Genomic DNA, 57,671 nt, shown 5'->3' on the forward strand with positions numbered 1-57,671 from the left:
CGGGAGTGGCCGGGGCGGGCGCCGGTGCGACGGAGGCGGACTCCGGCAGCGCCGAGGTCGCCGGTGTCTTCGATGCCGGCTTCGCGCGCGGGGCCTTCGGCTTCGACGAGGCGGCAGCCGCCTTCGGGGCGGCGCCGCGCGCGGCCTCGACACCGGGGGCCGCGGCGCCACCGGCTGCACGCTTCTTCTTGCGTCCGCGCTTGGGGGCGACGTCGATGTCGGGTGCGTCGATCTGCGGGAGCCGGATCGTGAAGGTCGACCCACGGCCCGGACGCGACCACAGCCGCACCTCGCCGCCGTGACGCTGCACCGCGTGCTTGACGATCGACAGACCCAGGCCGCTGCCGCCGGTGCGGCGCGCACGCGCGGGATCGGACCGGTAGAAGCGCTCGAACACGCGGTCCTGCTCGCCCTCCGCGATGCCGATGCCGCGGTCGGTGACGGTGATCTCGATGATGCGGTCGGTCGCCTTCACGCCGATGCCGACGCTCGAGCCGCGCGGCGAGTAGGCGATCGCGTTCGCGATGAGGTTGCCCACGGCCTCGCTGAGCACCTGGGCGTCGCCGTGCACGTACAGGCCGCGCGCGCCGCCGCGTGTGACCTCGACGCCGGCCGAGTCCGCCTGGATCGCATGCGCGTCGAGCGCGGAGGCGACGACCTCGTCGACCGACACGTCCTGCTGCGGCAGCTCGTCCGACGCCTGGAGGCGCGAGAGGTTCATGATGCGGGCGGTCAGGAGAGCGAGGCGCGAGGCCTCCGCCTGCAGGCGCGTGGCGAAGATGCGCACCTGCGGCGGGTCGTCGGCGGCCGACTCGATCGCCTCGGCGAGGAGGCTGACCGCGCCCACCGGCGTCTTGAGCTCGTGGCTGGTGTTGGCGACGAAGTCGCGGCGCATCTCCTCGACGCGCTCCCGCTCGGTGATGTCGCGCAGCACGAGCAGCGTGAGGCGCGGCGAGATGCGGGACGCGCGCACGGCGACCAGCCGCGGCTCAGCCGGGGGCGCTCCGCGGCGCAACCGCATGGTCTCGGTCGCGCTGGTCTCGGTCGCCACCGAGTCGCTCGTGCGCACCCGGCGCGCGAGCGTGCGCAGCTCGTCGGTCGGCAGGGTGCCGCCCTCGATGAGGTCGAAGGCGGCCGCGGCCGCGGAGGCGGCCAGAACGGTGAAGGAGGCGTCGACGACCAGGGCCGCGTCGTCCATCCCGTGCAGGACACCGCGCACGCCGTCGGGGATCTCGACCGACATCGAGGCGTGCGCGCGATCGCGCGCCCGCATCGCCGCGACGACGACGGCGGAGATCGAGCCGCCGATGAAGATCCCCGCGAGGAGGGCGAGCAGCGCGAGCTGCGTCGTGTCCATGCTCCCCAGCGTACGGGCACGCAGACCGGCCCACCGGACCGCGACGGCAGGGCCGGCGCAGGCGCCGGGTAGTGTTCACCAGGGGAGCACCATCCGTTAACCTTCCCTGGCGACAATCGCCGGGGCGCAGGCGAAGCCTCCCCGAAATCAGGAAAGGTGCATCGGAATGCGCGAAGTCTTCCACCAGTCCCTCGAGGACGTACAGGGGCGTCTCGTCGAGATCGCCGAGCTCGTCACCGTGGCCATCGACAAGGCGACGCGCGCGTTCGGCACCAGTGACGTCGCACTGGCGGAAGAGGTCATCGAGTCCGACGCGGTCATCGACGAGAAGGCGATCGAGCTCGATGAGCTGGCGATCGAGATCCTCGCCCGCCAGCAGCCCGTCGCCCGCGACCTGCGCATCGTCGTCAGCGCGCTGCGCATGAGCGCCTCGCTCGAGCGCATGGGCGACATCGCCGAGCACATCGCGCAGCTCACCCGCATGCGCTTCCCCGAGCGCGCCATCCCCAAGGGCCTGAAGTCGACCTTCCTCAAGATGGGCGAGCTCGACGTCGAGGCGGCGCGCCAGCTCGCCGAGCTGCTGCGCACGCAGGACGGCGAGCTCATCGAGCGGATCCGCAACGCCGACGACAAGCTCGACGAGCTGCACGTCTCGGTGTTCGAGAAGGTGCTCAGCGACAGCTGGCAGGGCGAGGCGGCCGCGACCGTCGACGCGACGCTCGCCAGCCGCTACCACGAGCGCTTCGGCGACCACGCGGTGTCGGTGGCCAAGAAGGTGGCCTACCTCTCGACCGGAGACTGGACGACGAGCACCGACACGTTCGACGTCATCGCGCCCACCGTCTGACAGACCGCCGGTCGCGCCTCGCAGCGGGCCCCGGAACGAACGAGAAGACCGGATGCCTCGGGGGGAGGCATCCGGTCTTCTGTCGTCTGTGGATCAGGCCTTGCCCTGATTGGCGACCGCGGCCGCACCGGCGGCAGCGGCCTCGGGGTCGAGATACTCGCCCTCGCCGATCGGCGTGAGATCCTCGTCGAGGCGGTAGACGAGCGGGATGCCGGTGGGGATGTTGAGCTCGGCGATGTCGGCGTCGCTGATGCCGTCGAGGTGCTTCACGAGGCCGCGCAGCGAGTTGCCGTGCGCCGTGACGAGCACCGTCTTGCCCGCCTTCAGGTCGGGCACGATGTCGCTGTGCCAATACGGCAGCATGCGATCGATGACGATCTTCAGCGACTCGGTGTCGGGCACCTCGCCGTCGATGCCGACGTAGCGCGGGTCGCCGACCTGGCTGTACTGGTCGTCGGCGGGGAGCGGAGGCGGCGGCACGTCGAACGAGCGACGCCACAGCATGAACTGCTCGTTGCCGAACTCCTCGAGGGTCTGCGCCTTGTCCTTGCCCTGGAGGGCGCCGTAGTGGCGCTCGTTGAGGCGCCATGAGCGCTTGACCGGGATCCAGAGCCGATCGGCCGCGTCGAGCGCGATGTCGGCGGTCTGGATGGCGCGGCTGAGCACGGAGGTGTGCAGCACATCGGGGAGGATGCCCGACTCGGCGAGCAGCTCGCCGCCGCGCTGGGCCTCGGCCTTGCCCTGCTCGGTGAGTCGGACGTCGACCCAGCCGGTGAACTGGTTGGTCTTGTTCCACTCGCTCTGGCCGTGTCGGAGAAGGATCAGCGTGTAGGGCGCGGTCATGGCCTCCATGCTATCGGCGCGGAGACGGCACGCCCGGCGACGTTTCGGCGGGCGGCTCACGGCCGGCTGGCATCATGGGGGCATGGCGCGCGGACCGGTGGGGCAGATCACGCGCGGCACCACGGGCACGAACCGGCTGCGGCGCGTCGACCGGTGGATCGCACGGCATCCGGCGCTGCGGCGCGCGGCCGATCCGCTCGTGGTCGACCTCGGCTACGGTGCCAGCGGCGTCACCGCGCTCGAACTGCACGCGCGCCTCGCCCGGGCGCGCCCCGACGTCGAGGTGCTCGGCCTCGAGATCGATCCCGAGCGGGTCAGCCGGGCACGCGCACAGCTTGAGCTCGTGCGCGCGGGGGGCGCCTCGTTCGCCCCCGATGCGCGGGTGTCGTTCGCCCGCGGCGGCTTCGAGGTGCCGGTGCCGGGCGGCCGACGCCCCGCCGTCATCCGGGCGTTCAACGTGCTGCGGCAGTACGACGAAGCAGAGGTGCCCGACGCCTGGTCGACGATGGCCGCGCGTCTCTCCCCCGACGGCCTTCTCGTCGAGGGCACGTGCGACGAGATCGGCCGGATCGCCACCTGGGTGGCGGTGGGGACGGATGCCGCACCCCGCACGCTCACCGTGTCGCTGCGGCTCGCCGGGCTGCAGCATCCTTCCATCGCCGCGGAGCGGCTTCCCAAGGCCCTCATCCACCACAACGTCCCCGGCGAGCGCGTGCACGCGTTCCTCGGTGCGCTCGACTCCGAGTGGGAGCGCGCCGCGAGCGTGTCGCCGTTCGGCCCCGTGCACCGGTGGCGGACGGCGCTGTCGGCGCTCGTCGACGCAGGCTGGCCGGTGCGGGAGCGCTCGCGGTGGCGGCTGGGCGAGGTCACCGTGCCGTGGGAGGCCGTCGCACCGGGGTGATCCCCTAGACGCGAGGCAGCACCGCGCGCGCCTCCGCCGACGGCATGCCCGTCGCGGTGAGCAGGTCGACCGCCAGCGGCCGAAGCGCGGTGATCAGGTTCTGGTCCCCCTGCGAGCCGTCGGGAAGGATCTGCGCCGGGTCGAGACGCACGGCCACCGCGCGGACGGCCTCGCGGGCGGCCGGCTGCAGCGCGATGTCGTCGAGGCTGTCACCGACGAGCGCTGCCGCCCGCATGAGCTCGGCCAGCAGCTCGGCAGGAACCGGGCGGCGCTGCCCGTCGTCGCAGAGGTACACCGCCCGCCGAGCGACCACCCGCAGGTTGCGCGTGGCGAAGTCCATGGACTGCAGCACGGCGTGATGCCGTCGCAGCTCGGCGCGCTGCGGGCGCAGCCACGGCGAAAAGCTCGCGACCGCCAGCCCGGAGTCCAGCGAGTCGCGCCACTCATCGATGCGCGGCGCGATCGCGCGCGCCTTCTCGAGGCCGCGCGTCGCCCGCATGGGGTCGCCCCGACGCAGCGCCTGCACGATCGTGCGGGCCGCGGCATCCGCCGCCGCGAACACCGCGTGGCCGTCGCGTGCCTCCTCGCGACGCGGATTGCGCGGGATGAGCGCCGTCACCACCAGTGCGGCGACACCCCCGATGATGCCGTCGATCAGGCGGGCGAACGGCTGCGTCGCGGGCAGCGACATCACGATCGACGCCTGGATGCCCGCCATGATCGCGAACGGCGGGTACGGCGAGAGGAACCGGGCGACCAGCAGCGTCACGCCCAGCGCGAGCGCCAGCTGCCACCATCCCGGACCGACGACCACGACGAAGCCCTCGGCCACGAGGATGCCCACCAGCATGCCCACCACCGTCTCGAGCACGCGGCGCGGACGCGCATCGCGCACGAGCCCCAGGCTCGAGATCGTCACCGTCGCCGCCAGGAGAGGCGCCGCGTGCCCGACGACGTAGTGGGCGAACGCCCACGCCGCGGTGGCAGCGACGGTGATCTGCAGGATCGCGATCGCGGATCCGCGCACTCGCGCCAGCTGCGGCCGCAGATCGAGGCGCGCTCGCCAGCCCGTCGGGACGACCTGCGTGATCGCGGCGGTGTCGCCGTCGCCGCCGCTCACCGCCGTTCCTATTGCGCCGCCGCGCGACGCGAGAGCCGGGTGATGCGGGGGACGTTCGCCGTCGCCCCGGCGTCGGGCGGTACGACGACCTCCTGCGCCGCCGCGACCGGGCCGTCGGCGGTGTCGACCGTGAGGAAGGCGTCGACCGGCGTGGTGCGGCGCACCACGGCGAGCGCGATCGGCCCCTCTTCGTGATGGAGGGCGGCTGACGTCACGATGCCGACCTCGGCGTCACCGAGGCGCACGACGGCGCCGTGCTCGGGCAGCACGCTCCCCGAGCCGTCGAGCTGCAGCGCCACCATGCGCCGCGGCGGGTGGCCGAGATTGTGGACCTTGGCGATGGTCTCCTGACCGCGGTAGCAGCCCTTGTCGAGGTGCACGGCGGTGCGCAGCCAGTCCAGCTCGTGCGGCAGCACCCGCTCGTCGACCTCGGCGGACCAGCGCGGACGCCACGCGGCCACGCGCAGCGCCTCGACCGCGGCCAGACCCGCGAGTTCGAGGTCGCCACGGGTCGCGGCATCCGCGATCCGCCGCTCCTCGTCGCGCGAGACGATGGCCTCCGCCCAGTCCCAGTCGGACGCGGGGTGCGGCTCGACGACCGCGTACGCGTGCCCACCCGGCGTCACGTGCGGCCACGGGTCGCGCCAGACGAGCGGGACGCCGGACGGCGTCGCCGAGGTCACCCGCTCGAGGGCCGCGGCCGTGCCGCCGACGACGGCGTACTCGTCGTCGGCGAGGCGCGGGTCCACGCGCAGGCGGAAGCGCATCTTGCGCAGCCAGTCGTACAGGCCGGCGGCGTCGGCGCGGTCCGCGATGAGCCAGGTCGTCTCGCCGTCGTCGATGACGGATGCCGCGTGCTCGACGTGTCCCTGCGGGTCGAGGATCAGCAGCTCGGTGCCGACGCCCGGCGCGAGCCGGGACAGGGCCTGCGACGACAGCGAGTCGAGCCAGGTCAGACGGTCCTCGCCGGGCACGGCGATGACGGCCCGGTCGGCTCGCGGCGCGATCGCCGCTCCGGAAGCCAGGCGGCGCTGCTCCACCAGCGGGTTGCCGACGTGCCGCAGGCCTGCTTCGTCGATGACCGCGCCGGGTACGGCGGCGAACGCGTCGCTCATCACTCGACCCGAGCCAGACGTGCGGAGGCGTGGGCGGACAGTTCGTAACCGAGCGCCGCGATGTCCCATGCCCAGAGCAGGTGGTTGTCGACGAGTCCGTACATGCGGGTCGCCGCGGCGTAGGTCTTCGCGCCCGCGGGCCGCACGACGGCGTCGGTCGCGATGTCGATGCGGGGACCCTTGATCTGCCCGAGGTAGAGCTCGCTCACGCCGTCGGCGTGCACCAGCACGGCCTCGAGGTCGAAGCCTCCGTCGGCGTTGCGGAGCAGCTCGATGTCGTCCGCGGTGCGGACGACCGGCGGTGCGACGGGCGGGAGCAGTCCCGGCCCGGCGTCGCCGTCGGTGGCAGGGATCGCCAGCCGCCAGTAGCCGAGCTCCGCGACCAGGCGCGTGCGCGTGTCGGGATCCTCGGCGTCGTGCAGCCAGGCGTCGGCGGAGTAGTTGAGGTAGTCGCCGCCGTCATGGCTGAAGCTGACGCGATGCGTGAACTCGCCGGAGTAGGAGTGGTCGCCGTAGTCGATGACCCCGGTCCCCTCCCAGACGCCGATGAGCCACGAAAGCGGGACGAGCTCCGAGGGGAGGTCGGTCGGGATGTCGAGCACGACGGGTCCGGTCAGCGCTGGCCGCGGTACAGGTTCCAGACGACGGCCCCCGAGACGAAGACGATCGCGAGCGACGCCAGACCGAGCAGGCCCACGAAGAAGAGTTCGAGCGCGACGAGATCCATGCCAGCGAGTCTAGCCGGGAACGAGCGAGGCGAGTCCGAAACCCAGACTGATGACGCCCATCACGAGCGCCGCTCCGAGCACGCTGCCCGCGACCCGCTCGGTGAACCCCTGCGAGCGGCCCGACCAGAGCTGCACCGCGAACGCCGCGATGAGGCATCCGCCCAATCCGACGCCCAGCCACGCCGCACGCCAGTCGGGGGTCGCGAAGATGCCGACCACCACCGCGATCAGCGCCGCGAGCACCCAGACGGCGACGATGCCGCCGAAAGAGCGGCGAGGGGCGAGTTCTGGCACGGCCACGCGTCCATCATCCCCCATCGGGTCTCGCGCCGCACCCGCTCGCAAGGGTGCGGCGCGAGCGTCACGCGAACCGGCCCCCTCTCCCCCACGCCCTACACTGGGGTTCGCGGCGCCCCCCACGCGCCGGGAAGGCGATCCATTGGCACAGCTCCTGGTTCTCAGTTCCACCCACGGAGGCGGTCCCGTCCTGCCCTCGCTCGAACTGCTGAGCCACCGCGTGCGCCAGATCCCGGCCGAGCCCGCGCAGCTGGTCAACGCACCGAGCGCCGACATCATCTTCGTCGACGCCCGCGTCGACCTGGTCGGCGCGAAGTCGCTGTGCAAGATCCTCAACACGACCGGGCTCGACGCACCGCTGCTCCTCATCGTGACCGAGGGAGGCCTCACCGCCGTCTCGCCCGACTGGGGCATCGACGACGTCATCCTCTTCACCGCAGGCCCCGCCGAGGTCGACGCGCGCATCCGGCTCGCCGTCGGACGCCAGTCCGCCGAGCAGGTCTCCACGCGCATCCAGACGTCGGGCATCACCATCGACGAGTCCTCGTACTCCGCCAAGGTGCACGGCCGGCCGCTCGACCTCACCTACAAGGAGTTCCAGCTCCTCCACTTCTTCGCCACCCACCCGTCGCGGGTGTTCACCCGCGAGCAGCTGCTGAGCGAGGTGTGGGGCTACGACTACTTCGGCGGCACCCGCACCGTCGACGTGCACGTGCGACGCCTCCGCGCGAAGCTCGGCGACATGGAGCAGCTCATCGGAACAGTGCGCAACGTCGGCTATCGCTTCAACGTGTACGAGGACGAGCCCGAGCCCGCCCCGCGCGAGCGCACTGACGCGTAGGGCGAAGCCCGGAGCGTCCGGACAGCACTGACGCGTAGGGCGAAGCCCGGAGCGTCCGGACAGCACTGACGCGTAGGGCGAAGCCCGGAGCGTCCAGACAGCACTGACGCATAGCGAGCGCCGTGTCAACGGCGTCCGCTACGTTCACACTCTCGTCACGCGACCCTGCAATGATGAGGGGATGATCGAACCCGAGGTGCTCGACGCCGGCCTGGGCGATGCGGACGACGACGACTTCGACCTGTCCGAGGTCTTCGACTCGCAGCTCCCCGACCACCGCTACCTGGACCGCGAGCTCAGCTGGCTCGCCTTCAACCAGCGCGTGCTCGAGCTGGCCGAGGATCAGAACCTCCCGACGCTCGAGCGCGCCAACTTCCTGGCGATCTTCGCGAGCAACCTCGACGAGTTCTTCATGGTCCGCGTGGCGGGGCTCAAGCGCCGCATCGTGACCGGCCTGGCCCTGCCGACCAACGTCGGCCGTTCCGCGGCCGAGGTGCTGGCCGACATCTCGGCCGAGGCGCACCGACTGCAGCTGCGTCACGCCGACGCGTGGACTTCGCTCGTCATGCCCGCGATGGCGGATGCCGGCATCGAGGTGGTCTCGTACGACGCGCTCGACGACGACGAGCGTTCCCAGCTCTACGACTACTTCCAAGCCCAGGTGTTCCCGGTGCTGATGCCGCTCGCCGTCGACCCCGCGCACCCCTTCCCGTACATCTCGGGCCTCTCGCTCAACCTCGCGATCCGCATCCGCAGCGCCCGCACCGGCCGGCAGGAGTTCGCGCGCCTCAAGGTGCCGCCGATGCTGCCTCGCTTCGTCGAGCTGCCGCCGACCGACGGCCGGGTGCGCTACCTGCCGCTCGAGGACCTCATCTCGAACCACCTGGACGACCTCTTCCCCGGGATGGAGGTGCTCGACCACCACGCCTTCCGGCTCACGCGCAACGAGGACGTCGTGATCGAGGAGGACGAGACCGAGAACCTCATCCAGGCGCTCGAGGCCGAGCTGCTGCGTCGCCGCTTCGGTCCGCCGATCCGCCTCGAGATCACCGACGACATGGACGACGTGACGCTCGACCTCCTCATCCGGGAGCTCGACATCACGGAGCAGGAGGTCTACCGCCTCCCCGGCCCGCTCGATCTGCGCGGGCTGTTCGACCTGTCGCGCATCGACCGCCCCGACCTGCATTACAAGCCGCACCTGCCCACCACCGCGCTGGCGTTCCAGCCCGGCGACAACAACGAGCGGCCCGACATCTTCGCGTCGATCCGCAAGGGCGACGTCCTCGTGCACCACCCGTACGAGTCGTTCGCGACGAGCGTGCAGGCGTTCCTCGAGCAGGCGGCGAAGGATCCGCACGTGCTCGCGATCAAGCAGACCCTGTACCGCACGTCGGGCGACAGCCCGATCGTCGAGGCCCTCATCGACGCGGCCGAGGCAGGCAAGCAGGTGCTCGCGCTGGTCGAGATCAAGGCCCGCTTCGACGAGGCCAACAACATCGTGTGGGCTCGCAAGCTCGAGAAGGCCGGCGTCCACGTGGTCTACGGCCTGGTCGGCCTGAAGACCCACTGCAAGCTGGCGCTCGTCATCCGCGAAGAAGGCGGCGTGCTCCGCAGCTACAGCCACGTCGGCACGGGCAACTACAACCCGAAGACCAGCCGCATCTACGAGGACTTCGGACTGTTCACCGCCGACGACCAGGTGGGGCGCGACCTCACCCGCCTCTTCAACGAGCTCAGCGGCTACGCGATCGAGAAGAAGTTCAAGCGCCTGCTCGTCGCGCCCCTGCATCTGCGCAAGGGCCTCCTGCGCCTCATCGACAAGGAGCGGCGCAACGCGCTCGCCGGCAAGCCCGCGAGCGTGCGCATCAAGGTCAATTCGATGGTCGACGAGCAGATCATCGACGCGCTGTACCGTGCCAGCCAGGCCGGCGTGAAGGTGGAGATCTGCGTGCGCGGCATCTGCGCGCTGAAGCCCGGCGTCGAGGGCATGAGCGAGAACATCACGGTCCGTTCGATCCTCGGCCGCTACCTCGAGCACTCGCGCATCTTCGCGTTCCACAACGACGGCGACCCGGTCGTCTACATCGGCAGCGCCGACATGATGCACCGCAACCTCGACCGTCGCGTCGAAGCGCTGGTCCGCGTGTCGTCGCCCGCGCACATCAAGGAGCTGAACGACCTGTTCACGCTGTCGATGAGCGACACCACGAGTTCGTGGCACCTCGGTCCCGAGGGCGAGTGGGTGCGCCACAACCTCGGCGACGACGGCAAGATGCTCGTTGACCTGCAGGACCGGAGCATGACCAACGTGCAGCGCCGCCGGCGGGCACGCGCGGTGCGATGACCGAGACCGCGGTCTACGCGGCCGGCGGCGTCGTGTGGCGCATCGTGGAGGGCAAGCTCCGCGTGCTCCTCATCCACCGCACGAAGTACCGCGACATCACGCTCCCCAAGGGCAAGGTCGATCCCGGCGAGATGCTCGCCGAGACCGCGGTGCGCGAGATCCACGAAGAGACCGGCATCCGTGTCGCCCTCGGCGTCCCGGTCGGGGTATCGCGCTACCGGCTGCCCAGCAAGCGCACCAAGATCGTGCACTACTGGGCGGCGGAGGCCACGCAGGCAGCCATTCGGTCGTCCGCGTTCGTGCCGAACAAGGAGATCGCGGCGCTCGAATGGGTGTCGCCGAAGAAGGCGCTCAAGCGGCTGAGCTACCCCGTTGACACCGAGATCATGGAGACCTTCCTGCGACTGGTCGACGAGAGCGTGCTGCGGACGTTCCCGGTCGTGGTGCTGCGGCACGGCAAAGCCGTGCCGCGCGAGGAATGGAAGGGGAAGGATGCCGCCCGCCCGCTCGCTCCGCGCGGTCGCAAGCAGGCGGACTCGATCGTCGGGCCGCTCCTCGCCTTCGGCGTCCGCACCGTCGTGTCGAGCCCCGCGGTGCGCTGCGTGAAGACGGTCGCACCACTCGCGGCCGCTCTGGGCCGGCAGGTCGAGACGACCAAGCTCATCAGCCAGGACGCGTGGGAGGACGGCAAGTCCGATGCGCGCACCGTCATCGGCGATCGCGTGCGGGCACGGGTGCCGGCGGTGCTGTGCAGCCACGGTCCGGTGCTGCCCGACATCCTGAACGAGCTCGCCCTGGCGACGGGCACCCTGCGCGGCTCGTACCTGGGGAGCGCCTCGGCCCTCGAGACCGGTGCGTTCTCGGTCGTGCACCTGTCGGTGGAGAACCCCGGCTCGGGCATCGTGACGATCGAGACCCACGCGCCGAAGGTCTGATGGCGCCGGCACGGCCTCTCGTCGAGATCGCGTGGGACGCGGTGCCGGAAGGGGCTCCGCGCCGGGCTCACGCCTGGCGGGTGCTCGCGGGCCTGTTGCCGGCCGAGGCGCGTCTCGACAATCCGTGCCCTCGCTGCGGAGGACCGCACGGCCCGGTCGCGGTGCGCGGTGCGCCGTACGTGGCGAGCGTCACGTACGCGGGCGGCTATGCGATCGCGGCGGTGGCGTCGACGGAAGACGCCGTGGCCCTCGGCATCGACGCCGAACCGCTGGACGACGCCCGCCGCGACGCCGCGGGGATGCGGGGCGTGCTCGGCGACGGCATCGCCTCGGTGCGGGACTGGGTCCGGGTCGAGGCCGTGCTGAAGGCCGACGGCAGAGGCTTGCGGGTGGACCCCGCCACCGTGGTCGTCGACGCGACGGATGACGGGTGGACGGCCGAGGTTCCCGGCGGCGAGGTGTACGACGGGTGGGATGCGCCCGGCCCGCCGGGGGTGCTGCTCAGCATCGCCGTTCGAATCGCGCACTTTGCGCCTTCGACCCGGTCATGAGTGCAAAGTGCGCGATTCGAACCCGTGAGAGGGCGCGCAGAACGTCCGACGGCGAGATCAGCGAGCCAGCGCGGGAGGCAGCGGCGGGAGGGGCGCGGCGTCGAGCCAGGGACCGAGGACCGCGGCGGCAGCCGGGCCGGCGACCGTCTCCACGCAGTCGCGGAACGCGGCCGTGGTGACGAGTCCATGCCGATGCGTGCGCGTCCAGGTGCGCACGACGTCCCAGAACACGTCTCGACCGACCGTGCGGCGCAGCGCCTCGAGGGTGAGGGCCCCGCGCTTGTAGACGCGATCGTCGAACATGCGCCGGGGGCCCGGGTCGGCGATCACGAGGTCCTGCGGCAGCGCCGCCAGACGGGAGTGATGCGCGTCGGCGAGAGCCGCGATGTCGGGCCCGCCGGACGCCTCCGACCACACCCACTCCGCGAAGCAGGCGAAGCCCTCGTTGAGCCAGATGTCGCGCCATCTCTTGAGGCCGACGCTGTTGCCGAACCACTGGTGGGCGAGTTCGTGCGGGACGAGCCGCGCGGCCTCGGGAACGAGGTGGTTGGCTCCGAACACGACGAGCCCCTGCGCCTCGAGGGGGATCTCGAGCGGGTCGGGGGTGACCACGACGGTGCAGTGCTCCTGCGGGTACGGCCCGAAGGCCGCGGAGAAGCAGTCGAGGATGCGGGGCACCTCGGCGAACCACGCCCGGGCGGCGGGGAGCAGCGCGGCCGGCGCGAACAGCCGCACCCCGCCGAGGGTCGTCGCCCGGTACGGCCCCACGTGCACCGCGGCCAGGTACGTGGCCGTCGGCACCTCCGACACGAACTCCCACCGTGCGAGGCCGCCCGAGCGGACGGGTGACCGCGGCACGCCGGTCGCCGCCACGGCGTACTCGTTGTCCGTCGTCACGGCGATGCGGTAGCGCGCGCGGTCGTCGGGTCGATCGTTGCAGGGGAACCAGGTGGGTGCGCCGATCGGCTGCGATGCCACCAGGGCGCCGTCTTCCAGCTCCTCCCAGCCGATCGTCCCCCACGTCGACCGTCGGGGTCGCGGCGTGCCGGCGTAGCGGACCTCGATCGAGAACTCCTCGCCGGCCTCGAGAGGCCGCGGCAGGGTGACGCGCAGGGAGGCGGCATCCTGCTGGAATCTCGTGCGCGCGTCGCCGTCGACACGGACGCGCGCGACGCGGAGCCCGATCAGGTCGAGTCGCACGCTGCGCAGACGTTCGGCCGCCACGGCGTTGACGACGGCGCGGCCCTCGAGGCGATTCGTGCGCACGCGGTAGCGCAGGTCGAGGTCGTACGACACGACGTCATAGGACGCGTCGCCGCTGCGCGGCGTATACGGGTCGGGGCCGATCACGACGTCGACTGGTAGGCACGGACCTTGACCGCGTGCCACGGGCCGATCGGGTTGCCGCTCCACCGCGAGCCGACGGGCACGCTCTCGCCGCGCATCACCAGCGACGCCGGGCCGACGGTCGCGTGCGCGCCGATCGACGCGGCCGGGAGGATCACGCTGTGCGGTCCGAGCGTCGCACCGGGTTCGAGTTCGACGGTGTCCATGCTCATGATTCGATCATGGAACAGGTGCGTCTGCACGACGCACCCGCGGTTCACGGTCGACGCGTCGCCGAGCGTGACCAGATCGGGCTCGGGCAGCCAGTAGCTGTCGCACCACACGCCGCGTCCGACGCGCGCGCCGAGGCTGCGCAGCCACATCGCGAGGGCGGGCGTGCCGGCGGCCGCACGTGCGAACCACGGCGCCGCTAGCATCTCGGTGAACGTGTCGGACACCTCGGTTCGCCACACGAAGCTCGACCACAGCGGCTGCTCACCGGCACGGATCGATCCGACGATGAGCCACTTCGCGGCCGTCGAGATGCCGGCCGCGAGGGCGCCGGCGGCGAGCAGCACGAAGCCCGACAGGAGGAGCGCGATCCCGGGCCCGACGGTCTCGACGAGCGCCGCGAGCGCGAACAGCACCAGCAGTCCGACCGCGCACGTCAGGATCACCGGGATGAACCGGCACAGCTCCCACAGCGCGCGTGCGACGCGGAGCGACGTCGGCGGGTCGTAGGTGCGGCTGCCGTCGCCCTCGTTGGGCTGGCGGCGCAGCCGGGTCGCGGGCGAGCCGAGCCACGACGAGCCGGCCTTCGCCTTCACCGGCGCCGCCGACAGCACCGCCACCAGGCCGTCGCGCGGGACCGTGTGCCCGGGCGAAGCCATGCCCGAATTGCCCAGGAAGGCGCGCTTGCCGATCCGCACCTCACCGAGCCGCAGCCAGCCGCCGCGCATCTCGTACGAGGCGACCATGGTGTCGTCGGCGAGGAACGCCCCGTCCTCGATGCGGGTCATGGCGGGGATCAGGAGGACGGTGGATGCCTCGACATCGCGTCCGACGCGAGCGCCGAGGATGCGCAGCCACACCGGGGTGAAGAGGCTCGAGTACAGCGGGAACAGGATCGTGCGAGCTGAGTCGAGGAGCCGCTCGGTGGTCCACGCCTGCCACCCGACCCGACTGCGGACGGGATGCGTGCCCTCCGCCAGTCCGAGCGACAGGAGGCGCACGGCCACGACGACCGTTCCCGCGTAGACGATCCCGGTCACGAGCACGGCCGGCACGAGCCACACGAGGGCGGCGCCCAGGGCGCTGCCCAGGTCGGGAGCGCCGCGCATGCCCAGTGCGAGCACCGCGCCGCCGGCCGCGAAACTGACGACGGGCAGCAGGCCGAGCCCGACGGCGGACGCGGCGTACGCCCACGGCCAGCGCCGCGACGCGGGCGGGCGCTCGGTCGGCCAGCCCTCCGCGGTGCCGCCGACGCGGACCGCGGGCGAACCCGCCCACGACTGATCGGCGCGCACGCGGCCGAAAACCGCCGAGCCGGGCGCGATCTCGGAACGCTGGCCGATGCGCGTGCCCGGCGCCAGCGTGCTGCGGGTGCCCACGGTGGCGTCGGCGCCGATGCGCACCTCGCCGATGCGCACGAGGTCGCCATCGATCCAGTAGCCGCTGAGATCGACCTCGGGCTCGATCGAGGCGCGGTCGCCCACCCTGAGCATGCCCGTGATCGGCGGCAGCGTGTGCATGTCGACATCCACGCCGACGCGGGCGCCCAGGGCGCGCGCGTAGTTGGTCACCCATGGCGCCCCTGCGAGACCGACGGCGTCGACCTGATCGGAGATCTGCTCGGCGAGCCAGAGCCGCAGGTGCACCGAGCCGCCGCGGGGGTAGTCCCCCGGGCTCAGTCCCGCGAGCAGAAGACGAGCGGATGCCGCGGCGATCGCCATGCGGCCGAACGGCGTCGCGAACAGCAGCAGGCCCACGATCAGCAGCCACCAGGGCGCGGTGGGCAGCGCCTCGAATCCGGGGAGCAGCTGGAGGATCGCTCCTGCGGTGAGGAGGTAGAGCAGCCACCTCACGCCCGACAGCATGAACAGCGGCGCACCCAGCAGCGACTGCGCCCATTGCGTCGAGCGGGGCGTGGGCTCCGGCATCCGGAATCCCCCCGGCTCCTCGCGCGAGAGGAACGGCTGCAGGGCCTTCGCCATGGCCCCCAGGCGCGGCACGTCGTAGATGTCGGCCACCGAGAAGTCGGGCACGCGTGCGCGGATGCGCGAGACGAGCTGCGCGGCGGCGAGCGAGCCGCCGCCGAGGTCGAAGAAGTCCGCCTTGCGGTCGGGCACCGGAAGGCCGAGCACCGCCTGCCACTGATCGGCGAGCCACGCCTCGTCGGGGCTCAGGTCGGTGCGCGGCACGTCGATGTCGGGCAGCGGCCACGGCAGGGCGGCGCGGTCCACCTTGCCGGAGGTGCGGACGGGAAGGTCGGGCACCACGGCCAGGAGCGGCATCACCCCGGCCGGGAGGCGCTCGGCCAGGTGCCCGCGAGCGGCCGCACGATCGAGGTCGCCGTCCACCACGAGGTAGCCGACGAGAACCGGAACCCCGGCGTCGCTCGCGCGCACCGCGGCGCTGGCGGCGGTGACGCCCGGCAGCTCCTGCAGTGCGTTCTCGACCTCGCCGAGCTCGATCCGGCGACCGCCGACCTTGACCTGGTCGTCGGCGCGGCCCTGGAAGACGAGCCCCTCGGGGTCGTAGCGGACGAGATCGCCCGAGCGGTAGGCCCGGTCCCACCCGAGGGTCGGCATGGGCGCGTACTTCTCAGCGTCCTTGACCGGGTCGAGGTAGCGCGCGAGCCCGACGCCGCCGATGATCAGCTCGCCGATCTCGCCCTGAGCGACCTGGGCGTCGTCGGCGCCGACGACGGCGAGCGCCCAGCCGTCGAGCGGCAGACCGATGCGCACCGGGCCCTCACCGCCCAGGAGCGCGGCGCAGGCCACGACCGTCGCCTCGGTCGGACCGTACGTGTTCCACACCTCTCGCCCCTCGGCGACGAGCCGGGCGACGAGCTCGGGCGGGCATGCCTCGCCGCCGAAGATGAGCAGCCGCACGTTCTCGATGGCGTCGGCCGGCCACATCGCGGCGAGCGTGGGCACCGTCGAGACGACGGTGATCCCCTGGCGGATGAGCCACGGCGCGAGGTCTTCGCCCGACCGTACTAGCGATCGCGGAGCCGGAACCAAGCACGCGCCGTGCCGCCACGCGAGCCACATCTCCTCGCACGAGGCGTCGAACGCCACCGACAGCCCCGCGAGCACACGGTCGCCGGGACCGATCGGCGCCTGCTGCAGGAACAGCCGCGCCTCGGCGTCGACGAACGCCGCAGCCGACCGCTGACTCACGGCGACGCCCTTGGGGACGCCGGTGGAGCCGGAGGTGAAGATGACCCAGGCGTCGTCATCGGCCGTCGGGGGCGGCACGGCCGCGAGCGCGTGGGTGCTCGGGTGGGGCGCGTCGCCGTCGAATAGGGATGCCGCGCCCGCGGCGCCGCGGTCGTCGCCGACGTCCGTCGGGGAGGGTGTGTAGACGCCGCCGTCGGAGATGACGCCGTGCACCTGCGCCTCGCCGAACACCAGACGTGCGCGCTCCTCGGAATCGTCGGCGTCCACCGGGACGTAGGCGGCTCCGGCCGCGATCACGCCGAGGATGGAGATGTACAGCTCCTTCGAGCCCGACGGCATGCGCACGCCGACGCGGTCGCCGCGCCGGACGCCCGCGTCGTGCAGGCGCGCGGCCGTGCGCCGCACCTGCGCCATGAGCTCGCGATAGCTCAGCGCCCCCGAGCCGTCGTCGAGAGCGGATGCCTCGGGCGTGCGCTGCGCGGTCGCGCGCAGGATGTCGAGCAGCGTGCGCGGCGCCGGTGCCGCGGCGGTGCGATCCAACGTGGCCGGCGGTGCCGGCAGCGAATCGACCCCGGCCACGTCAGGACAGCAGCGCGATCAGATCGGCCTTGGCGAGACGTGAGTAGCCCGCGTGCCCCGCGGCGCGGGCCCGCTGGCGCAGCTGCGCCACCGTGAGCGTCTGCAGCTGCGCGGGCTCCGCCGGTGCGGCGACGGCGGACGTCGGACGACGGCGCGACGCGGAGCCGCCGCTCGACGCAGGCGCCTTCGCGGGCGCGGCAGCGTTCGCCGGGGCCGCGGCCTTCGCTGACGCTGCGGTCTTGGTGGACGCCGGGCTCTTCGCAGGGGCCGCGGTCTTCGCGGGCGTGGCGGTCTTCGCAGGGGCGGCGGTCTTCGCGCGAGTCTGCGCGGAAGCCGGAGCCTTGGCGGGGGCGGCAGCCTTCGCGGACGCCGGAGCCTTCGCCGGGGCAGCAGCCCTCGCGGACGCAGGAGCCTCGGCCCGGTCGGACGTCTCGGGCTCCCGCGCAGCCTGGGGTGCGGCATCCGTCGTCGAGTCTTCGTCGGCGAACTGCTGAGCGAGCGCACGGTCGGCCGCGAGCGCTTCCTGCTCCGCCTTCGCGGCCGCACGGTCGGCCTTCGCAGCCGCCTTCTTGAGGGCCTTCGCCTCGGCCGCCTGCGCCTTCGCGGCCTCCGCCGCCTTGGCCGCCTCCGCCGCCGCACGCTCGGCCTCGGCCCGCAGCCGCGCCTTCTTCTCCGCCTTCGCGATCGCCGTCCGAGTCGCCTTGCGCACGCGCTCCTCCGCGCGATGCGCGAGCTTGACGATCTTGCCGGGGTTCTTGCGAAGGGCCTTCTTCGACACGTCGACGTCGTCGAACGTCTCGGCGGCGACCTCGCGCAGCTTCTTCGCGTTCTTGCCCGGAAGGGTCTTCGCGACCTTCCGAGCCTGCTTGGCCGCGGCGGCCGCGTCGTCGATCGCGTCGAGCGCCTTGCGCTGCGTCTTCGTCGTCTTGCTCATGCGAGGCACCTTAGCGCGCGTGAGTGAACAGGCGGGGCAGGATGACGCGTGATTCCGCGGTAGCGCGGGCGCCGACGTCAATGCCTGCGCATGGATGTCGGCATCCCGTTCACCTTCCGTTCACCCGCAGAGCGCAGTCTCTTAAGAGTCCGAGCCTACGTTTCAGAACGAGCCCCGCACCGGGTTCGCACCCGAAGGCCTGCACGGCCTGATTCCCTGACACGTGAAGGATTCACACAGTGAAGATCTCCCGCATCGCCCAGGTGGGCGCTGTCGCCGCTGTCGCGGCCCTCGCCCTCGCCGGCTGCGCCGCGAACGAGACCGCCGGCGGCACGACCACCGACGAAACCACGGCGGCATCGGACCTCTCCGGCGAGATCGCCGGCGGCGGCGCCTCGTCGCAGGAGGTCGCGGTCCAGGCCTGGACCGCCGGCTTCCAGACCGCGAACCCCGACGTGACGATCACGTACGACCCCTCGGGCTCCGGCGCGGGCCGCGAGTCTTTCCAGGCGGGCGCCTTCCCGTTCGCGGGCTCCGACCGTGCCTTCAAGATCGAGGAGATCGAGGCCGGTCCGTTCGACGCCTGCGTCGAGGGCACCGACATCATCGAGCTGCCGACCTACATCTCGCCGATCGCGATCATCTTCAACGTCGAGGGCGTGGACGCGCTCAACCTCGACGCGGCGACCACCGCGGGCCTGTTCGCGGGCACCATCACGAACTGGAACGACCCGGCGATCGCGGCGCTGAACCCCGACGCCACGCTCCCCGACCTGGCCGTCACGCCGGTGCACCGCGCCGACGACTCGGGCACCACCGAGAACTTCACCGACTACCTCTACCAGGCCGCCGGTGACGTCTGGACGAGCGAACCCGACGGCGTGTGGCCGCTCTCCAGCGGTGAGGCCGCACAGGGCACCTCGGGTGTCGTCTCGGCCGTCTCGGGCGGCAACGGCACCATCGGCTACGCCGACGCGTCGCGCGCCGCCGAGGAGGGCCTGTCGACCGCCGCCATCCAGGTCGGCGACGAGTTCGTCGAGTACTCGCCGGAGGCGGCCGCGGCCATCGTCGACGCCTCGCCCCTCGAGGACGGCCGCAGTGAGGGCGACCTCGCGATCGAGCTGCAGCGCACCTCGGAAGAGGCCGGCGTCTACCCGATCGTCCTCGTGAGCTACATGATCGCGTGCCAGGAGTACGCCGACGCTGCCGTCGCCCCGATCGTCAAGGGCTACCTGCAGTACGTCGCCAGCGCCGAGGGCCAGGACGCCGCAGCCGCCGCTGCCGGCAACGCGCCGATCTCCGACACCCTGCGCGAGCAGGTCAACGCGGCGATCGACCTGATCGTCGTCGAGTGATTCTCCGATCCCCGGCTCGGTCTTCGGACCGAGCCGGGGATCACCCCTGATACCCGAACCAGAAGGACACCATGACCACGACGACCGCCGCCCCAGCGGGCAAGGTCAAGCAGCGGCCGGGCGACCGCTGGTTCTCGGGCACCGCGCTCGGAGCCGGCGTGATGATCCTCGTCACGCTCGCCGCCGTCGCGATCTTCCTCATCATCCAGTCGATCCCGGGCATGACGGCGACCAGCGACACCGCCAGCATCCTGTCGGGGAACTTCTGGGAGTACGTGTGGCCGCTCGCGTTCGGCACCGTCTGGGCATCGTTCCTCGCGCTGCTCATGGCCGTACCGCTCGCGGTGGCCGTGGCGCTCTTCATCTCGCACTACGCGCCGCGCCGCCTCGCGCAGGGTCTCGGCTACATCGTCGACCTGCTGGCCGCGGTGCCGTCGGTCGTCTTCGGCCTGTGGGGCATCATGGTGCTCGCCCCCGCCGTGCAGCCCGTCTACGCGTGGCTCAACGCCAACATGGGCTGGTTCCCGCTCTTCGCCGGCACGGTCTCCAGTACCGGCCGCACCATCTTCACCGCGGCCATCGTCCTCGCCGTCATGGTCGTGCCGATCATCACGGCCATCTGCCGTGAGATCTTCCTGCAGACCCCGGTCCTCCACGAAGAGGCCGCCCTCGCGCTCGGCGCGACCCGCTGGGAGATGATCCGCATGGCGGTCTTCCCCTTCGGCCGCAGCGGCATCGTGTCGGCGTCGATGCTGGGCCTCGGCCGCGCGCTCGGCGAGACGATGGCCGTTGCCATGGTGCTCTCAGTCGCGAACGTCGTGACCTTCCAGCTCTTCACCTCTGAGAACCCCGGCACGATCCCCGCCAACATCGCCCTCACCTTCCCCGAGGCGTACGGCGTGAACGTCAACGTCCTCATCGCAACGGGCCTCATCCTCTTCATCGTCACCTTTGCGGTCAACGCCATCGCCCGATGGATCGTCAGCCGCCGCAAGGAATTCTCGGGAGCGAACTGACATGACCGTGACGACCGCTCCCCCGCAGACGCCGCAGCAGGCGCCGGTCACCGAGACCCCGCGACTGACCAGCGGCCATCTCCCCGCCTGGTCGGTCTGGGCCATCCTGGCCGGCAGCCTGGCGGTCAGCGCCGTGGCCTTCGCCGTGCTGGCGATGGGGTCCGGCGACGGCTTCAACCTCGCCGGCTGGGCCGTCGTGTCGGCCCTGGTGTATCTCGCGCTCATCTTCACCGTCTCGTCGCTCGTCGAAGGCCGCCGCAAGGGCGTCGACCGTCTGGTCACCGGCATCGTCACGATCGCCTTCCTCATCGCGATGGTGCCGCTGGTCTCGGTCGCGATCACCGTCGTCGTCAACGGCGTCGCGGGCCTTTCCGCCGAGTTCTTCTCGTCGTCGATGCGCAACGTCGTGGGCGAGGGCGGCGGCGCCCTCCACGCGATCGTCGGAACGCTGCTGATCACGCTGGCCGCGGCGATCATCTCCATCCCGATCGGCATCTTCACCGCGATCTACCTCGTCGAGTACGGCCGCGACGGCCGCCTGAGCCGCGCCATCACGTTCCTCGTGGACGTCATGACCGGCATCCCGTCGATCGTCGCCGGTCTGTTCGCCTACGCGCTGTTCGCACTCTTCCTCACCCCCGGCATCCGCATGGGCATCATGGGATCGGTGGCGCTCTCGGTGCTGATGATCCCGGTCGTCGTCCGCTCGACGGAGGAGATGCTGCGGCTCGTCCCGAACGAGCTGCGCGAGGCGTCGTACGCGCTGGGCGTTCCGAAGTGGCGCACGATCGGCAAGGTCGTCCTCCCGACGTCCGTCGCGGGCATCACGACGGGCGTCATGCTGTCGATCTCGCGCGTCATCGGCGAGACCGCCCCGCTGCTGCTCACCGCCGGCGTGGCCACGTCGATGAACTACAACCTGTTCGACGGCCGCATGATGACGCTCCCGGTCATGGCCTACTCGCAGTACATGAACCAGGGCATCCCGGCCCAGGCCTACATCGACCGTGCGTGGGCGTGCGCCCTCGTCCTCATCGTCATCGTGATGCTCCTCAACCTCATCGCGCGCGTCGTCGCGAAGGTCTTCTCGCCGAAGCTCGGCCGCTGAGCATCCCACTTACCCGAAAGCACTGACAAGAACCATGTCCAAGAGCATCGAAGTCAACGACCTCAACGTCTACTACAGCGACTTCCTGGCCGTCGAGGGCGTCTCGCTCGACATCGAGCCGCGCAGCGTCACCGCGTTCATCGGCCCGTCCGGCTGCGGCAAGTCGACGTTCCTCCGCACCCTCAACCGCATGCACGAGGTCATCCCGGGCGCCCGCGTCGAGGGCGAGGTGCTGCTCGACGGCAACGACCTCTACGGAGCCAACGTCGACCCGGTGCTCGTGCGGCGCCAGGTGGGCATGGTGTTCCAGCGCCCCAACCCGTTCCCCACGATGTCGATCAAGGAGAACGTCCTGGCGGGCGTGAAGCTCAACAACAAGAAGCTGTCGAAGTCCGACTCGGATGCGCTCGTCGAGAAGTCGCTGCGTGGCGCCAACCTGTGGAACGAGGTGAAGGACCGCCTCGACAAGCCCGGTTCGGGTCTCTCCGGCGGTCAGCAGCAGCGCCTCTGCATCGCCCGCGCCATCGCGGTCTCGCCCGAGGTCATCCTCATGGACGAGCCGTGCTCGGCCCTCGACCCCATCTCGACCTACGCGATCGAGGAGCTGATCGGCGAGCTCAAGAACGACTACACGGTCGTGATCGTCACGCACAACATGCAGCAGGCCTCGCGCGTGAGCGACAAGACGGCGTTCTTCAACATCGCGGGCACGGGCAAGCCCGGCAAGCTCATCGAGTACAACGAGACCAAGACGATCTTCACGACCCCGTCGGTCCAGGCCACCGAGGACTACGTCTCGGGCCGGTTCGGATAAGCCTCTGCGTCACGAAGCCCTCGCCGTTCGGCGGGGGCTTCGTCGTTCGCGGGCGGCTCAGTCCCGGGGACTGAGCAGATACCGATTGAAGGATGCCGTCAGCTCGGCGTCCGCGCCGACCTCGACGCCGTCGATGGCCGTGATGGGCGCCGCCAGGCGGACGCTCGACACCAGCCACGCGGCATCCGCTTCCGCCAGCGCGCTCGTCGGGATCGTCGCGTACTCGGTCGGGAGCCCCTGCTCCTCCAAGTGCGCGAACAGGCTGAGCTGCGTCGTGCCGTGGAGGATGCCCCCGTTGGGGGCGGGGGTCACGAAGCGGCCGTCCATCCGCAGGATGAGCGAGGCGGTGGGCGCCTCCAGCACGAACCCGTCGGAGGTGACGAAGATGGCGTCGTCGGCGCCGCGGCGCTTGGCTTCGCGGATGGCGGCCATGTTGACCGCGTACGACAGCGTCTTCGCACCCAGCAGCAGCCAGGGCGCGGTGGCAGGCGTGTCGATCCCGTAGCCGCGGTCGAGCGTCACGACGCGGATGCCGCGCTCGCGCACCGCCGTGTTGTCGGCGGCGGCTGCGGCCGTGACCCACGCGGTCGGCGCCGGGCCGTGCTCCACGCCGCGGCTGAGGATGAGCTTGATGACGCCCTCGCCCGTGGCCGGGGCGTGCTGCGCGGCGATCCGGATGGCTTCGCGCCACTGCTCGAGGTTCGGTGCCGGGAGGTCGCAGATCTCGGCGGAGTGGGCGAGCCGCTCCAGGTGCGCCTGCGTCTCCTGAGGGTGGCCGTCCACGACGCCGATCGACTCGAAGATCCCGTCCCCGCGCTGGGTGCTGAGCTCGCCCACGCTGAGGGCGGGCGCCGACGGATCGATGACGCGGAACGTGTCTGCGAAGTCGGAGCGGGGATCATCGGATGCCGCGGGCTCGATCACGAGCGCGAAACGCCAGGCCATGCCCCGAGCTTAGGCGGTCGGGAATGCCCGCCCGCCCGACTCGGTTAGACTGTATCGGCCGGGCCGCAGTAACCCCGGGCTCCAACATTTGCCGCTTCGAGCGGCGCCGCGCCGAGAGGCGTTTCTGCGGCCCGGCACTTTCATGCCCGGGCCCCGTCGGCCCGGCCGCGCGCGGCCCCGTCCCCTCCCCGCGAGTCGCACCCGAGCTACCGCGAGAATCCATCTGGAGGACGAGACGCTGGTCGATACCCGCGGTCTCGTCCTCCAGATGGATTCTCGCGGTGTGTCAAGCGGACTTGGCCGGACGGAGACGGATGCCTCAGGTGAGGGCGTCGCGGCGCCACAGGGCGGCGCAGGCCGAGAGGTCGGCCGCGTAGTCCGACAGGCGCAGCGCCCGCGTGGTGAAGGCGGACGCGCGCTCGGGCTCGGTGGGCTCGTAGTCGTCGGCGACGTGCGTCGCGCCCGCGGCCTGCACGCGACAGAACGCCGCTGCGCGGTCGAGTGCCACGGCGAAGTCGCCCTCGAACAGGCCGCGCAGGATCGTGTCGACGAGCGCCACGAGCTCCTCCGGTCCGGCGGGCGACGGGGCCCCGGCCACCACGTCGTCGACCGATGCGAGCTCGGCGCGCCCGCGCTCGTAGAGGAGCGCGGCCGTGCGCGGGTCGTCGTGGATCATGAGCTGCACGAGGTAGAGCCGCCACAGCGCGCCCGGCAGGGTCTTGGCCGGCGACCGCGACCACAGCTCGGCGATGTCGTCGATGCCGTGCTCGTCGGTGAACGCCACAAGCCGGTCGACGATCACGCCGTCGGGGTCGGCGCGCACGCGCGCCAGCAGCGCGTGCGCCGTCGTGTGGGCGACGCGGGAGACCTCGGCCGGATCCTCGGCCGAGAACAGGCGGTCGAAGAGCTCCGCCGGGCGGCGGACGGGCTTGTGGAACTCCCTGGACGAATCGCTCATTCCGTCCAGGCTACCCGCCGACACGAGCACGGGCTCGCGCTGCATCGCGGCCACCCACGGCAGGCACATCGAGGGCCGCCCTCAGACCTGGTTGATTCGGATGTGGTTCCCCGCCGGGTCGCGGAACGCCGCGTCGCGCGGGCCCCAGCCCTGCTCCTTGGGCTCCTGCAGCACCTCGGCGCCGAAGGCGCGCAGCTTCTCGAACGTGGCGTCGAGGTCGCTGGTCGTGAACACGTAGGGCCCCGGGCCCGACCCCTTGACGACGAGGCGCTGCAGCGCCTCGCCGTCCTCCGGAGAGCGGCCGGCAGTCGGGTCGGACACCACGAGCGAAAGGCCGGGCTGACCGGGGAAGCCGAAGCTCACCCACCGGTGCCCGTCGTACGAGACGTCGTTCACGACCTCGAGGCCGAGGCCGTCGCGGTAGAACGGGATGGCGGCGTCGACGTCGTCGACGGTGATGGGGCTGTACGCCAGCGAGATGTTCGTCATGTCGGCCACGCTACGGCGACTTCGAGACGGCCGCTTCTCCGATCCTGCTCGGCTGGGAGCCCACTCTCGCGCCGCCCGTCGGACCGTCCGCCGTCAGGCGTACCGAGTGGGCCGCGTGAGGATCTTCGCGACGCACAGCGGCATCGCCTCCGCCGCGTCATGCGGCCGCGACCGGTACGAGCTCGGCGTCTCCCCCACGATCTCGGTGAACGTCGAGCTGAACGAGCCCAGCGAGGTCGCTCCGACGGCGGTGCAGGCATCCGTCACCGTCGCGCCTTCGCGCAGCAGCGCCATGGCTCGCTCGATGCGCCGGGTCATGAGGTACGCGTAGGGCGTCTCGCCGTACGCGGCCTTGAACTCGCGCGAGAAGTGGGCCGGCGACATCAGGGCCTTCGCGGCCATCGTGGGCACGTCGAGCGGCTCGGCGTAGTCGCGGTCCATCAGGTCGCGGGCACGGCGGAGGTGCGCGAGAGTCTGGACGGTCTGCGGGACGGATGCCACGGCCTCACGCTACCGGCATCGCCGTTGTCGCGCCGGGGCGCCGGGGCACGGGGCCGCGCGGGGGCCCGCCGGTCCGCCGAGCGGCCGGCCGCGCGGTGGTGACCTCCGACGTCAGGCCGTGGGGATCTGGACGATCGGGTCGGACGTCGGCTCCCCGGTGGGCGAGCCGCCCTGCGGCTCCACCGTCACCGCGATCACGTCGCCGGGCTCGACCGCGCCGTCGAGGAGCACCGTCGCCGCGCCGTCCTCGGCGTCGAACGTGCCTGCCGACACGGCCGCACCGTCGCGCACGAACCACGTCTCGAAGCTCTGGTCGTCGGCGAGCGCCGGCAGACCCTGCGACACGAGCACCGCCTCGCCGACGGACTCCGACCAGTGCGCGGTCGCCGTGCCGCCGTCGACGACCTCGACCGTCGCCGACTGGGCGTCGGGGGCCGATTCGATCTCGTCGAGGGCGACGACCGCCGGCGGCCGATGGAGATAGTCGTTGATGAGGGCGGCGCCCAGTCCGAGTGCGACCAGGAGCACCATCGACGCGGCCAGCGCGAGGATCCCGCGCGTCCAGTTGCGCCGAGACACCGCCTGCAGCGTGGTCGTGGTGAGCGGAGGCTCGGCCCCGCCCCGGTCGCCCGCCGTCCTGTCCAGGACCGTGGTGTCGGCCACCGGCTCGGCGTGGGTCGCGTCGACGTCGGGCTCAACCGGCTCACGCAGATCATCAGGCTCGAAACCGGCCGTCGCGGCATCTGCCGGCGGCGCAATGGGGGCGAACTCAGCGCCGGTCGGACCCGCGCCCGGCTCCGCTGCGGGGTCGGCGAGCACGGTCGCGTCGGCCTCCGCTGCGTCCGCAGGCGCGGCGTCAGGCGTCGGGAACTCGGCGGGCGAGGTCCACCGGTCCACGGGCGCCGCGGCGGCGGCGACGGCGGCGACGGCGGCGTCCATCGCGGGCAGCTGGGGCGTGGTGGCGACCCGCGAGAGCAGCGTCGAGCGCAGCTTCAGAGGGGGCAGCGCGTCGGAGACGGTGTCGGCGAGCGCCGCGACGGTCGCGGCATCCGTCATCACCCGGCTCTCCCATTCCGGGTGCTCGCGGCGCGCACGATCGAAAGCGAGCCGGTCTGCGGGCGACAGCGCGTTCAGCGCGGCGCCGGCTGCCAGCTCGGCGAACTCCTTCTCGTCCATCACGCGGTCACCCCCAGTTCGGCTCTCAGACGGGACAGCCCGTCCCGCATCCTCGTCTTGATCGTGCCCAGCGGAGCGCCGACCAGGGCCGCGATCTCGCTCTGACTGTATCCCCCGTAATACGCGAGGGTCAGCGCCTCCCGCTGGACGTCGGGCAGCGCCGCCAGTGCGGTCGCGACCCTCTGGCCCTCGATGCGCAGCTCGGCCTGTTCTGCGACTCCGTCGTGGGCGACATCGAGGTCGCGGAAGCCCGCCCGCACATCGCGATCGCTGCTCGCCTGCGACGACCGCACGCGGTCGACGGCCCGGCGATGCGCGATCGTGAGCACCCACGACCTCCCCTGCCCTCTGTTCGGAGCGAACCGCGCGGCGGATTGCCACACCTCGAGGAAGACCTCCTGCAGCACCTCTTCGCTCTGCGCGCGGTCGACGAGCACGCGCAGGATGAGGCCGAAGACGCGGGGCGAGAGCAGGTCGTAGACGCGCGCGAACGCCGCCTGATCCGCCTGCGCGACGCGCAGCAGCAGCTCGCCCACGCGGTCGACGGGTTCGGTGCCGTCCTCCGGCACGTCGATTCCGTCGATCACCACATCCACCAGCATGCCCTACGCACCTCCCCGTCACTCCGAGCCGCGTCACCCGAACGTGAAGGAGTACACTTCGACCCCCGCCGACACGGTGACGTCGAGGACGCGGGTTCCGGCATCCGTCCCGTCCGCCACGGCGTAGGAGCGCGGCGTGCCCGTGACGCGCACCGTGCGCTCCGCCCCGCCGTCCACCTGGACGCGCACCTCGCCCTCGCCGGCGAGCACCATGCGCACCTCCTGGGCCTGGAAGCGGAGACGGATGCCGCCACCGCCGTCGCCGGCGGGCGTGGCGTACTGTGTCTCGACGCGCCACGCCCCATCGAGTGCGAACGAGTCGTCGGGCTGGTCGGCAGGCAGGTCGTACGCCCTCTCGCCGAAGCGATAGGCGTCGCCGCCACCGTAGTTCACGTCCTTCGCCGAGCCCAGGAACGTCTCTGGCGTCCGCGGACCGTCAGGGGTGTCGTCGGCGACGTCGGTCGCCGCGGGCAGCTCGGCCGTCGCGTCCGCGGCCTGCAGCAGCTCGCGGATGAGCTTCTCCGTCGCGGCGTAGTTCCCCTCGCCGAAGGCGATGTGCCGCACTGTTCCCTCGGCATCGATCAGGTAGTGGGCGGGCCAGTAGCGATTGCGGTAATTGGTCCACGTCGAGAGGCTGTTGTCGAGCGCGACCGGGTAGGTGATGCCGAAGTCGCGGGCGCCCGCCGCGACGTTCGCGGCATCCTTCTCGAACGCGTACTCGGGAGAGTGCACGCCGATCACCTGGAGCCCCGCCTCGCGGTAGGCGGCGTCCCACGCGACGACGTGCGGGATGCTGCGCTGGCAGTTGATGCAGGAGTACGCCCAGAAATCGACCAGGACCACCTGGCCCCGGAGATCCGCGAGATCGACGGCCGCGCCGCCGGGGGTGTTCAGCCATTCCGCGATCCCCCGGATGCTCGGCGCCGTCCCGCACGACTCGAGCTCGCGGGCGCCGTTCGTGCAGCGGTCGAGGTCCTTGTTCTCGTCGGTCACGAGCCCGCCGAGGTCGAGCGCCCGTCGCGCGTCGGGGTTGTCGGTGAGCTCACGCTGCACGCCCGCGGTGTAGTCCGGCACCGCCCGCTGCAGCAGCTGAGGCACGTTGAAGACCAGGCCGACGGCGAGCGCCAGCATCGCGACGCCGGCGGCGATGCGGAGTCCCCGCTCGCGCGTGCGGAAAGCCCTGATGCGCTCGACGAGACCGCGCCCCGCCAGCGCGAAGAAGAGGAGCGGCACCGCGACCCCGATCGCGAATGACACCGTGAGCACCACCGTGCCGACGTCGATGCGCCCCGTCGACCCGGCGACGATGATCGCCGCGAGCACCGGTCCCGCGCACGGGACGAAGACGGTGCCGAGCGCGAGCCCGACGCCGAAGCCGCTCCCCCGGTTCTGCACCTCGGCGCGCCGAGCGAGCTTCTGGAAGGGCTTCTCGAGGACCTGCTCGAACCGGGGCACGAGCAATCCCACGCCGATCAGCACGAGGACCGCGATCCCGGTCCAGCGCAGCACGTCCTGCGGCAGTCCGAGCGCCCCCAGCAGCAGCGAGCCGAGCAGCGTCACGAGGGTGAAGCTCGTGACGAGTCCCGCGATCACAAGGTACGGCCGCCACCGCGAGGCGGGGGCGGGACCCCCTGTGCCGTCCGCGTCGAAGCGGGCGGACTGCGCGCCGCCGGTGAGGAAGACGACCGGCAGCACGGGCAGGATGCACGGCGAGATCCCGGTGATGAGTCCGCCCAGCAGACCGATGACGACGAGCTCCATGCGACCCTCCCCTTCCGTCGCCGGTTGTTCGCGGCGCCGACCCGTTCGGATTGGGCGGGCGCGCCCGCCGAGTGTGAGGACACGCGGAATGCGGGAGCGGATGCCGCGCCTGCCGCCCACGGGAACGCCCGGGTCGCGGCATCCGCCGACGAATTCCCCATCCGATCCGGCGGCGCCTCCGAACAACCCGTACAGCCGCTCCTGCGGCACTCCCCGCACCGGGGAACCAGACGCGGTCGCACGACCGCCGTGAGGAGGAAGACATGTCCCGCATGACCAGGAAGCGCGTGTCGGCAGGGCTGGCGCTCGCCGTGGCGGCGACCTTCGCGCTGTCCGCCTGTTCGATGGGCGGATCGACGGCCGAGCCCGAGACCGAGCCCTCGACCCCCATGGAGGCGACCGAGGAGCCGATGGCCGAGGAGCCGATGGCCGACCCCGCCGCCGATCTCGTCGGCCCGGGGTGCGCCGCCTATGCCGAGGCCGTGCCGGACGGCGACGGCTCCATCGAGGGGATGTCGGCCGATCCCGTCGCGGTCGCCGCCTCGAACAACCCGATGCTGACGACGCTGACCGCCGCGGTCAGCGGGCAGCTCAACCCGGAGGTCGACCTCGTCGACACGCTGAACGGCGACGAGTTCACCGTCTTCGCTCCGGTCGACGACGCCTTCGCCGCGATCGATCCGGCCACGGTCGAGTCGCTGAAGACCGACACCGCGACGCTGACCTCGATCCTCACGTACCACGTGGTCCCCGGTCGCATCGAGCCGGCAGACATCGCCGGCATGCACACCACGGTGCAGGGCGCCGATCTCGAGGTCACCGGCGAGGGCGACATGTGGATGGTGAACGACGCGAACGTGATCTGCGGTGGGGTGCAGACCGCGAACGCGACCGTCTACCTCATCGACGCGGTGCTGATGCCTCCGGCACAGTGACCGCCGCCGGCTTCGGCCGGCGTTCGGGGGGCGGCGCGGCCGCCGACGCCTGGGGGCGGCGTCGGCGGCTTCGCCGTGCGTGCTTGCACAGTCCCGCGGGATCGTCAAGCGGGTCTCGGCCGGGGGGTGCGGTGCTTAACGTGGGGTTTAGCCCGGAGTCGTGCCGGAGGGGTGCGGGGCCTGGGCGGGAGGACAAGTGACGGACCTGCGTGAGTCGGGGGAACTCTCGACGGGCGAGCTTCTGGACGATCGATACGTCCTGCAGGAGCGGATCGGCGAGGGCGGGATGGCCCGCGTATATCGCGCCGAAGACACGCATCTGCAGCGCTCGGTCGCGGTGAAGGTGTTCCGCGAGCCCACCGACGGCATCGACTCGGTCGAGCGAGCGCTGTCGGAGACGACGCTCCTCGCCTCGCTCAGTCACCATTCGCTCGTCACCGTGTTCGATGCCCGGGTGGGCTCGGACGACACCAGCTATCTGGTGATGGAGCACGTCGACGGCATCACGCTGCGCGACCTCATCGCCGACGGTCCCGTCGAGCCGAGAGTCGTCGCCTCCATCGCGATCGACATCGCCGAAGGTCTGCACGTCGCGCACGACCACGGCGTCGTGCACCGAGACATCAAGCCCTCCAACGTGTTGCTGCGGCCGTCACCGCGACCCGGGTGGGAATGGCGCGCGAAGCTGGCGGACTTCGGCATCGCGTATCTCATGGACTCGGCGCGGGTCACCACCCCGGGCGTGATCGTCGGCACGATGGCGTATGTCGCGCCCGAGCAGGCACGGGGGGCGGTGCCGGCGCCGCCCGCCGACATCTACGCTTTCGGCCTGCTGCTGATCGAGGCGCTCACCGGTGAGCGGCCCTTCGGGGATGCGGAAGGCATCGGCACGGTCGTCGCGCGCCTGTCGGCGGGGCCCCGGATCCCGGAGTCGCTGCACCCGGCGTGGCAGGGGCTGCTGCGGGGCATGACGGCGATCCGGCCGGACGACCGGCCGACCGCGCTCGACGTGGTGTCGGCGGCGTCGCGGCTGGCCGCGATGGAGAACGCCCTCGCGCGCGAGAAGGCCGACCCGGCGACGGCACCCGTCGCGATGACGGCGGCGGCGGTCGTCACGCCCGAGAAGGCATCGCCGGCCGCACCCGAAGCGCTGCCGTCAAGCGCCGAAGCGCCGGCGGCAACGCCCGGCACCGGCCCCACGCAGGTGTTCTCACCGCCCGTCGCGCCGTCCGAGTCGCTCTCACCGGGCTTGGCCGGGCGGGCGCGCCACGGCGCGCTGCGCCGAGACGCACGCCGGTCAGCCGTTGGTCCGGCGGCATCGGTCGTGTCGACCGCTGCCGCGCCGGTCGTGCCGACGCTCTCGGACGACGAGCGTCGTCCCTCGCGGCGTGCGCTGGTCATCGGCATCGTGATCGCGGCGCTCCTCGCGCTTGCCCTCGCGCTCGGGACCCTCTGGCTGGCGAACAGCTGGACGGCCGAACCCGAGCCGGTGCCGACGACGCCCGTCGAGGAGCCGGCGGTACCCGCGCCAGCCGAGGACGCCCCCGTCGAAGAGGCTCCGGCGGAGCAGCCGGTCGAGCAGGCGCCCGCCGAGCAGGCGCCCGCCGAGCAGGCGCCGCCCGCGGACACGGGCGGCGGCAGCGACAACAGCGGCCCCGGCAACAACAACGGCAATGGCAACGGCAACGGCGGCGGCAACAGCGGAAACGGCCGCGGCAACGGCAACGGCTGACTCCGCGCACCGACGCCCCGACCACACGGCAGGCATTGCTAGGGTGGGAGACGCCCCTATAGCTCAGTTGGTTAGAGCAACGGACTTCAAGACAACAAATGGAGCGCCGGCGCAGAAATGCGTCGGATGACCGCCGCTATATGCTGGGACGCCCTGAGAGCCCGAGGTACTCGCCAGTGTCAGACGACACCGGCAGTGACAATCCGAGGGATTGGGTAATCAGCAGGTAACCGCAAGGGAACCTCAGAGACTACACGCGGCGCACCTGACCGGCCCGGCCGAAGGTGAAGATATAGTCCAGACTGCAAGCCGGAGACGGTGGCTGGGGAAACTCAGTGCAGCAGGTTAATCCGTGGGTCCAGGGTTCGAGCCCCTGTGGGGGCACCACTTCTCCTCGCTCGTCCCCGTCACCCGGCGAACGTCGGGAAAAGGCATCCCATCCCCCCTGGCGCACGCGCCGGACCTTTCGCTAGGGTCCGAGACATGACGCCCCAGATCGGTGTGGACGGCCCGGCTTCCGACGCCCTGCTGGCTGCAGGGCGGTTCTTCACGAGGTGGGACGAGACCGCCGATCACCGGGCGGCGTTTCTCGAGGGCGGCCGAGACGGCGACGCGTTCTACCGGGATCGGTGGAGTCACGACAAGGTCGTCCGGTCGACGCACGGGGTGAACTGCACGGGCTCCTGTTCGTGGAAGGTGTACGTCAAGGACGGCATCATCACGTGGGAGGCCCAGGAGACCGACTATCCGAGCGTCGGCCCCGACCGTCCCGAATACGAGCCCCGCGGGTGTCCCCGCGGGGCTGCTTTTTCGTGGTACACCTACTCGCCGACGCGCGTGCGCTACCCGTACGTCCGGGGCGTCCTGCTCGAGGAGTACCGGGCGGCGAAGGCCCGGACCGGCGACCCGGTCGAGGCGTTCGGCGAGATCACGAAGAATCCCGAGACGCGACAGCGCTATCAGCGCGCCCGCGGCAAGGGCGGGCTGGTGCGCGCATCCTGGCGCGAGGCGGTCGAGCTCGTCGCCGCCGGCTACGTCCACACCATCAAGGAGTACGGCCCCGATCGTGTCGCCGGGTTCTCGCCGATCCCGGCCATGTCGATGGTGTCGCACTGCATCGGCACGCGGTTCACGCAGCTCGTCGGCGGCGTGATGACCTCGTTCTACGACTGGTACGCCGACCTGCCGGTCGCGAGTCCGCAGGTGTTCGGCGATCAGACCGACGTGCCCGAGTCGGGCGACTGGTGGGACGCCACCTACCTCATGATGTGGGGCTCCAACGTGCCGGTCACCCGCACCCCCGACGCCCACTGGATGGCCGAGGTGCGCTACCGCGGCACGAAAGTCGTGACGGTGAGCCCCGACTACGCCGACAACACCAAGTTCGCCGACGAGTGGCTGCCCTGCCAGGCCGGCACCGACGCCGCGCTCGCGATGGCGATGGGACACGTCGTGCTCAAGGAGAACTACGTCGACCGCCGGGTGCCGTTCTTCGCCGACTTCGCGCGTCAGTACACCGACCTCCCCCACCTCGTGCGACTCGTCGAGCGCGACGGCGCCTACGTGCCCGGCACGTTCGTCACCTCCACGGATCTCGGCGGCGACACGCCTGAGGATGAGTGGAAGACGGTGGTGCTGGATGCCGCCACCGCCACGCCGCGCGTTCCGAACGGCTCGATGGGCTTCCGGTACGCGCCGTCGGGCGAGGGCCGCTGGAACCTCGACCTCGAAGGCGTGGAGCCCGCGCTCTCGATCGCCGACCTGCCGGCCGCGACCGGGAGGCCGGAGGCCGTCGAGGTGCTCCTCCCCCGCTTCGACTCCGCCGACGGCTCGGGTGAGGTGCTCCGCCGCGGCGTCCCCGCGACCCGGGTGAGCGGCATCCTCGTCACCACCGTCCTCGACCTCATGCTCGCCCAGTACGGCGTCGCGCGCGACGGACTGCCCGGCGACTGGCCGACCGGGCTCGACGACGCCGACTCGCCGTACACCCCGGCCTGGCAGGAGGAGATCACCGGCGTGCCGGCGCAGGCGTGCACGCGCATCGCGCGCGAGTTCGCCGCCAACGCGGTGGAATCGAACGGCCGCTCGATGATCATCATGGGCGCGGGCATCTGTCAGTGGTTCCACGGCGACGCGACCTACCGCGCGATCCTGGCGCTGCTGATCCTCACGGGCTCGATGGGGCGCAACGGCGGTGGCTGGGCGCACTACGTCGGGCAGGAGAAGTGCCGCCCGATCACCGGCTGGCTCTCGCTCGCGAACGCCCTGGACTGGAACCGGCCGCCCCGCACCATGATCGGCACCGCGTACTGGTACATGCACACCGACCAATGGCGCTTCGACGGGTACGCCGCCGACGCGCTGGCCTCTCCGCTCGCCGAGGGCAACCTCGCCGGCATGCACACGGCCGACACCATCGCGCAGTCGGCGCGCCTCGGGTGGATGCCGTTCTACCCGCAGTTCGACGTCAACCCGCTCGACCTCGCCGATCGGGCCGACGCCGCCGTGGCGAACGGAGAGGCGGCGGATGCGGCATCCTTCGTCGCCGCGCAGCTCTCCTCCGGTGCGCTGCAGCCCGCCATCGCCGACGTCGACGCCCCCGAGAACTGGCCGCGCCTGCTCACGCTGTGGCGCTCGAACCTGATGGGATCGAGCGCGAAGGGCAACGAGTACTTCCTCAAGCATCTGCTCGGCACGCACAGCAACGTGATGGCCACGGACGAGGCGAGCGTGCGGCCGAACGACGTGACCTGGCGAGACGAGATCCCCGAGGGGAAGCTCGACCTGCTGGTGTCGGCGGACTTCCGCATGACCTCAACGACGCTCCTGTCGGACGTCGTCTTCCCCGCGGCCACCTGGTACGAGAAGCACGACCTCTCGTCCACCGACATGCACCCGTTCGTGCACGCGTTCACCCCTGCGATCGACCCGCCGTGGGAGGCGAAGAGCGACTTCGACCTCTTCCACGCGATCGCGGTCGAATTCTCGGCCCAGGCGCGGACCCACCTGGGCACGCGCCGCGACCTGGTCTCGGTGCCGATGCAGCACGACACCCCGGGCGAGACGTCGCAGCCGGGCGGCGAGGTGCGGGACTGGGCGCGCGGCGACGGCCCGGGCATCCCCGGCAAGACGATGCCGCAGTTCACGGTCGTTGAGCGCGACTACACGGCGATCGCCGACAAGCTCGCCGCGGTGGGACCGCTCGCCGACAAGCTCGGCTTCACCATCAAGAACGTCACCTACGACGTCGCGCACGAGGTCGAGCGGCTGGCACAGAAGAACGGCGTCATGCTCGGCGGCGCGGCCGACGGCCGCCCCGCGATGGACACCGACGTCAAGATGGCCGAGGCGATCCTGGCCTTCTCGGGCACGACCAACGGCGAGCTCGCCGCGCAGGGCTTCCGCACCCTCGAGAAGCGCGTGGGCAAGCCGCTGGCCGACCTCGCCGAGGGGTCGGAGGAGAAGCGCATCACCTTCGCGATGACGCAGGCGGCTCCCGTGCCGGTGATCACGTCGCCGGAGTGGTCGGGCTCGGAGACGGGCGGCCGGCGGTACGCGCCGTTCACCGTGAACATCGAGCGGCTGAAGCCCTTCCACACCCTCACCGGCCGCATGCACTTCTATCTCGACCACGCCTGGATGCGCGACCTCGGCGAGGCCTTGCCGATCTACCGCCCGCCGCTCGACATGCACCGGCTGTTCGGCGAGCCCAAGCTCGGGCCGGACGGCGCGCAGCAGGTCGTCGTGCGCTACCTCACGCCGCACTCGAAGTGGTCGATCCACTCCGAGTATCAGGACAACCTCTTCATGCTGTCGCTCTCGCGCGGCGGTCCGACGGTGTGGATGAGTCCGGCTGATGCCGCGGCCATCGGCGCCGCCGACAACGACTGGGTCGAGTGCGTCAACTCCAACGGCGTCTTGGTGGCGCGGGCGATCGTGTCGCACCGCATGCCGACCGGCGTGGTCTACGTGCACCACGCCCAGGAGCGCACGATCGACGTGCCGAAGTCCGAAGCGACCGGCCGGCGCGGCGGCATCCACAACTCCGTCACGAGGCTGCTGGTCAAACCCACCCACCTCATCGGCGGGTACGCGCAGCTCTCGTACACGTTCAACTACCTCGGCCCGACGGGGAACCAGCGCGACATGGTGGCGACGGTCCGCCGCCGCAGCCAGGAGGTGGAGTACTGATGCGCGTGATGGCCCAGATGGGCATGGTGATGAACCTCGACAAGTGCATCGGGTGCCACACCTGCTCGGTGACCTGCAAGCAGGCGTGGACGAACCGCGCCGGCACGGAGTACGTGTGGTTCAACAACGTCGAGACGCGGCCCGGGCAGGGGTACCCCCGCCGCTACGAGGATCAGGACCAGTGGCGCGGCGGCTGGACGCTCAACAAGCGCGGCCGGCTGTCGCTGCGGACGGGGAGCCGCCTCAAGCGCCTCTTCACCATCTTCTCCTCGCCGGTGCAGCCGAAGCTCGAGGACTACTACGAGCCGTGGACGTACGACTACGAGACGCTCATCGACGCGCCGCTGGGCGATGACTTCCCGGTGGCGAGGCCGAAGTCGCTGATCACCGGCGAGGACACCAAGATCACGTGGTCGGCGAACTGGGACGACGACCTCGGCGGCGCGAGTGAGATGGGTCACCTCGACCCGATCGTGGAGCGCGTGCGCCGAGAGTCGGAAGACGCGATCAAGCTGCAGTTCGAGAAGACCTTCATGTTCTACCTGCCGCGGATCTGCGAGCACTGCCTCAATCCGTCATGCATGGCGTCCTGCCCGTCGGGCGCGATCTACAAGCGCGCCGAGGACGGCATCGTGCTCGTCGACCAGGACCGCTGCCGCGGCTGGCGGCAGTGCATCACCGGCTGCCCGTACAAGAAGATCTACTTCAACCACAAGACCGGCAAGGCCGAGAAGTGCACGCTCTGCTACCCGCGGCTCGAAGTCGGCATCCCGACCGTCTGCTCCGAGACGTGCGTCGGGCGCCTCCGGTACCTCGGGCTGTTCCTGTACGACGCCGACCGCGTCACCGAGGCGGCCTCGACGCCCGACCCGAAGGACCTGTACGAGGCGCAGCTCGACCTCATTCTCGACCCGAACGACCCCGAGGTGATCGCGGCGGTGCGCGCCCAGGGCGACATCCCGGACGACTGGATGGACGCCGCGCGCCGTTCCCCCGTCTACGCCCTGGCGAAGACCTACCGCGTCGCGCTGCCGCTGCACCCCGAGTACCGCACGATGCCGATGGTCTGGTACATCCCGCCGCTGTCGCCGATCGTCGACCTGCTGCGCGACCAGGGTCACGACTCCGAGGCCGCGGGCACGCTGTTCGGCGCCATCGAGGCGCTCCGCATCCCCGTCGAGTACCTCGCCGAGCTCTTCACGGCGGGCGACACCGACATCATCACGGGCGTGCTGTGGCGTCTCGCGGCGATGCGCTCGTACCTGCGCGACATCACACTCGACCGCGAGCGCGACGAGTCGATCCCCGAAGCCGTCGGCATGACCGGCGAGTCGATCTACGCGATGTACCGGCTGCTCGCGATCGCGAAGTACGAGGAGCGCTACGTCATCCCGACGGCGCACTACGAGCGCGCGCACGAGCTCGAGGAGCTGGGCTGCTCGCTCGACTTCGACGGCGGCCCGTACGGCAACGAGGCCGGCATGTTCGGCGAGGCGAGCGGCCGGCCGGTGCCCGTCGCGGTCGAGACCTTCCATGCGCTGAAGGAGCGCCAGACGTCCGACGCGGCGGCGAGCGGCGAGGCCCTGCGCGGTCGCGTCAACCTGCTCAACTGGGACGGCAACGGCGCGCCGCCGGGCCTGTTCCCGGCGCGCTCCAGGGAAGCGGAGACGGATGCCGCGCCCGGAGGTCCGTCATGAGCGCGCGGGTGGTCCATCAGGCGGCCTCCCTCTGCCTGAGCTATCCCGACGACACGGTGCTCGGCTCGGCGACGCTGATCGACGCGGCTCTGCGGGAGGCGGCACCGCGGGCTGCGGCATCCTTCGCCCCTCTCCTGGAGTGGTGGCGGACGACCCCGGCGCCCGAAGTGGAGACGGTGTACGTCGACACGTTCGACATGTCGCGGCGGCATGCCCTCTACCTGAGCTACTGGACCGACGGCGACACGCGCCGCCGCGGCGCGGTGCTGGCCGATCTCAAGGGCCGGTACCGCGCCGCGGGTCTCGCCCTCGACGGCAGCGGAGAGCTGCCCGACTTCCTGCCGCTGGTGCTGGAGTTCGCGCGCCATGCGCCCGCCGAGGGTGCGGCGCTGCTGCAGGAGTACCGGCCCAGCCTCGAGCTCATCCGGCTCGCGCTGGCCGAACGCGCGTCGCCCTACGCGGGGGTCGTCGCCGCGGTGTGCGACGCCCTGCCCGGGCGCTCGCCCGCCGACCGGCAGCAGGCGATGGCGATGGCGGCCGCGGGTCCCCCGCGCGAGTCGGTGGGCCTCGACGCCCACGATCCGCGGCTGCTGCCCCTCGAGCCCGTCGGGAGGCGCTGATGGACCTCTTCCTGTGGGGCATCCTCCCCTACGTCATGGTCGCCGTGCTGGTCGGCGGCACCATCTGGCGCTACCGCTACGACCAGTTCGGGTGGACGACGCGGTCGTCGCAGCTCTACGAGTCGCGGCTGCTGCGGATCGGGTCGCCGCTGTTCCACTTCGGCATCCTCGTGGTGGTCATCGGGCACGTCGTCGGCCTCGTGATCCCCCAGGCGTGGACCGACGCGCTGGGCGTCTCGGAGGAGATGTACCACCTCGCCGCGCTGGGGCTCGGCACGGTGGCGGGGTTTGCGACGCTCGTCGGGGTCGGCATCCTGATCTACCGGCGACGCACGACCGGGCCGGTCTTCATGGCGACCACTCGCAACGACAAGACGATGTACGTCGTCCTCGTCGCCGCGATCGTCGCGGGCCTCGCCACGACGGTGCTGAGCGTCATCGGCCCGCCGCATGAGACGACGTACCGCGAGACGGTGGCCCCGTGGTTCCGGTCGCTCTTCGTCTTCCAGCCCGACATCCAGGCCATGAGCCAGGCGTCGCTCGACTTCCAGATCCACACGCTGATCGGCATGGCGCTGTTCATGATCTGGCCCTTCACGCGGCTGGTCCACGCCTTCACCGCGCCGGTGCACTACCTGTTCCGGCCCTACATCGTGTACCGCTCACGTGACGGCCGCCCCACGACCGCGCGCGGGATCCGACGCGGCTGGGCGCCCGTGGGCACCTCCGACCGCACCCCCGATCGCAAGTCCGGCAGCCGCGCCAGCGGCAAGACGGGAGGACGACGATGACGACGGATGCCGCGGCCACCGCAGCCGCCGGCACGCAGGAGCTGCCGGGCCGCACCCGGAACCTGCTGCTGGCGCTGCTCGCGTTCACGATCACGTTCTGGGCCTGGAACCTCGTGGCTCCGCTCGCGGTGCAGTACAGCGCCGAGATGGGCCTCGACTCGACCCAGGCGTCGCTGCTCATCGCGACGCCCGTGCTGGTCGGCTCGCTCGGGCGCATCCTCACCGGCGCCTTCACCGACCGCTTCGGCGGACGGCTGATGTTCACGATCCTCACCGCCGCCTCGGCCGTTCCCGTGGTGCTCGTGGCACTCGCCGGCGTCTGGGGCTCCTACGCGCTGATGCTGGCCTTCGGATTCGTGCTCGGCATCGCGGGCACGACGTTCGCCGTCGGCATCCCGTTCGTGAACGCCTGGTACGAGCCCGCGAAGCGCGGCTTCGCGACCGGGCTGTTCGGGGCGGGCATGGGCGGCACCGCCCTGTCGGCGTTCTTCACCCCGCGCATGGTGGCGTGGTTCGGGTACGTGCCGACCCACCTCATCATCGCGGGCGCCCTGCTGGTCGTCGCGCTCGTGGTGTGGGTGTTCATGCGCGACTCGCCGCTGTGGAAGCCCAACACCGCGCCCGTGATGCCCAAGCTCAAGGCCGCGTCGAAGCTCGCCGTGACGTGGCAGATGGCGTTCCTGTACGCCGTCACCTTCGGCGGCTTCGTGGCGTTCTCGACCTACCTGCCGACGTATCTGAAGGAGGTCTACGGCTACGACCTCGCCGACGCCGGCGCCCGCACGGCGGGCTTCGCGATCGCCGCGGTCATCGCCCGCCCGGTGGGCGGGTGGCTCTCGGACCGCATCGGCCCCGCGACCGTGCTCAGCATCTCGCTCGGCGGTGCCGCCGTCATGGCCGTGGTCATCGCCCTCAAGCCGCCGCCCGAGCTCGCCGCCGGCACGTCGTTCGTGCTGATGGCGCTCGCCCTCGGCCTCGGAACCGGCGCCGTCTTCACGTGGGTCGCGCAGCGTGCGCCCGCGGAGCGGGTGGGCACCGTCACCGGCATCGTCGGGGCGGCGGGCGGTCTCGGCGGATACTTCCCCCCGCTCGTGATGGGGGCGACTTACAACGCCGAGACGCACAGCTACACGATCGGCCTGAGCCTGCTGTGCCTGACCGCGCTCCTCGCGCTCGGCTTCACGATCTTCCTGGCCCGCCGGGGGCGCCGCACGCCGGCCTGAGGCTGCGCGGCCGAATGGCGGCGAGCGACTGCTGCAGTTTCCTGCAGCTGCTGCGTCGCGCGACGCAGCAGCTGCAGGAAAGTGCAGCAGTTGCGTGACGAGCGGGCCGACCGTGGACTCAGCGGGCGATCGACGCGGCGACCACCCACAGCCCGACGCTCAGCACGAGCGTGACCAGCGGGTACCAGAACGCACGGTGCTTGCGCGACAGCGCCACGATCCCCGCGACGGCGCCGACCACCGCGAGAGCCAGCGGGACGTAGCCGCCGAGCACGATCGCGACCGTGTTGTCGTGGTTTCCGATCGCCCACACGAGCGATACGAAGAAGAGCACGACCGCGATCCCGACCGAGAATCCGATCAGCAACAGCGTCGCGACCAGGTCGCCCATGCTCCGTTCGGTCTGAGCCGAGGGGGTCATCCGCGCAGCCCGATCTCGTAGTGCACGAATCCGGTGTGCGTCGCGACGCGGTCGTACAGCGCACGCGCCGTGGCATTGCTCTCATGCGTGAGCCAGTACACCTTCGCGGCGTCGCGCTCCCGCGCCCATTCGGTCACGTGCGCGATGAGGGCACGTCCCGCGCCCGTGCCCCGCGTGTCGGGCGCCACGAAGAGGTCCTCGAGATAGACGTACGGCGCCGGCGACCAGGTCGCGCCGTGCGTGAGCCAATGGACGAAGCCGATCGCGCGGCCGTCATCGTCGAGGGCGATCGCACCGTGTATCGGGAACTGCGGGTCGAGAAGGCGGTTCCAGGTCAGTGCGGTCTGCTCGGCAGCGACCTCCGACTCGTAGAACTCGAGGTAGCCGCGCCACAGCGGGAGCCAGGCGTCACGGTCAGCGGGGGCGAGGGGGCGGATCTGGGTCACGAGCCCGAGGGTATCGGCTCGCGCGCGTCAGGCGAGGGCGGTGCGGGCGGTGCGTCGCGCGTGCGCGCTGAGGTCGCCGCCGCGACGCGCGAGGAACTCCTCCAGCCGACCGCGGTCGACCCGTCCGATCTCGCGCAGCGCCACGCCCACATTCGTCTGCACGAGATGCTCCGGATCATCCGCGAGGATCTCGCACAGCGCGAGCGGGTCATCCAGATCGCCCGACCGGATGATCCAGAAGGCCGCGGTGACGGCGGTGCGGCGATGCCAGCGGTCGTCCGACCGGGCGAGGTCGAACAGCACGTCGCGCGGCTTGTCGAGGAGGTACCACCCGATCACGCGGGGTGCTGCCCGGTCGATGTAGTCCCACGTGTCGATGCGGTCGAGGCGCCGCATCCAGAGGTCGTACAGTGCGGCGCGGTCCGCGTCCTTCGCTCGCGCCTGGGCGTCGAGGATCGACACGGCGACCATCCGCACCTCGTACGCGTCCGAGTCGAGCAGGCGGTCCACCTCGCTCAGCGGCATCCGCGCGCTCTTCTTCGCGATGTCGAACACCGTGCCCATGCGCACGCCGATGACCTCGGTGCGGTCGTCCGTCATGCGGCCCTGGATCTTGACGCGTTCGTCGACGGATGCCGCCGCCTCGAGCTCGGCGCGGACGCCCTCGGCCGTCAGCGCCCGCGGCAGCGCCTCAGTCACCGTTCTCAGTCACCGTTCGAAAGGCCGGAGTGCCGGAGTTCGGCGCCCGCGTGCGCGAGCTCGGCGAGCGCCGCGTCGCTGGACTCCGCGGCGACCCCGGCGACGAGGTCGGTGAGGATCCGCACGTGACGACCGTGCTCGATCGCGTCGAGCGCGGAGGCCCGCACGCAGTAATCGGTCGCGATGCCGACGACGTCGACGTCGATCACGCCGTTCTCCTCGAGGAGGTGCGACACCGTCGCACCCTCGTCGGTCGTCCCCTCGAACAGCGAGTAGGCCGGCGTGCCCTGTCCCTTCTTGACGTGGTGCGTCACGGCCGACGTGTCGAGACACGGGTCGTACTCCGCGCCCGCCGTCCCGCTCACGCAGTGGACGGGCCAGGTGTCGACGAAGTCCGGCTCGGGGTGGAAGTGGCCGCCGTTGTCTCCCTCGGCGTCATGCCAGTCCCGCGACGCGACGATCACGGAATACTCCTCGGCGTGCGTGACGAGGTAGTCCGAGATCCGCTGCGCCACGGCGTCGCCGCCCTCCACGCCCAGGGCTCCACCCTCGGTGAAGTCGTTCTGCACGTCGACGATGAACAGCGCCTTGCTCATGTGTCGAGCGTACGCCGATACTCCTCGCGCGTGAGCGGGTGACCGTCCTGCGCGACGAGATCGGGATCGGTCTCGGCGGGCAGCGGCGCCTCCGCGGGGTCGGCGACCGACGGTGCGGGCGCAGCCGGCGGCGTCCGCGAGTCCGAGTTCGCGTCGGGTCGGCTCTCGGCGCGAGCGGCGACCTCCGGCCCCCGCCGCCAGAGCTTCGACGGCCACCAGATCGCCCTGCCGATGTCGTACGACAGCGCGGGCACGAGCAGCGACCGCACGATGAAGGTGTCGAGGAGCACGCCGAATGCCACGATGAACGCGATCTGCGCGAGGAACAGGATCGGGATCACCCCGAGAGCCGCGAACGTCGCCGCCAGCACGAGTCCTGCCGACGTGATCACGCCGCCGGTCGCGACCAGGCCGCGGAGGATGCCCGGTCTCGTCCCGTGCACCAGAGACTCCTCGCGCACCCGTGACATCAGGAAGATGTTGTAGTCCACGCCGAGGGCGACCAGGAACACGAAGCCGTACAGCGGCACCGCGGGGTCGGCCCCGGGGAAGCCGAACACCTCGTTGAAGACGAGGGCGCTGACGCCGAGGGCGGTCGCGAACGACAGGATCACCGTCGCGATGAGCAGGACCGGTGCCAGGAGCGAGCGCAGCAGCAGCATCAGGATCACGAGGATCACCGCCAGGATCACCGGGATGATCACGGTGCGGTCGCGCGTGGAGGTGTCGTTCGTGTCGATGTCGGTCGCGGTCTCGCCGCCCACGACGGCCGTGCCCTCGCCGAGGGTCTCGTCGAGGTCGGCGCGAAGCTCCCGCACGGTGTCCTCGGCGGCGACAGAATCCGCGGCATCTGTCAGCGTCCCGATCACCAGAACGTCGCCCTCCGACACGGTGGGCTCCGGAGCAGGCGTGCCGGGCGGTCCCACCGCCGTGAACACCGGCTCGCCATCCTCGACGGCGACCTCGGCCTGACCGGTCGGCGAGTCGTCCGAGGCGACCGACACCGAATCGATGCCGTCCGACGCCTCGATCACCTCGACCGTGTCGGCGAGGTCCTCCTCGGGGACGATGACGTAGACGGGCGAGCCGGACCCCGCCGGGAAGTGCTCGGCGAGCACGTCCTGTCCGTCGCGGGCCTCGGACGTCCCGAGCACGAGGTCGCTCGTCGGGACTCCGTCGGCCTTGAGCTGGGTGATGCCGACCGCGCCGGCCAGCAGCACGACGGTGCAGGCGATCCAGACGATCCGCGCGTGGCGGGCGACGAAGCGCGCCTGGCGCGGCCACAGGCCCTTCACGGGCTGCGTGAGGTCGTCGGGGATCATCGCGATCGGCTGTTTGGGGATGAAGGGCCAGAACGCGGTGCGCCCGAAGAGAGCGAGCAGTGCCGGCAGAAACGTGAGGGCCGACAGCATCGAGAAGGCGATGCCGATGGACGCGATGGGTCCGAGCGCCCGGTTCGTCGCGAGGTCGGAGAGGAGCAGGCACAGCAGGCCCGCGATGACCGTGCCACCCGAGGCGAGGATCGGCTCGAACGATCCGCGCCACGCCGTGACCACGGCATCCCACCGCTCCCTCCCCTCCGCGACGGCCTCGCGGAAGCGCGCGACGTACAGCAGCGCGTAGTCGGTCGCCGCGCCGATCACGAGGATGAAGAGGATGCCCTGCACCTGGCCGTTCAGCACGACGATGCCGGCGTACGCGAGCCACCACACCGTGAGCAGTGCCACGCAGAGCGCGAACACCGACGTCAGCAGCACGAGGACGGGCAGCAGCGGCGAGCGGTAGACGATCACCAGGATCAGGAACACCGCGATCAGCGCGACGGCCAGCAGCAGACCGTCGATGCCGAGGAAGCCTTCCACGAGGTCGGCCGTGAAGCCGGCCGGGCCGGTCACCCACGCCTCCAGGTCGTCGGGCAGCTCTTCGGTCGCCATCGTGCGCATCTCGTCGACGATCTCGCCGACCTCGCCCGAGGCGTCGATCGGCACGAAGACCTGCACGGCCTCGCCGTCCTCCGACACGATGGGCGGCGACACGTCCTCGGTGACGCCGTCGATCTCGGAGATATCGTCGACGAGGGCCTGCACGTCCGCGACGTCGTCGTCCGACAGCTCGCCGTCGCCCGTGACCACGAGCACGGCCGGGATGCTGTCTTCGCCGAGGAATCCGGCGAGTCGCTCGTTCACCTGCGTGGCATCGGCGCTCTCGGGGAGGAAAGACGATCGGTCATTGGTCGAGACCTCGTCGACCTTGCCGAAGTAGGGGCCTCCGATCGATCCGACCACGAGCCAGATGAGAACGAGCAGAGCAGGGATGCCGATCCTGAGCCAACGCGGAGGACGGTGGCGGGCGTGCTGAGGCGAGGTCATATCGCTAGTTTATCTAGCGATCTGGTTTTCGACGAGTCGGCCGCCCCACTTGACAGTGCCTATGCTGGTCGCGATGATGTCCGCTGCACTCGCGCTCATCGGGGCGGTCGTCTACGGATCGGCCGACTTCCTCGGCGGCCTGGCCGCGCGGCGCCTGCGCTCTCTGGTGGTGACCGCGGTCGCGGCACTCTCCGGCTTCGTCGCGCTCGCGCTGGCCCAGCCCCTGATCGGCGGCTCCTGGACCACCTCCGACCTGGCGTGGGGCGTACTCGCGGGCGCGGTCGGGGTCGTCGCCGTCGCCCTTCTGTACGCCTGCCTGGCCGTCGGCCCCATGAGCATCCTGTCGCCGCTGACCGCGGTGGTCTCGGCCGTCGCGCCGATGATGTGGGGGCTGCTGGTCAAGGGCGACAGCCTCGGCGCCGTCGGCTACGCCGGGCTGGGCGTGGCCCTCGTCGCGGTGGTGCTCGTCGGGTTCGTGCCGGGAGAGAAGGTCGTCCGGCCCACCGCCCGCGCGCTCGCCATGGCGATCGGCGCCGGGCTCGCGATCGGCACCTTCCTGATCATCGTCGACCAGACCTCCGGCGAGAGCGGTCTCGTGCCCCTGCTGGCCGGCCGCGCCACGAGCACGTGCATCACGGGCATCATCCTCGCCGCGCTCGCGATCGCCGCCGTCCGACGCGGCGCGCCGGTGCGTTCCGTGCTCGAGGTCGCGGCGCCGCCGCCCGGCGGGACGCCGAGCGCCCGCGCGGATCACCCACACGTCGCGACGGGCGCCGCGGTGACCGCCCTCAGCCGCCGACGGGCGTGGTGGCTCGCGATCTCGTGCGGCGTCGCCGACGCCGCCGCCAACGCCCTGATGCTGCTGGCGTTGCGGGTCGGCGATCTCGCCGTGGTCTCGGCGCTCACCGCCCTGTACCCCGCCGGCACCATCCTGCTCGCCGCGGTGGTGCTCCGCGAGCGTGTCGCCGTCGTGCAGTGGGTCGGCCTGGCACTCGCCCTCGCGGCGGGCGGGATGCTCGCCGCGGCGTGACCGCGGTCGGGATGCTCGCCGCGGCGTGACCGCGGACGGCGCCGCCGGCGTGACCGGCGGACGGCGCCGCGTCAGCGGCGAAGCGGCGTGGCGTCAGCCGCCGGGTCGTACCGCGACGGCGGCTGAGCGGGCTCAGCCGCGCACGAACAGCATCACGAGCGAGGTCACCAGCGCGACCGCACCCAGCGTCAGCAGCCCGACGGCGAGCCAGGCGACGGCCCGCACGGCCGGCGAGCCCTGCGTCAGCCGCATCCGATCGAGGGAGCCACGACGAACGAAGATGTCGGCCATGTCGGCGTCGCCGATGTGATGCTCCTGCTCGTGCGAGAGGCGGGCTTCGCCAACCCCGCCGTCCTCGTCGAACCACCGGACCAGCTTGCCGTCGCCGGCGTCCTCGACGACGGCGCGCACCGGCACCCAGGTGCCGTCGAACAGGTACATGACGAGGGCGACGCCGGCGAGCAGGGCGCCCAGCCCGAAGCCGATCCACGAGAAGATCTCGGCGAGGGCGTCGATCGCCTGGGGCACCGCACCACTCTCCTTCGCATACAGAAAACGGCCGCCGTGGCGGCCGCTTCCGGGTGGTCCCCACACTACCGGATGCCCTGAGCGGCCTCGGCACAGGCATTCCCCGGCACGACTTCCGTCGCGGGCTCGACATCACCCGCCGACGTCACCACGCACGGCCCGCGACGTGCGATCCGCGGGCGCGGGTTGTCGCCGGCAAAGTCGCGTGGTAGGGTCAGAAACCGGTTACCCGAGAACGTTTTCTCACGTGACCCGCCCGAACTCGACGACGAGCACAGGAAGTGACACACCGATGCGCATGGTTCTCGCGAAGATGCGGACGCTCGCATGACCGCGCTCGAGGCAGCGCCTCAGGTGCAGACGGAAGCCGTCCAGTCCCTCCCCCCGACGGAGCGGAAGCGCACGTGGTGGCAGCAGATCTGGCGGCACCGGGCGCTGTACCTGATGGCGCTGCCCGGCATCATCTACTTCCTCATCTTCAAGTACGTGCCGATGGGCGGCCTGGTGATCGCCTTCCAGGACTACTCGGCGTTCCTCGGCATCTTCGGCAGTCCCTGGGTGGGCTTCGAGCACTTCATCCGCTTCTTCACCCAAGACGCCTTCCCGCTGCTGATGACGAACACCATCGTCCTCTCGCTGCTGCTGCTGATCTTCTCCTTCCCGGTGCCGATCATCCTCGCGCTGATGCTGAACGAGCTCCGCCTGAAGTTCTTCCAGCGGAGCATCCAGACGGTGATCTACCTGCCGCACTTCATGTCGTGGGTGATCGTCGTATCGCTGTTCTACGTCTTGCTGACGACCGACGGCGGAGGCATCAACAACCTCCTCGTATCGTGGGGCCTCGAGCCGATCCCGTTCCTCACCGACCCCGCCTGGCTGCGCCCGCTGTACGTCATGCAGGAGATCTGGAAGGGCGCCGGCTGGGGCACGATCATCTACCTCGCGGCGATGACGGCGGTCGACATGCAGCTGTACGAGGCTGCCGAGATCGACGGCGCGGGACGCTGGCGGCAGAGCTGGCACATCACGCTGCCCGCCATCCGCCCGACGATCATCGTGATGTTCATCCTGGCGATCGGCGACTTCCTCGAGCTGGGCTTCGAGCACATGTTCCTCATGCTCAACTCGCTCAACCGCGAGGTCGGCGAGATCTTCGACACGTACGTGTACACCGCCGGCATCCAGAACGGGCAGCTGAGCTACGCGACGGCCGTCGGCCTGTTCAAGGGCCTCGTGGGACTGATCCTGGTCATCGGCGCCAATCGCCTCGCGAAGAAGTTCGGCGAGGAGGGCGTGTTCTGATGTTCTCCTTCGAGGGCTTCGTCCGCATCAGCATGTTCCTCCGGGGCGTCTATCGCATGGCGTACCTCAACCTGCTCTGGATCGCCGCGACGGCACTCGGCCTGGTGATCTTCGGCATCGGACCGGCGTCCTACGCCGTCGCCGCCTACGTCGACCGGTGGTTCCGATTCGGCGAGACCCCGCCCGTGACCCGCACCTTCATCGCGCACCTGCGAACGCAGTACTGGCGGAGCGCGGCGGTCGGCTGGATCCTACTCGGGGCCGCCGCCGTCGTCATCACGAACATCTTCGCCGCGTCCAGCTGGATGCTGCAGTTCGCGAACGTACTCGCTCTTGTCGTCATCGCGATCATCGCCGCGTACGTGTTCCCGGTGATGGCCGCCACCGAGGTGCGCGGCATCCACCGCCAGATCGCCGCCGCGGCGCTCCTCGGCTTCGGCTCCCTGCACTGGACGATCATCGCCGGCGCCGCGGTGGCGGCGACCGTCTGGCTGCTCGCCGCCTTCGCCGCGCCGCTGCTCGTGCTGTTCGGCGTCGGCATCCCCGCGACGGCCGTCGGCGTCGTCACCCGCATCGTCTTCGGCCAGCTCGCCGCAGAGGCGGCCGACGAAGACGGCGGACGAGCGGATGCCGCGCCCGCGGCGGCCGTCCCCACCCAGACCTCACCCCCCAGGGCACGCGAGACCTCGCGCGTCCACGTCCACCTTGCGAGAGGAACATCACAATGAGGCAGCACACCAGGCTCGGAATCGCCGTCGCTTCCGTCGCCGTCGTATCGCTTGCGCTGGCAGGCTGCGGCAGTTCGGGCGGCGACCCTGCCGACAGCGGCAGCGGGAGCGGCAGCGAGACGCCGGAGAGCATCACCTGGATGACGGTGCTCCACACGCCGACGACGCCGGAGGCCGGCGGTCCCGTGCAGACCGCACTCGAGGAGTACACCGGGACCAAGCTGGAATTCCAGTGGGTGCCCGCCGCCTCGTCGGACGACAAGATGAGCGCCGCGCTGGCCTCCGACTCGCTCGCCGACATCACCCTCCTGAACAACCCCGCCAACACCGCGGTGCGTCAGGCCATGAAGTCCGGGCAGTTCTGGGATGTCGAGCAGTACCTCGAGGAGTACCCGAACCTCGCCGAGATCAACGAGCAGACCATCGCCTCGGCGCGGGTCGGCGGGAAGCTGTACGGCGTGCCGATCCAGAAGCCGGTCGCGCGATACGGCGTCCTGGTGCGCCAGGACTGGCTCGACAACCTGGGGCTGGAGGTGCCGCACACCATCGAGGAGCTGTCGGAGGTCGCGCTCGCCTTCACGAACGACGACCCCGACGGCAACGGCGTGGATGACACCACCGGGTTCATCGACCGAGCCGAGAGCTTCCAGGTCGGCTTCAAGTCGCTGTCGGGCTACTTCGGGGCCGGCAACGTCTTCGAGGTCAACGAGGACGACGAGGTCGTCCCGTCATTCCAGACCGACGCCTTCAAGGAGGCGATGGAGTGGTACCGCGACCTCTACGAGCAGGGCGCCGTCAACGGCGAGTTCGTCACGATGCAGAAGTCCAACCAGCAGGACGCCATCGCACAGGGCAAGGGCGGCATCGTGGTGACGGGCCTCTTCGAGGCGCGGAACTACATGAACCTCGCCACGAGCGCCAACCCCGACACCCCCATGGCCTGGGCGCTGGTCAACGACATCACGTACGAGGATGTGCCCCGCCGCATCCTGTCCGACACCAACGGCGGCTTCGGCGGCTGGTTCACGATGTCGAAGACGAAGGTCAAGGACGAGGCGGAGCTGAAGTCCATGCTGGCCTTCGTCGACAAGCTGCTCGACGACGAGCCCTTCGTCGTGATGACCAACGGCATCGAGGGCGAGCACTACACCGTCGACGCCGACGACGTGCTGACGATCACCGACCAGACGAAGTGGGAGCAGGAAGTGCAGCCGTACTCCTCGTCCCGCCCGTCCGACAACGTCGTGACCTTCAAGAGCACGACGCCGTACGTCGACGAGGGCAACGAGAAGATGGCCGAGAACACCGAGTACGCCGTCATCAACGTCGCGCTGCCGCTGTCGTCCGAAGAGTACGACCGCAGCTGGACGACCATCCTGCAGGGCGCCAACGACGCGTACAACAAGTACATGGTCGGTCAGCTCGACATGGACGGCTACGAGGACGCGATCGAGAAGCTGCGCGGCCAGGGCCTCGACACCATCATCGAGGAGTTCACCGCCTCGTACGCCGAGAACAACTGACATGACGGGGACGCAGGTGCAGAGCATCTCGACACTTAACGGTGCTCGCCGCGTGCAGCACACGACGGGGGCCCTTCAGGCCGCCATCGACGATGCCGCGGATGCCGGCGGCGGTCGTGTGACGATCGCCCCGGGCGTGCACGAGACCGGTGCTCTGCGCCTGCGCTCCCGCGTGGAGCTCCACCTCGAGGCGGGGGCGGTGCTGCGTTTCATCCCCGATCCCGCCCTCTACCCGCCCATCGGCGCGCGCTGGGAGGGCGCGGCGACGACCATCCACTCGCCGTGCATCTACGCGCGCGGCGAGACCGACGTCGCGATCACCGGGCGCGGCCGTATCGAGGGCAGCGGCGCGTGGTGGTGGGATGCGATGCGTCGCGACGTCCTCGCCTTCCCCCGGCCGACGCTCATCGGGCTGCACGAGTGCCGTGGCGTCGAGATCTCGGGCGTGACGCTGCGGGACTCCCCCGCGTGGACCGTGCACCCCCTCCTCTGCGAGGACGTGCGGATCACCGGCATCCGGATCCTCAATCCTCCCGACTCCCCCAACACCGACGGGATCAACCCCGAGTCGTGCCGCAACGTCCGCATCAGCGACTGCCACATCGACGTCGGAGACGACTGCATCGCGATCAAGGCGGGCAGCGAGCTGTCGCTCGATCGTGTCCCGTGCGAGAACATCACCATCACGAACTGCACGATGGTGCACGGCCACGGCGGTGTCGTCATCGGCAGCGAGATGAGCGGCGGCGTGCGCGGCGTCGTCATCTCCAACTGCGTCTTCCAAGGAACCGATCGCGGCATCCGCATCAAGTCCCGCCGCGGCCGCGGCGGGACGGTCGCCGACGTGCGGGTGAGCAACATCGTCATGGATGCCGTGATGTGCCCGCTCGTCGTCAACCCGTTCTACTTCTGCGGTCCGGAAGGCAAGCTGCCGATCGTGTCCGACCGCGATCCGCAGCCGGTCGGCGCGGGCACGCCGCAGTTCCGCGGCATCCACCTCGCGCATATCACCGCGACGAACGTGCAGTCCTGCGCGGCCTGGGTCGCCGGCCTGCCCGAGGCTCCGCTCGAGGACCTCACGCTCGACGACTTCGTCGTGTCGTTCGCACCCGGTGCCACCCCCGTCGTCCCCGCGATGGCCGACGGCGTGCCGGCGATGGCGGCCGAGGGCGTGCACGCGCAGTTCGTCTCGCGCATGCGCGTGTCGGGGCTCCGCGTCGTCGGGTCGACCGGACCCGCGCTCGTCGCCGACGGCACGGCGGACGTCCTCGTGCAGGGTGGGCTGCCGGAGTGACGCTCATGACCGATTCCCCGCAGGCCGAAGCGAAGGCCGCTCCGTTCCGCCGCCGCGCCGAGATCACCTTCGCGAGCATCGGCCTGGCCGGTGCCGTAGTGCTGCAGGGCGGCTTCGCGATGCTCATCACCCGCAGCGACGAAGAGACCCTCCTCACCGGCGTGGTCCCCGCGCTGCGCGACAACGGCGTCCAGATCTCGGCGGCCGAAGCCGACGTCGCCCTCAACACGCTGGCCGCGTGGTTCGGCTACGCACTCGTTCTCGTCGCACTGCTGTGGGCGGTCGGGGTCTTCTTCGCGCACCACCGCCCGCGCAGCCGCGCGACCGGCTGGTGGTTCGCCGGCGCCGGCATCGCCTGCCTGCTGGGGACGCAGCTGCTGCTGTACCCGATCGCCTTCTTCTTCTTCGTCGCAGCCGCGCTGTTCGCAGTTCGGAAGCCCACACCCCGGAGGACGCCATGACCACCTCACCTCGTCTCGACGACGCGACGATCCCGATCCGTATCCGCCAGCAGGCGCGCCGGCGACGGCGCATCACGCCCGGCCGGCGGGTGTTCATCGTCGTCAACGGCCTGATCCTGTCGGCGTTCGCGCTGCTGTGCGTGCTGCCCTTCGTCAACGTGCTCGCGAGCTCCCTCGCGACCCCCGGCGAACTCGCCACGCGGGCGTTCATCCTCTGGCCGGAGACGTTCACCCTCGACGCCTATCGGTACATCTTCTCCACGCCGACGATCTTCCGGGCACTGGGTGTCTCCGCGGTGGTGACCATCGGCGGCACGATGATCAGCCTGGTGCTCACCACACTGATGGCCTACGCGCTCTCGAAGAAGTACCTCAAGGGGCGCCGGGTGATCAACTTCCTGGTGCTGTTCACGATCCTGTTCTCGGGCGGCATGATCCCGACATTCATCGTCGTCAAGAATCTCGGAATGATGGACACCCTGTGGTCGCTGACCATCCCGGTCGCGATCAACGCGTTCAACTTCATCATCATGCGAAGCTTCTTCCAGGGCATCCCCGAGAGCCTGGAGGAATCGGCGCGCATCGACGGCTGCTCGGAGCTCGGCGTCTTCTGGCGGATCGTGCTGCCGCTGTCGATGGCCTCGATCGCCACCATCGGCCTGTTCTACGCGGTCTACTACTGGAACACCTATCAGAGCGCGATCCTGTACATCAACAAGTCCGAACTGTGGCCGATCCAGGTGCTGCTGCGCCAGATCGTGATCGTCGCGAGCGGCATGAATGCCGACGAGACCGCGGTCGACATCGTGCCGCCCGCCCAGTCCGTGCGCATGGCCGTGATCTTCGTCGCCACGCTGCCCATGCTCCTGGTCTACCCGTTCGTCCAGCGCTACTTCGTCAAGGGCGCTCTGATCGGTTCCGTGAAGGGCTGATCCATGCGACTCATCGTGACCGGCGACTCCACGGCCGCCGACTACCCGGTCGACCGCGCACCCCTGGCCGGCTGGGGACAGGCGCTCGGTGCACGCGACGATCTCGAGGTGATCAACCACGCCCGCCCGGGAGCGTCCACGCGCAGCTTCATCGCCACCGGTCTGCTCGACGGCGCCCTGGAAGACGTTCGCGGGGGCGACCTCCTGCTCGTGTGCTTCGGGCACAACGACGGCAAGGAGGGCGAGCGCTTCAGCGATCCGGAGGTGACCTTCCCCGCGAACCTGCGGCGATTCGTCGCCACCGGGCGTGCGCGCGGGGCGACGCCCGTGCTCTTGACCCCGATCGAGCGTCGCCACTTCGTCGACGGCCGGCTGCGACCCACGCACGGGCGCTATCCCGATCAGGCCAGGGCAATCGCACGGCTCGAGCAGGTTCCGCTCATCGACCTGACCGCCGAGACCGCGGTGCTGTGGCAGCGCCAAGGGCCCGAAGACAGCAAGCGGGCGTTCATGTGGCTCGACCCCGGCACCTGGGCCGCCTACCCTGACGGTCAGCAGGACGACACCCACCTCCGTGCGGACGGTGCGGTGCTGGTCGCCGAACTCGTCTACGCCGGGCTGGCGGCGAACGGGCTGCTGACCGACCCGCGGGTGCTCGCCGGGCGGTAGCTGCCCAGCCACGTCCACTCGGCGCCGATCTCCGGACCGGACCCCAGCGACTGCACCGTCACCACGTCGTCGTCGGTCGCCACGATGCGCAGGCGCACGGACGAGATGTCGTCGGATGCCGCGGACAGCCGCACGTCCAGAACGCCGGGGCAGGACCACCCGGCCCCGATGACGCCTGCGCCGAGTGCCGTCTCCACGGCGGCGGGAGCTTCCGTGGAGAACCTCAAGGGCGCAAGTTCCGCCCACCGCACCTCGCCGCCCGTCGCGTCGAGCGCGAGCGCAACCCGTTCGGGAGCGCCCTCCCCCGTGATCGCCTCGAACACCCCGCTCACCGACCGGGCATGTGCGGGGTCGTGCGGAGCGAGCGGCGGGTCGATCTCACCGGGATCATCCAGGTCGTCGCTGTCGAGTGCGCTCAGCAGCATCTCGATGAGCCGCTGATCGCCCCCGGTCAGGGCCGTCGTGTCGGCGGTGACGACCGCGACCAGCGACCGCGCCGGCTCGCCGTAGACGATCTGCCCGCCGAGGCCGAACATGAGCCATGCGCCCTGGCGTGGCAGCCACACCTGCCGCCCGTAGCCTGCGCGGAACGGCGCGCCCCACGTCTGCATGCCCGGGTCGGAGCGACGCTCGAGCAGCTGCCGCACGACGCGCTCGGGCAGCACGCGCGCACCCCGGTAGCGGCCGGCGCCGTTGAGCGTCTCGCCCAGGCGCACGAGGTCCCCCGGCGCGGCGATGAGGCCCGAGCCGCCGTGACTGAAGCCGTCGGGGCCGGTGAGGAACCGCGCGCCGGCACCGATCCCGAGGGGCTCGAGCACCCGCGGGCCCAGGTAATCGAGCAGCGGCGCCCCGGTGCATCGCTCGACGAGCGCGGCGAGTGTGTACGACGCGCTCGTGTCGTATGTGAACAGCGTCCCCGGGCGATGGGTCGGCCGCGTGCAGAAGTACGATCTCAGCCAATCGCCGGTGTCGCCGAACGTGGTCCGGCTGTGCGGTCCGGTCATCGCCAGCATGTCGTCGAGGCGGGTCGCGGCGAGCCAGGGGTGGATCGGCCCCATCTCGGGGAAGTAGGTCGCGATCGGAGCGTCGAGCCGCAGCCGCCCCTCGTCCACGAGCAGCAGCACGGCCAGCGCGGTGACGGACTTCGACACCGAGTAGAGCCGGTGGGGGACGTCGGCACCGAACGGCGGGAGCGCGTGACGAACGACGGTCTCCCCATCGATGCTCACGTCGAGCGTGTGGAGGGCGATACCCGCGGCGTGGGCGCGCGCGACGAACTCCCGCAGCGCACCGCTCATGCCGTCGCCCCGGCCGCCTCCGGTGCCGCCGCCCGCAGGTGCGCGAGCAGCCGGGACGCGACGCCGGCCGGATCGCGGTGCTGCTCATCCGAGATGGAGACGGCGAGATCCAGCAGCAGCGGCTCACCGGGCACGAGCCGTCGGCGCTCGGTGACCGCGACCGCCGGCAGGAAGCCGACGTAGCCTTGGGTGCGCACGAACCAGGGCATCGACGTCGTCGTGGCGGCCACGAGCGACGCAGCGGGCGACTCGATCGCCAGCCACGTCGAGCGCGAGCCGTGCGCGGCATCGATGCCTTCGCCGTCCGCCGTCGTCACCCGTGCGCGGGTGAAGGGGGTGCGCCAGAAGATCCCCCCGTAGAAGGCTCCTGCGCGCCCGTTGGTCTGCGGGCTGCCGAACGTCACTTCGTCGGATGCCGCGGTCAGGCGCGACGTCCACCCGACGTTCCAGCTCCCGGTCTCGTCGTGCGCCGTGATCAGTCGCGTCTCGTCCAGGAGCCGACGGCCCCGCGGGTCGAGCCACGCGATGCGCTGCCACAGGTGCCCGGGCCGGGTGTCCTGCTCCTCGACGAGCTGCGCGCCGTGGTTGTCGAGCATGACCGAGCCGTGTCCGCTCCGGTAGGTTCGGCCGCCCCAGAACGACGTGCCCTCGACATCCGGCAGGGCGAGGCTCGCGCCGAGGTGATGGAGATGGTCGCCCGGCGACACCTGCGTCACCGGGGTGCCGGACGGGGTCGTCGCCGTGACGAACGGGCGCGGAGAGAAGCTGCGGCGCAGATCGGCCCCCTCGTGCTGCTCGACCGCCGCCGCACCCGCCCCGATCAGTCGTGTCGTCATCGCGGCGCCCTCGTGCTCGCACGCGAGGCGAGCTCGGGCGAGAACATGATCGGCTCGCGCAGCGGCTCCGCCGTCATCTCGGCGCGCAGCACGCGCCAGATCTGCTCGCCGATGGCGCTGAGGCCCGCGGTCATCGTGGTCAGCGACGGTGACGAATAGCGAGAGAACGGGATGTCGTCGAAGCCCGCCACCGCCAGCTGATCAGGCACCGAGACTCCTTCTTCCGACAGGCGCCCGAGCAGCCCCAGTGCGACGACGTCGTTGTACGCGATCACCGCGGTCGCTCCCGTGTCGCGCAACGCCGGCCATGCCCCGTATCCGTCCTCGAACGAGTGCCCGCACGGCACCTCGATGATCTCGACCTCGGTCTCTGCCTCGCGGATCTCGGCGAGTCCCCGCTCGCGCTCCCAGTTCGCACGCGCGTACGCAGGACCCGCGAGATAGGCGATCCGCCGATGCCCGAGTGAGATGAGGTGGCGGGCGAGCACGATGACGCCCTCGTGATAGTCGATGAGCACCGACCCCGCGTTCTTGCCGGTCGTCCGGTTGAAGACGGCGACGGGGGCCACCCGCGGCAGGAGCGCGAGCAGGTCCGGGCGGGTCATGCGCGGCGAGAAGAGCGCCACCGCATCCGTGCGGTCCCGCAGATCGCGGGCGAGCTCGGGCTCGGCTTCGGCCTTCTCGAACGAGTCCGACACGACGACGTGATAACCGTCGCGCGCCGCCGCCTGATTGAACCCGTGCAGCACCTGGTGGAACATGGGGTTGCCGAGGTCCGGGACCAGCACCCCGACGGTACGGCTGACGCCCAGCGAGAGCGACCGCGCCGTCTGGCTGGGGGTGTAGCCGAGTTCGTCGATGACTCCGCGAACCATCTGCGCGATCTCGGGATTCACCGTCGGCACGCCGTTGAGCACTCGCGACACCGTCGCCTTGGACACACCGGCGGCCTTGGCGATGTCGTTGATCGTGGTCTCGCGAGTCGGTGTCGTGCGCGCGCGTCTGCCGGTCATCGTCACCCCTCCCCCGTCGTGATATCGAAGTCCTCGAAACGCGCGATCGTCTCGACCGCTCCGTGCGGATGCGCCGCGAAGAGCGAGACCGCCGCCCCCACCCAGTGCCCCTCGACCGCCTGGAACTGCGGGTCCACCACGATCCTGGCACTCCCCGTGTCGACGCTCGCAGACACGCCGGCGCCGGCATCCGTCTCCAGGGTCACCCGAGCCTCCGCCGCGTCAACGGGGGTGCGGGCGATCACCCGCTCGTGCGGGTCGTCCTGGTCGCGGACGGCGACGACCGCCTCGACGCCCTGCTCGACCCGGCGGAGCCCGGCCCACACATAGGCCCGCCCGAGCACGGCGATGCCCGCGCGAGCACCGCGCTCGGCGTCGACGAGGGCGACGTCGACGCTCGCCGTCGACGACCGACCGGGCAGCGCCTGCGAGAGCACCCGCGGCAACGCGCGCAGGTCGCCTCCGTCCGGGCTGCCGCGCAGCAGCATCCCCCGCGTGTCGCCCGCCTTCGCATCCGGCAGGACGACGGCCTCGGCATCCGGATTCGCCTCCCATTGCCAATTCACGCTCGGCACGCCGCCGGCGAAGTCATCGGGTCGCGCGAGCGTTCGCAGCCCCTGGCGTCCCCCACGGGGTGACGGATGCTGCAGCACGGGCTGCGCCGGGCCGCCGGCGACGGCTTCACCCATGACGGGCCACCCGTCCTCGCCCCACGCCATGGGCTGCAGGTGCAGCACCCGGCCGTACACCCCGCGATCCTGGAAATGCAGGAACCAGTCGCCACCCTCGCCGTCGTCCACCCACGCACCCTGATGAGGGCCGTTGACCGCGGTGTCGCCCTGCGACAGGACGATCCGGTGCTCGTAAGGCCCGAACGGATCGCGGGAGCGGAAGACCGTCTGCCACCCGGTAGCCACCCCGCCGGCCGGGGCGAAGATCCAGTACTCGCCGTCGCGGCGGTAGAACTTCGGCCCCTCGAGCGTCGTGAAGCCGTCGAGCCGATCGCCGTCGATGACGTCGACGGCCGGACCGGTCGTCGTGATCAGTCCGGCATCGACGGGGATGACGGTGAGCACGTTCTTCCGCCCGGAGCGCGAGCGCGCCCAACCGTGCACGAGATACGTGCGACCGTCCTCATCCCAGAGCGGGCAGGGATCGATGACGCCCAGCCCACTGAGCAGCAGTCGCGGCGGCGACCACGGGCCGGCGGGATCCTCCGCGCTGACGACGAACACCCCCTGGTCGGGGTCTGGGTAGACGACGTGGAAGAGCCCGTCATGGTGCCGGATCGACGGCGCCCAGACGCCACCCCCGCGCCGAGGGAGCGCAAACCATTCCGCGGGCTCGTTGCGCACCAGCGCGTACCCGATGCGGTCCCACTCCACGAGATCGTCGGAGACGAAGACCGGCAGGCCCGGGGCGCGGTGGAAGCTCGACGCGACGAGATAGAAGCGGTCGCCTACGCGGATGGCGTCGGGATCCGGCAC

At 71.0% G+C, this 57,671-nt stretch carries 51 protein-coding genes (1 of these 51 running past the window's edge); 25 read left to right on the forward strand and 26 right to left on the reverse strand.

Annotated elements, in window-relative coordinates:
* Positions 1-1,357: sensor histidine kinase (locus tag IM770_RS15010; protein WP_239066307.1), on the reverse strand; the 1,357-nt coding region annotated here is incomplete at its 3' end.
* A 166-nt stretch (positions 1,358-1,523) separates the two neighbouring features.
* On the opposite strand from IM770_RS15010, the gene phoU reads away from it, so the two are divergent.
* Entirely contained in the window at positions 1,524-2,204 is a 681-nt protein-coding gene (phoU, locus tag IM770_RS15015) for a phosphate signaling complex protein PhoU (RefSeq protein ID WP_203581972.1), read from the forward strand.
* Between the two features lie 93 nt (positions 2,205-2,297).
* On the opposite strand, the gene IM770_RS15020 is transcribed toward phoU, so the two are convergent.
* Positions 2,298-3,047, reverse strand: coding sequence for a phosphoglyceromutase (locus IM770_RS15020; RefSeq protein WP_203581973.1), 750 nt, complete (start codon positions 3,045-3,047; stop codon positions 2,298-2,300).
* A gap of 82 nt (positions 3,048-3,129) precedes the next feature.
* On the opposite strand from IM770_RS15020, the gene IM770_RS15025 reads away from it, so the two are divergent.
* Positions 3,130-3,948, forward strand: a complete 819-nt coding sequence (locus tag IM770_RS15025) for a class I SAM-dependent methyltransferase (protein WP_203581974.1) — start codon at positions 3,130-3,132, stop codon at positions 3,946-3,948.
* A gap of 4 nt (positions 3,949-3,952) precedes the next feature.
* On the opposite strand, the gene IM770_RS15030 is transcribed toward IM770_RS15025, so the two are convergent.
* The 4 genes from IM770_RS15030 to IM770_RS15045 all read right to left on the reverse strand — a co-directional run bounded on the left by IM770_RS15030 (position 3,953) and on the right by IM770_RS15045 (position 7,211).
* A complete protein-coding gene (locus IM770_RS15030; RefSeq protein WP_307785479.1) occupies positions 3,953-5,068 on the reverse strand; it encodes an FUSC family protein in 1,116 nt (371 codons plus the stop codon).
* A gap of 8 nt (positions 5,069-5,076) precedes the next feature.
* Positions 5,077-6,183, reverse strand: a complete 1,107-nt coding sequence (ygfZ, locus tag IM770_RS15035; protein ID WP_203581975.1) for a CAF17-like 4Fe-4S cluster assembly/insertion protein YgfZ — start codon at positions 6,181-6,183, stop codon at positions 5,077-5,079.
* Complete coding sequence (locus IM770_RS15040) at positions 6,183-6,785, reverse strand: nitrobindin family protein (protein ID WP_203581976.1); 603 nt, start codon at positions 6,783-6,785, stop codon at positions 6,183-6,185. Before IM770_RS15040 ends, ygfZ begins: the two co-directional genes overlap by 1 nt.
* Before the next feature lie 135 nt (positions 6,786-6,920).
* Positions 6,921-7,211, reverse strand: a complete 291-nt coding sequence (locus tag IM770_RS15045; RefSeq protein ID WP_203581977.1) for a hypothetical protein — start codon at positions 7,209-7,211, stop codon at positions 6,921-6,923.
* Between the two features lie 139 nt (positions 7,212-7,350).
* Here IM770_RS15045 and IM770_RS15050 point away from each other — a divergent pair, with 139 nt between their 5' ends.
* From IM770_RS15050 to IM770_RS15065, 4 genes are all read left to right on the forward strand, one after another.
* On the forward strand, positions 7,351-8,049 hold the full coding sequence (locus tag IM770_RS15050) for a response regulator transcription factor (RefSeq protein WP_109210162.1): 699 nt from the start codon (positions 7,351-7,353) through the stop codon (positions 8,047-8,049).
* Between the two features lie 181 nt (positions 8,050-8,230).
* Positions 8,231-10,396, forward strand: a complete 2,166-nt coding sequence (locus IM770_RS15055; protein ID WP_203581978.1) for an RNA degradosome polyphosphate kinase — start codon at positions 8,231-8,233, stop codon at positions 10,394-10,396.
* Positions 10,393-11,331, forward strand: a complete 939-nt coding sequence (locus IM770_RS15060) for an NUDIX hydrolase (protein ID WP_203581979.1) — start codon at positions 10,393-10,395, stop codon at positions 11,329-11,331. The genes IM770_RS15055 and IM770_RS15060 overlap by 4 nt, the downstream gene beginning before the upstream one ends.
* Before the next feature lie 179 nt (positions 11,332-11,510).
* On the forward strand, positions 11,511-11,882 hold the full coding sequence (locus tag IM770_RS15065) for a 4'-phosphopantetheinyl transferase family protein (protein ID WP_239066309.1): 372 nt from the start codon (positions 11,511-11,513) through the stop codon (positions 11,880-11,882).
* A gap of 57 nt (positions 11,883-11,939) precedes the next feature.
* Here IM770_RS15065 and IM770_RS18220 read toward each other — a convergent pair whose 3' ends face one another.
* From IM770_RS18220 to IM770_RS15080, 3 genes are read right to left on the reverse strand one after another with little or no spacing between them, the layout of a single operon-like run.
* The gene (locus IM770_RS18220; RefSeq protein WP_203581981.1) at positions 11,940-13,232 is read right to left on the reverse strand and encodes a M1 family metallopeptidase; all 1,293 of its coding nucleotides are present in this window, start codon (positions 13,230-13,232) and stop codon (positions 11,940-11,942) included.
* The gene (locus tag IM770_RS15075) at positions 13,229-17,191 is read right to left on the reverse strand and encodes a Pls/PosA family non-ribosomal peptide synthetase (protein ID WP_372430686.1); all 3,963 of its coding nucleotides are present in this window, start codon (positions 17,189-17,191) and stop codon (positions 13,229-13,231) included. The genes IM770_RS18220 and IM770_RS15075 overlap by 4 nt, the downstream gene beginning before the upstream one ends.
* 1 nt (position 17,192) lies before the next feature.
* Positions 17,193-18,125 (reverse strand): hypothetical protein, encoded by a 933-nt coding sequence (locus tag IM770_RS15080; RefSeq protein ID WP_203581982.1) that lies wholly within the window; start codon positions 18,123-18,125, stop codon positions 17,193-17,195.
* 239 nt (positions 18,126-18,364) lie between these two features.
* Between IM770_RS15080 and pstS the strand changes: the two genes are divergently transcribed.
* The 4 genes from pstS (at position 18,365) to pstB (ending at position 22,418) form a co-directional block, all read left to right on the forward strand.
* Positions 18,365-19,480 (forward strand): phosphate ABC transporter substrate-binding protein PstS, encoded by a 1,116-nt coding sequence (pstS, locus tag IM770_RS15085; RefSeq protein ID WP_203581983.1) that lies wholly within the window; start codon positions 18,365-18,367, stop codon positions 19,478-19,480.
* 71 nt (positions 19,481-19,551) lie between these two features.
* Positions 19,552-20,496 carry a phosphate ABC transporter permease subunit PstC gene (pstC, locus tag IM770_RS15090; RefSeq protein ID WP_203581984.1) on the forward strand — a complete coding sequence of 315 codons (945 nt, stop codon included), beginning with the start codon at positions 19,552-19,554 and terminating at the stop codon, positions 20,494-20,496.
* A gap of 1 nt (position 20,497) precedes the next feature.
* Positions 20,498-21,604: a phosphate ABC transporter permease PstA gene (gene pstA, locus IM770_RS15095; RefSeq protein WP_203581985.1), complete on the forward strand. Its 1,107-nt coding sequence runs from the start codon at positions 20,498-20,500 to the stop codon at positions 21,602-21,604.
* A 34-nt stretch (positions 21,605-21,638) separates the two neighbouring features.
* Positions 21,639-22,418: a phosphate ABC transporter ATP-binding protein PstB gene (gene pstB, locus IM770_RS15100; RefSeq protein ID WP_203581986.1), complete on the forward strand. Its 780-nt coding sequence runs from the start codon at positions 21,639-21,641 to the stop codon at positions 22,416-22,418.
* Between the two features lie 57 nt (positions 22,419-22,475).
* On the opposite strand, the gene IM770_RS15105 is transcribed toward pstB, so the two are convergent.
* The 7 genes from IM770_RS15105 to IM770_RS15135 form a co-directional block, all read right to left on the reverse strand.
* Positions 22,476-23,363 carry an aminodeoxychorismate lyase gene (locus IM770_RS15105; RefSeq protein WP_203581987.1) on the reverse strand — a complete coding sequence of 296 codons (888 nt, stop codon included), beginning with the start codon at positions 23,361-23,363 and terminating at the stop codon, positions 22,476-22,478.
* 319 nt (positions 23,364-23,682) lie between these two features.
* Positions 23,683-24,321: a response regulator transcription factor gene (locus IM770_RS15110; protein ID WP_203581988.1), complete on the reverse strand. Its 639-nt coding sequence runs from the start codon at positions 24,319-24,321 to the stop codon at positions 23,683-23,685.
* Between the two features lie 81 nt (positions 24,322-24,402).
* Positions 24,403-24,810 (reverse strand): VOC family protein, encoded by a 408-nt coding sequence (locus tag IM770_RS15115; RefSeq protein WP_109210359.1) that lies wholly within the window; start codon positions 24,808-24,810, stop codon positions 24,403-24,405.
* A gap of 93 nt (positions 24,811-24,903) precedes the next feature.
* Positions 24,904-25,251 (reverse strand): helix-turn-helix transcriptional regulator, encoded by a 348-nt coding sequence (locus IM770_RS15120; protein ID WP_203582134.1) that lies wholly within the window; start codon positions 25,249-25,251, stop codon positions 24,904-24,906.
* Between the two features lie 171 nt (positions 25,252-25,422).
* Positions 25,423-26,487 (reverse strand): anti-sigma factor, encoded by a 1,065-nt coding sequence (locus IM770_RS15125; RefSeq protein ID WP_239066318.1) that lies wholly within the window; start codon positions 26,485-26,487, stop codon positions 25,423-25,425.
* Positions 26,487-27,089, reverse strand: coding sequence for an ECF RNA polymerase sigma factor SigK (gene sigK / locus IM770_RS15130; RefSeq protein WP_203581990.1), 603 nt, complete (start codon positions 27,087-27,089; stop codon positions 26,487-26,489). Before sigK ends, IM770_RS15125 begins: the two co-directional genes overlap by 1 nt.
* 33 nt (positions 27,090-27,122) lie before the next feature.
* The gene (locus IM770_RS15135; protein WP_203581991.1) at positions 27,123-28,850 is read right to left on the reverse strand and encodes a cytochrome c biogenesis protein DipZ; all 1,728 of its coding nucleotides are present in this window, start codon (positions 28,848-28,850) and stop codon (positions 27,123-27,125) included.
* A 263-nt stretch (positions 28,851-29,113) separates the two neighbouring features.
* Here IM770_RS15135 and IM770_RS15140 point away from each other — a divergent pair, with 263 nt between their 5' ends.
* The 7 genes from IM770_RS15140 to IM770_RS15170 all read left to right on the forward strand — a co-directional run bounded on the left by IM770_RS15140 (position 29,114) and on the right by IM770_RS15170 (position 40,039).
* The gene (locus IM770_RS15140; RefSeq protein ID WP_203581992.1) at positions 29,114-29,785 is read left to right on the forward strand and encodes a fasciclin domain-containing protein; all 672 of its coding nucleotides are present in this window, start codon (positions 29,114-29,116) and stop codon (positions 29,783-29,785) included.
* Between the two features lie 196 nt (positions 29,786-29,981).
* Positions 29,982-31,517: a serine/threonine-protein kinase gene (locus tag IM770_RS15145; protein ID WP_203581993.1), complete on the forward strand. Its 1,536-nt coding sequence runs from the start codon at positions 29,982-29,984 to the stop codon at positions 31,515-31,517.
* Between the two features lie 483 nt (positions 31,518-32,000).
* Positions 32,001-35,708 carry a nitrate reductase subunit alpha gene (locus tag IM770_RS15150; protein WP_203581994.1) on the forward strand — a complete coding sequence of 1,236 codons (3,708 nt, stop codon included), beginning with the start codon at positions 32,001-32,003 and terminating at the stop codon, positions 35,706-35,708.
* Positions 35,708-37,405: a nitrate reductase subunit beta gene (gene narH, locus IM770_RS15155; RefSeq protein ID WP_203581995.1), complete on the forward strand. Its 1,698-nt coding sequence runs from the start codon at positions 35,708-35,710 to the stop codon at positions 37,403-37,405. Before IM770_RS15150 ends, narH begins: the two co-directional genes overlap by 1 nt.
* Positions 37,402-38,025, forward strand: coding sequence for a nitrate reductase molybdenum cofactor assembly chaperone (narJ, locus tag IM770_RS15160; protein WP_203581996.1), 624 nt, complete (start codon positions 37,402-37,404; stop codon positions 38,023-38,025). Before narH ends, narJ begins: the two co-directional genes overlap by 4 nt.
* Positions 38,025-38,816: a respiratory nitrate reductase subunit gamma gene (narI, locus tag IM770_RS15165; RefSeq protein WP_203581997.1), complete on the forward strand. Its 792-nt coding sequence runs from the start codon at positions 38,025-38,027 to the stop codon at positions 38,814-38,816. Before narJ ends, narI begins: the two co-directional genes overlap by 1 nt.
* Positions 38,813-40,039 carry a nitrate/nitrite transporter gene (locus tag IM770_RS15170; RefSeq protein ID WP_275403183.1) on the forward strand — a complete coding sequence of 409 codons (1,227 nt, stop codon included), beginning with the start codon at positions 38,813-38,815 and terminating at the stop codon, positions 40,037-40,039. Before narI ends, IM770_RS15170 begins: the two co-directional genes overlap by 4 nt.
* Positions 40,040-40,157: 118 nt before the next feature.
* Here IM770_RS15170 and IM770_RS15175 read toward each other — a convergent pair whose 3' ends face one another.
* Genes IM770_RS15175 through IM770_RS15195 form a run of 5 tightly spaced genes read right to left on the reverse strand, consistent with a single transcriptional unit; the run spans position 40,158 to position 44,570 of the window.
* Entirely contained in the window at positions 40,158-40,460 is a 303-nt protein-coding gene (locus IM770_RS15175; protein WP_203581998.1) for a hypothetical protein, read from the reverse strand.
* Positions 40,457-40,906 (reverse strand): GNAT family N-acetyltransferase, encoded by a 450-nt coding sequence (locus IM770_RS15180; protein WP_203581999.1) that lies wholly within the window; start codon positions 40,904-40,906, stop codon positions 40,457-40,459. The genes IM770_RS15175 and IM770_RS15180 overlap by 4 nt, the downstream gene beginning before the upstream one ends.
* Before the next feature lie 27 nt (positions 40,907-40,933).
* The gene (locus IM770_RS15185) at positions 40,934-41,605 is read right to left on the reverse strand and encodes a DNA alkylation repair protein (RefSeq protein ID WP_203582000.1); all 672 of its coding nucleotides are present in this window, start codon (positions 41,603-41,605) and stop codon (positions 40,934-40,936) included.
* A gap of 5 nt (positions 41,606-41,610) precedes the next feature.
* Entirely contained in the window at positions 41,611-42,201 is a 591-nt protein-coding gene (locus tag IM770_RS15190; RefSeq protein ID WP_203582001.1) for an isochorismatase family protein, read from the reverse strand.
* Positions 42,198-44,570 (reverse strand): MMPL family transporter, encoded by a 2,373-nt coding sequence (locus tag IM770_RS15195; protein ID WP_203582002.1) that lies wholly within the window; start codon positions 44,568-44,570, stop codon positions 42,198-42,200. Before IM770_RS15195 ends, IM770_RS15190 begins: the two co-directional genes overlap by 4 nt.
* Positions 44,571-44,643: 73 nt before the next feature.
* On the opposite strand from IM770_RS15195, the gene IM770_RS15200 reads away from it, so the two are divergent.
* A complete protein-coding gene (locus tag IM770_RS15200; RefSeq protein ID WP_203582003.1) occupies positions 44,644-45,600 on the forward strand; it encodes an EamA family transporter in 957 nt (318 codons plus the stop codon).
* Between the two features lie 132 nt (positions 45,601-45,732).
* Here the strand turns inward: IM770_RS15200 and IM770_RS15205 are convergent, their stop codons facing one another.
* Positions 45,733-46,128: a hypothetical protein gene (locus IM770_RS15205; RefSeq protein ID WP_203582004.1), complete on the reverse strand. Its 396-nt coding sequence runs from the start codon at positions 46,126-46,128 to the stop codon at positions 45,733-45,735.
* A 327-nt stretch (positions 46,129-46,455) separates the two neighbouring features.
* Between IM770_RS15205 and IM770_RS15210 the strand changes: the two genes are divergently transcribed.
* The 7 genes from IM770_RS15210 to IM770_RS15240 are packed head-to-tail and all read left to right on the forward strand — an operon-like array spanning position 46,456 to position 53,037.
* Complete coding sequence (locus IM770_RS15210; protein ID WP_203582005.1) at positions 46,456-47,430, forward strand: ABC transporter permease; 975 nt, start codon at positions 46,456-46,458, stop codon at positions 47,428-47,430.
* On the forward strand, positions 47,430-48,158 hold the full coding sequence (locus IM770_RS15215) for a YesL family protein (RefSeq protein ID WP_203582006.1): 729 nt from the start codon (positions 47,430-47,432) through the stop codon (positions 48,156-48,158). Before IM770_RS15210 ends, IM770_RS15215 begins: the two co-directional genes overlap by 1 nt.
* Positions 48,155-49,681 carry an extracellular solute-binding protein gene (locus IM770_RS15220; protein ID WP_203582007.1) on the forward strand — a complete coding sequence of 509 codons (1,527 nt, stop codon included), beginning with the start codon at positions 48,155-48,157 and terminating at the stop codon, positions 49,679-49,681. Before IM770_RS15215 ends, IM770_RS15220 begins: the two co-directional genes overlap by 4 nt.
* Before the next feature lies 1 nt (position 49,682).
* Positions 49,683-50,975 carry a glycoside hydrolase family 28 protein gene (locus IM770_RS15225; RefSeq protein ID WP_203582008.1) on the forward strand — a complete coding sequence of 431 codons (1,293 nt, stop codon included), beginning with the start codon at positions 49,683-49,685 and terminating at the stop codon, positions 50,973-50,975.
* 5 nt (positions 50,976-50,980) lie between these two features.
* Positions 50,981-51,436 carry a hypothetical protein gene (locus tag IM770_RS15230; RefSeq protein ID WP_203582009.1) on the forward strand — a complete coding sequence of 152 codons (456 nt, stop codon included), beginning with the start codon at positions 50,981-50,983 and terminating at the stop codon, positions 51,434-51,436.
* Entirely contained in the window at positions 51,433-52,368 is a 936-nt protein-coding gene (locus tag IM770_RS15235; protein ID WP_203582010.1) for a carbohydrate ABC transporter permease, read from the forward strand. Before IM770_RS15230 ends, IM770_RS15235 begins: the two co-directional genes overlap by 4 nt.
* 3 nt (positions 52,369-52,371) lie before the next feature.
* On the forward strand, positions 52,372-53,037 hold the full coding sequence (locus IM770_RS15240; protein WP_203582011.1) for a rhamnogalacturonan acetylesterase: 666 nt from the start codon (positions 52,372-52,374) through the stop codon (positions 53,035-53,037).
* Here the strand turns inward: IM770_RS15240 and IM770_RS15245 are convergent.
* The 4 genes in view from IM770_RS15245 to IM770_RS15260 are tightly spaced (at most 2 nt apart) and all read right to left on the reverse strand, a layout consistent with a single transcriptional unit that may run on beyond the window.
* Positions 52,977-54,335, reverse strand: a complete 1,359-nt coding sequence (locus IM770_RS15245) for a serine hydrolase domain-containing protein (protein ID WP_203582012.1) — start codon at positions 54,333-54,335, stop codon at positions 52,977-52,979. The two genes, IM770_RS15240 and IM770_RS15245, sit on opposite strands and share 61 nt — an antisense overlap.
* Positions 54,332-55,171, reverse strand: a complete 840-nt coding sequence (locus IM770_RS15250; RefSeq protein WP_203582013.1) for a DUF6807 family protein — start codon at positions 55,169-55,171, stop codon at positions 54,332-54,334. The genes IM770_RS15245 and IM770_RS15250 overlap by 4 nt, the downstream gene beginning before the upstream one ends.
* Positions 55,168-56,184 (reverse strand): LacI family DNA-binding transcriptional regulator, encoded by a 1,017-nt coding sequence (locus tag IM770_RS15255; RefSeq protein WP_203582014.1) that lies wholly within the window; start codon positions 56,182-56,184, stop codon positions 55,168-55,170. The genes IM770_RS15250 and IM770_RS15255 overlap by 4 nt, the downstream gene beginning before the upstream one ends.
* Positions 56,185-56,186: 2 nt before the next feature.
* Positions 56,187-57,671, reverse strand: the 3' portion of a protein-coding gene (locus IM770_RS15260) for a glycoside hydrolase family 43 protein (protein WP_203582015.1). 54 nt of this gene lie beyond the right edge of the window; only the last 1,485 of its 1,539 coding nucleotides appear in the window; its start codon lies beyond the right edge, outside the window — the gene reads right to left on this strand; its stop codon occupies positions 56,187-56,189.

The sequence above is a fragment of the Microbacterium hibisci genome (assembly GCF_015278255.1).
Lineage (GTDB): Bacteria > Actinomycetota > Actinomycetes > Actinomycetales > Microbacteriaceae > Microbacterium > Microbacterium hibisci.

Bases quoted from the DNA above. Each gene is read 5' to 3' on its own strand.
- phoU (WP_203581972.1), top strand. From the start codon at position 1,524: ATGCGCGAAGTCTTCCACCAGTCCCTCGAGGACGTACAGGGGCGTCTC.
- IM770_RS15020 (WP_203581973.1), bottom strand. From the start codon at position 3,047: ATGACCGCGCCCTACACGCTGATCCTTCTCCGACACGGCCAGAGCGAG.
- IM770_RS15025 (WP_203581974.1), top strand. From the start codon at position 3,130: ATGGCGCGCGGACCGGTGGGGCAGATCACGCGCGGCACCACGGGCACG.
- ygfZ (WP_203581975.1), bottom strand. From the start codon at position 6,183: ATGAGCGACGCGTTCGCCGCCGTACCCGGCGCGGTCATCGACGAAGCA.
- IM770_RS15055 (WP_203581978.1), top strand. From the start codon at position 8,231: ATGATCGAACCCGAGGTGCTCGACGCCGGCCTGGGCGATGCGGACGAC.
- IM770_RS15060 (WP_203581979.1), top strand. From the start codon at position 10,393: ATGACCGAGACCGCGGTCTACGCGGCCGGCGGCGTCGTGTGGCGCATC.
- IM770_RS15080 (WP_203581982.1), bottom strand. From the start codon at position 18,125: ATGAGCAAGACGACGAAGACGCAGCGCAAGGCGCTCGACGCGATCGAC.
- pstC (WP_203581984.1), top strand. From the start codon at position 19,552: ATGACCACGACGACCGCCGCCCCAGCGGGCAAGGTCAAGCAGCGGCCG.
- pstA (WP_203581985.1), top strand. From the start codon at position 20,498: ATGACCGTGACGACCGCTCCCCCGCAGACGCCGCAGCAGGCGCCGGTC.
- pstB (WP_203581986.1), top strand. From the start codon at position 21,639: ATGTCCAAGAGCATCGAAGTCAACGACCTCAACGTCTACTACAGCGAC.
- IM770_RS15105 (WP_203581987.1), bottom strand. From the start codon at position 23,363: ATGGCCTGGCGTTTCGCGCTCGTGATCGAGCCCGCGGCATCCGATGAT.
- IM770_RS15110 (WP_203581988.1), bottom strand. From the start codon at position 24,321: ATGAGCGATTCGTCCAGGGAGTTCCACAAGCCCGTCCGCCGCCCGGCG.
- IM770_RS15115 (WP_109210359.1), bottom strand. From the start codon at position 24,810: ATGACGAACATCTCGCTGGCGTACAGCCCCATCACCGTCGACGACGTC.
- IM770_RS15120 (WP_203582134.1), bottom strand. From the start codon at position 25,251: ATGGACCGCGACTACGCCGAGCCGCTCGACGTGCCCACGATGGCCGCG.
- IM770_RS15125 (WP_239066318.1), bottom strand. From the start codon at position 26,487: ATGGACGAGAAGGAGTTCGCCGAGCTGGCAGCCGGCGCCGCGCTGAAC.
- sigK (WP_203581990.1), bottom strand. From the start codon at position 27,089: ATGCTGGTGGATGTGGTGATCGACGGAATCGACGTGCCGGAGGACGGC.
- IM770_RS15135 (WP_203581991.1), bottom strand. From the start codon at position 28,850: ATGGAGCTCGTCGTCATCGGTCTGCTGGGCGGACTCATCACCGGGATC.
- IM770_RS15140 (WP_203581992.1), top strand. From the start codon at position 29,114: ATGTCCCGCATGACCAGGAAGCGCGTGTCGGCAGGGCTGGCGCTCGCC.
- IM770_RS15150 (WP_203581994.1), top strand. From the start codon at position 32,001: ATGACGCCCCAGATCGGTGTGGACGGCCCGGCTTCCGACGCCCTGCTG.
- narH (WP_203581995.1), top strand. From the start codon at position 35,708: ATGCGCGTGATGGCCCAGATGGGCATGGTGATGAACCTCGACAAGTGC.
- narJ (WP_203581996.1), top strand. From the start codon at position 37,402: ATGAGCGCGCGGGTGGTCCATCAGGCGGCCTCCCTCTGCCTGAGCTAT.
- narI (WP_203581997.1), top strand. From the start codon at position 38,025: ATGGACCTCTTCCTGTGGGGCATCCTCCCCTACGTCATGGTCGCCGTG.
- IM770_RS15170 (WP_275403183.1), top strand. From the start codon at position 38,813: ATGACGACGGATGCCGCGGCCACCGCAGCCGCCGGCACGCAGGAGCTG.
- IM770_RS15175 (WP_203581998.1), bottom strand. From the start codon at position 40,460: ATGACCCCCTCGGCTCAGACCGAACGGAGCATGGGCGACCTGGTCGCG.
- IM770_RS15190 (WP_203582001.1), bottom strand. From the start codon at position 42,201: ATGAGCAAGGCGCTGTTCATCGTCGACGTGCAGAACGACTTCACCGAG.
- IM770_RS15195 (WP_203582002.1), bottom strand. From the start codon at position 44,570: ATGACCTCGCCTCAGCACGCCCGCCACCGTCCTCCGCGTTGGCTCAGG.
- IM770_RS15200 (WP_203582003.1), top strand. From the start codon at position 44,644: ATGATGTCCGCTGCACTCGCGCTCATCGGGGCGGTCGTCTACGGATCG.
- IM770_RS15210 (WP_203582005.1), top strand. From the start codon at position 46,456: ATGACCGCGCTCGAGGCAGCGCCTCAGGTGCAGACGGAAGCCGTCCAG.
- IM770_RS15215 (WP_203582006.1), top strand. From the start codon at position 47,430: ATGTTCTCCTTCGAGGGCTTCGTCCGCATCAGCATGTTCCTCCGGGGC.
- IM770_RS15220 (WP_203582007.1), top strand. From the start codon at position 48,155: ATGAGGCAGCACACCAGGCTCGGAATCGCCGTCGCTTCCGTCGCCGTC.
- IM770_RS15225 (WP_203582008.1), top strand. From the start codon at position 49,683: ATGACGGGGACGCAGGTGCAGAGCATCTCGACACTTAACGGTGCTCGC.
- IM770_RS15230 (WP_203582009.1), top strand. From the start codon at position 50,981: ATGACCGATTCCCCGCAGGCCGAAGCGAAGGCCGCTCCGTTCCGCCGC.
- IM770_RS15235 (WP_203582010.1), top strand. From the start codon at position 51,433: ATGACCACCTCACCTCGTCTCGACGACGCGACGATCCCGATCCGTATC.
- IM770_RS15240 (WP_203582011.1), top strand. From the start codon at position 52,372: ATGCGACTCATCGTGACCGGCGACTCCACGGCCGCCGACTACCCGGTC.
- IM770_RS15245 (WP_203582012.1), bottom strand. From the start codon at position 54,335: ATGAGCGGTGCGCTGCGGGAGTTCGTCGCGCGCGCCCACGCCGCGGGT.
- IM770_RS15250 (WP_203582013.1), bottom strand. From the start codon at position 55,171: ATGACGACACGACTGATCGGGGCGGGTGCGGCGGCGGTCGAGCAGCAC.
- IM770_RS15255 (WP_203582014.1), bottom strand. From the start codon at position 56,184: ATGACCGGCAGACGCGCGCGCACGACACCGACTCGCGAGACCACGATC.